Here is a 57,671-nt window from a genome sequence, read left to right on the forward strand (position 1 = left end):
TTTTTAGGTGTTTCCATAATTAAATGTAATTCTTTTTTGAAAACACTCCTTAACTTTTATACTATATACTGTCTACTTTTTGCTGACGATTTACAATTAAGTTCTTTTGTTTCTATAATTGTTTTATCAGGATATGGTAGATGATGATTTTTAATTTTATTATATCCACTGTTTAACAAAATATTTACAATTTTAAATAGCTCCTCAAAAATTGCAATGTCACCACCGAAACAAAGTTTAGGTATCTCCTCGTTTGTTTTAAAAGCTTCTTCAACTTTTTTGTCAAGTAGAAGTGAAGGCGTACCTTTTCTATGCTTATAATGATAGTTTGCTCTGATTTTATATAGTCTATCTCTTAATTCTTTTAAGTTGATTGGGTATATTATATCAGGTCTTGGTAAATAATAATCAATTGGTTCTAGCTCGTAACCTAATTTTTTGTGGTAATAATAAAGTATTAAGTATGTCTTTTCTAAAAGTAAGATGTCAGAATTGTAGGTAATTAGTTTATTATTATTAATTATTTCTTTTAATTGTTTAAATAGGTTTTCTTTTATGATTCTCTTTTGGTTTGAAATTAAAAAAGAGGTGTTACTTCCATGTACAGAGTTTATTCCCATTCTTAAAAAATCATCTCTATTTAAATCTGAAAAAGGATCTGTTAAATTTTCAAATCGAATTTTTTTTGATGAATTAGGTTGTAAGTGGAATAGAGCATACCCGTCACCATTTAAAAGGTCCCGCGGAAGTATAATACCAATTTCTCCTTCTGTTTTTGGATCAAATAGTTTTTTTAATTTTTTGAAATTCTTTTCTAAGTAAGAATTATATTTATTTACATATTGAATAGCTTTATCCTCTTTAAATTTAGATAATATATATCTATGAGAGACACTTGCATTTTCCATATAAAAATCAATGGCACTTTGGCCGATATAATTCTCATAAAATTCTTTAATAGTATTGTAAAATTGTGAATCATTCAATTGATCAAGTTTGTAAGTATGAAAGCAAATAATATAATCTCGAACTTTAGAATAATAAAAATTTACATTATAAGACTCCTCTTTATTAGATCTAATAAGTATGTTTCTTGAAAATAATTCTTCTGGCAAGTTGTCATCAATTGCGAAATTTAATTTTTCTAAGAGATTATTGACATCCAATCCGGCATCTTTATACTTTTCTAATGAAGTATAATTATGGCCCATTAGTATTTTTCCAACTTTTGCAAGAATTCTTATACCAGATTGAAAACGTAATTCTGTTTTTTCAAGAGACTCCTTGATATAGTTTTTTATTAATTCTTTATCATCTATTTTATCAGGTATTTGTTTATTATTATAAACCTCACTGAATATTCTTAAGAAGAATCCATTTCTTAATTCATTTGATAAGAGTTTAGAAATATCTCCTTTTAAATTAAAGTTATTTTTATATAGTAGAGCGATATCTTTAATTTCATCATCATTAAATTCTTTCAATAAGAATCCAGGATTATTATTGGAATCACTTATTCTCTTATGGAATTTACAAAGTTCTTCAAAAAGATGTGTATTTGTCCCTTTTATCTTTAAAATACCATCCCAAATGTTTAATTTACAACTTATACAAATCTTGACCTGACTTAAGTTTCTACAGATAAGAGCTATTTCACTTAATTCTAATGAAATATTTGGGTTAGTACTTTCATCTATTGCATCAATGAATATTAAAATTTTTTTATTTAAAGATCTTCCTAATTCATTAAGTTTTTTTAAAATTAGGCTACTTTCACTTTTACTCGAAAAAACTCCATTTAAATCTTGAGCAATATGTTCAAGAGGTGATTTATTAATTATAGCAGCATTGTAAAAGAATACAAATTTATCTTCTAAATTTTGGATAGCTAATGAACACATTACATTTGTTTTGCCAACACCTGCATGCCCTACTATTCCAAAAAAAATTGCATCCGAGCTAATAAATTTATTAAAGACTGTTAATAATTCCTGTCTTTGATGGTAAAGTTCTTTCACAAATTTAGAAGACGGAGTATTAATATCTCCAACAATCGGTCCCATTCTATCTTGAATTTGATTCTTACAAAAGAATTTCAGATTTTCAGAAGAGAATGAAACAAACTTTTTAAGTGCCTCATATCTTATTCTTAGCTCCTCATCACTTGAAAGTGTATAATCATTTTTCCAAAAAGCTGATTCTTCTGAAATTTTTTTACCGGTTAATTCAGATCTGGATACAGAATCGAAAATTTTTGTTAGTTTTCCATTAGTAATTATAGTGAAAGGTGCTATATCGTCCAAAAGAGATCTTGCATATGAGATACCTTGATCTATATCATTTTGAGTTATAGAAATAGAGTCATTTTTTAATTCAATGATAAATAGATTTCTACCATTTCTTTTACATAAAATATCTGATCTTCCTTTAATAGTTTGTTGAGTTTTGCCAAGTCTTATGGTAAATGATTTTTCCAACGAAATCTCAGACTGGTCAAAACCCAAGTCATTCAAAAATGGTAAAAGTAATTTTCCTCTAATCTCTTCTTCGTTCATTAGTCTATTTTTAAATCATCTTAATAACTATGGGAATTAAGATAATATTCAAATATACAAATACATAAATGTTGTTGCAATAAATATTTATTTGATCATTGGATGTATAATTAGAAGATTCTCTAAGAAAAAAATCCCAACTTTCGTCAGGATTATTCATTTATAAGTTTAAAGAAATCAGATAAACTAATTTTTCTTGCTTCACATATTTTAAAAAGTGTTTCGACCGGTATTCTGTAATTTTCTTCACTTTTAATTTTTCTAATAGTGCTTTCTTCTACGCCATGATTTTTGGCAAAAGAATTTTGTGACTTGCCTTCTTGAAGCCAAGGTATTAACCATTTCTTTGTAATGTATAAACAAATTTTTTCGTTTATATCTGTCATAGAACAAATGAAATAATTAAATAATAAAAAATTACGGTCGATCGACCGTAATTAAATTTCTTTTCTTACATTTATAAAAAAAAATAAGTCATTAAGGAAATTGAAGAAAGATAAAGCACCTCGCTTAAAAAATTAGCTTCAGCTATGATCTTAATGTGTCTTAATTACTTAAAAAAATCTTAATGGTTAAGAAAATTTCAACAATAAAAAATACAACACATGAAAAAAAGCAGAACAAACTTTGATCCCCGATTTCGGGCACACAAGAAGAACTCCGGGTTACAGCTGATGGAAACTTTCTTTCAGTTCAATGAACTGGATGTTTCCAAAGAAAGGCTCAGCAACATTATGAATTATGCGGTAAAGAGGAATAGCTGGATCAATGAAGATCCGGCGATGATCTTTGAGTTTTACCAGTCGATGAGGTCATTGATCCGGGCAGGCTATCTCATGATGCTGAAGGAAAGAAAATGGACGGTTAATACCCAACCGGAGAAGATTTCTCCATTGGTTCTTGGCTTGCTTTCGGAGAAGGAATACCGGAATCCATTGCTGGTTTTCAAAACAGCATTCAGGGAATACACCATCAAAGAGTTTGATTATTTTATGTCCGGAATTGTCTATTTTTCAATGGGTGTCTATGAAAATCTACCGGAAAGAAATATCGTGATGCCCTACATCCACACGGTTAAAATGCTGGATGCTGCACACCTCATTCTTCAAAGAAAGAGAGTAAAAAATACTGCTGATAGTAACTCAGAATAGTAGGTAAGTACAAACAGAGGAAATAACATATTACTGTAGCATTTAAACCATTAAGAGAAATGAAGAGGATAAGATAAGTTAAGATTCATCTTTGATGAATGAAGAAGACAGCTTTATCAATAGCTTTAGCTATATTCTTAACTTTTCTTAACAGCTTAAAAAATCTTAATGGTTCAAATATATTCAATCATTTTTAAAGCTGTTGATTTTTAAGAGAACAAAGAATAGCATAACAATGACCATTGCGTCGTAGCATTCAGCCAACAAATATTTTGTTTTCAAAGTATTTAAACTTAAAAATAAGCGTTTAAAAATCTTTTGCTTCTTTTGTGGTTTAATGAAAAATTTAAACAGTTTTTTGTGAAATTCACACTCTGATTCTTTAATTTTGAAAGAAAGATGATTTACTTATATTTGCTCTGCAAAGTAAAATTAAATGTTTAAAAAAGTAAGTACTGTATTTATCCTTGGATTTTATACGGTTTTTTGTTCGGCCCAACAGGTCCGACCTTCAAAATCATCTGAAATTTACCGCGAACTCAAAACCCTTAAACATCTGCCTAAAGTTTTATACCTTGCGGCTCATCCCGATGATGAAAATACGGGATTACTCTCCTGGTTAATCAACGATCAAAATGTAGAAACGAGTTACCTGTCTTTAACCAGAGGTGATGGTGGTCAGAATTTATTGGGTACAGAGCAAGGTGCTGCATTGGGTTTAATCAGAACGCATGAGCTTTTAGAGGCAAGAAAGTTAGACGGTGCCCAGCAGTTTTTTACCCGTGCAATTGATTTCGGATTCTCTAAAAATACGACCGATACCTTTAAACAATGGGATGCGGACAGCATTACAGCGGATGTGGTTTGGGTAATCCGTCAATTCCGTCCCGATATTATCATTTGCCGTTTTCCACCTACTGCTGCGGCAGGGCACGGACAACATGCAGCTTCGGCGGTGGTTGCGGAAAAAGCTTTTAAGCTGGCAGGTGATAAAAATGCTTTCCCGGATCAACTAAAATATGTTAATGTATGGCAGCCAAAACGCGTATTGTGGAATACTTTCCGCTTTGGCGCAGTCAATACCACAGCTGAAAATCAACTGAAAGTTACCGTTGGGCAATATGATGCGCAACTGGGAATGGGCTATGGTGAACTGGCTGGATTAAGCAGAAGCTTACATAAAAGCCAGGGTGCAGGAACGCAATCTGTAGCCGGCATCAGAACTGAATATTTTTCACACGTTATGGGCGATCCTGCAAAAACAACACTTTTTGACGGAGTCATTAAAACCTGGACTTCACAGGGAAATGCTGATATTGACCAATCATTAGATAAAATTATTTCCGCTTTCAATTTCAATAATCCGGATCAGAGCTTGTCTGCGTTGCTTGCTTTGCGAAAAAAGGTTATGGCACTCAATGATTCAGACCTGAAAAAGGATAAAATTAAATCCCTTGACAATATCATTTTAAGCTGTGCAGGATTTATGGGCGAGGTAGTCACCAATCAGGCTGAAGCTGTTGCTGGGGATAAACACAATTTTAGGCTGAATTTGATTTCAAGAGCTGAAAATCCTGTCGTTTTAGAAAATGTAGAATGGTTAAATCAATCAGAAAGTTTCAACAGAAAATTATCAAAAGATTCTTTAATCACCATTCAGCATGACATTCAGATTCCTGCAGATGCAGCGCTCACAGAACCTTACTGGTTGGCAAAACCAGCCAAAGACGCAGCCACTTTCTCTGTTCCGAATGATACTTTAATCGGTTTGCCTGAAGCAGAATCACCACTCAATGTTTTGCTTGGTTTAAAAATCGGTTCAGAAAAGTTTCAGGTTAAACTTCCATTATCTTTCAAGAAATTAGATCCGGTGCGTGGTGATGTGGTTGAAGCTTTGCGTATTGTTCCTGCTTTGGAACTGAAATTTACACAACCACTTTATCTGGTCAAAGAAAATGAAGATTTGCATTTGAGTTTAAATATTAAGGTTAATTCTAACAAACAGTTCAGTAAAGGTAATTTAAGCCTTACGTATAACGGAGAACGGTTAGGTGGCGCTGATGTAAACTCTTTCAATGGAAAAGATTTTACCGTTGATTACGTTATTCCAAAAGCTAAGTTTGCTTCAATAAACTCCTCCCGTTTGCAATTGGATGCCAATTTTCTTGCAGATGGAGTCACTTATAATAAAAAACAGGTATTAATCCAGTATCCGCATTTACCATCCTTACAATATTTTGCGCCTGCAACGGTAACCGTAATGAAAGGGGACATCCAGGCAAAGGTTAAAAAAGTGGGGTACATAGAAGGTGCGGGCGATTTCATTCCTGAGTTCCTACGCATTGCAGGCGTTCAGGTAGATGTGTTGAAAGACGGAGATTTTTATGGCAACACGGATGAATCTAGCGGAAACGGTAATCAAAACAAGTTATCGCAATATGATGCCATCATACTTGGTGTTCGTGCCAATAATACGGAGAAAAAGCTGGGCCGCTGGATGCCTTTTTTATGGTCTTATGCAAAAGCTGGAGGTAATCTGGTGATGCAGTATAACACCAACCAGGATACAACCGTTGACCAATTGGGAATGTATAATTTCTCTATTGCCAATAAGCGTGTTACCGAAGAAAATGCTGAGGTTAAGTTGTTAAATCCAAATCATAAATTACTGAACTTCCCGAATAAAATTACTGCGGATGATTTTAAAGGCTGGGTACAGGAACGTGGAGCCTATTTCCCTGCTCAATGGGATGCAGCATATGAGCCGCTTTTTGAAATGCACGATACAGATGAGGAGCCGCTGAAGGGATCTACTTTATATGCAAAATACGGAAAAGGAAATTTTATTTATACACCGCTGGCATTTTTCAGACAGCTGCCTGCAGGAAATGCTGGTGCGGCACGTTTATTTTTTAACTTTTTATCTGCACAGAAAAACTGATGAACAAGCCACTTAAAAATTGGAATATCTGGTACCTGCTATTAGCGGTTGCATTAGTATTGCAGATCGCATTTTATTATTGGTTTACTAAATTTTGGGCATGAGTACTATAGATTGGACAGTTCTTATTTTTACACTTGTTGTAGTGGTGGTTTACGGCGTATTCATCGGTCGTGGCCAGAAAAGCAACGCATCTTATCTGAAAGCAGATAATAAAATGCCCTGGTACATTGTGCTTATCGGTATTATGGCGACGCAGGCAAGTGCCATTACATTTCTTTCAGCACCGGGCCAGGCTTATACGGACGGGATGCGTTTCGTGCAGTATTACTTTGGTCTGCCTTTGGCGATGATTGTGATCTGCATTACTTTCATCCCGATTTTTCAGCGTTTAAATGTCTACACCGCCTACGAATATTTAGAAAACCGTTTTGATAAAAAAACAAGAGTGCTTACTTCACTGCTTTTTCTTTTTTCCAGAGGCTTATCAACGGGAATCAGTATTTACGCTCCAAGTATCATCTTATCAAGTGTTTTAAACTGGAATATTTATTTAACCAATGTTTTGACAGGAGGCATTCTGTTGATTTATACCTATGTTGGCGGTGCAAAAGCGATTGCTCACACCCAGAAATTACAGTTTCTCATTATTTTGGGAACAATGGCTTTTGCAGGTTTTCTGCTTATTCAGAATATGCCAAATGGAATTGGGTTTAAGGATGCACTTTATCTGGCGGGGAAATCCGGAAAGCTCAATGTAATTACTACAGAATTTGACTGGAAAGACAAGTACAACATTTGGAGCGGACTCATTGGCGGTTTTTTTCTGGCACTTTCTTACTTCGGGACAGACCAGAGCCAGGTCGGGAGGTATATTACGGCGAAAGACAATACCAATGCTAAAATGGGCTTGCTGCTGAACGGATTGGTTAAAATCCCGATGCAGTTTGCTATTCTCCTGATCGGTGCTTTACTTTTCGCATTCTTTTCTCTGAAACCGGCTCCCATTTATTTTAATGAACGTTCTTATCAGTATTTAAAGGATACACAACCTGAACAGGCTGCGGTTTTTGAAAAAGAACATCAGGATTTACAACTAAAATTTAACGCAGAATCAAAAGAAATTCTGAAGCTGAAAGAAACTCATTCTCCCGAACTCAACAAAACAATTCAGGATTTTAAAGATACACAAACGCAGGTAAAAGCACTGCACGGCAGAGTAGAGGAAGCAATCAATAATTCAAACTATAATGCGGAGAAAACGGATACCAATTATATTTTCCTGTATTTCGTAAAAAATACATTGCCTGTAGGGATGATCGGTTTACTCTTTGCTGTCATTTTTCTGGCCAGCTGGGGCTCCATTTCTGCAGCCCTGAATTCCCTTGCCGCCTGCTCATTAAAAGATGTTCATTTAATATTCAGTAAAGAAATTCCTGATGAAAAAACAGAGTTGAAGTATAGCCGTCTACATACGTTAGGCTGGGGGATTTTCTCAATTGGTGTAGCCATGTTTGCCACGCAAATGGGTTCCCTTATTGAAGCGGTTAACGTATTGGGTTCTCTTTTCTACGGTCCGATATTGGGGATTTTTCTGGTCGCATTCTACTACAAAAAGATTAACGGCGCGAATGTATTTATTGCTGCAATTTTATCAGAAATTGCGGTGATTGCCGTGTATCAGTTCGATATCGTTTCTTTCCTTTGGCTTAATGTAATTGGTGCAGCGGCGGTTATTATATTTTCAGCAATCGGATTGCTGTTTTATAAGCAGAAAATAGTAAATTCGTAAACGTACAATAACAAAAACAAACAAATAAAAATATTATGAAAACGATTCTTAAATCTGCGACTGTACTTGTTGCTACCATGACGATTTCAATGAATGCCTTTGCGCAGGACACTAAAAAACCTGCCAGCCCACCGGCTACGGCTACGGGAAAAATTAAAGATGCAAACATTACCATCGCTTACAGCAGTCCTTCTGTTAAAGGACGTACAATCTGGGGTGGTTTAGAAGCTTATAATAAAGTTTGGCGTGCGGGTGCCAATGAAGCCACTACTTTTGAAACGGATAAAGACATTACCGTTCAGGGTAAAAAACTGGCTGCAGGTAAATACAGCTTTTTCTTAATCCCTAAAGAAAGCGGAACATGGACTGCCATTTTTAATAAAGAGCCAAAGCAATGGGGTGCTTATAAATACGAAGAATCAAAAGATGCTTTGCGTGTTGATGTAAAAACCAAAGCTTTACCAGCAACACAGGAGACTTTAGTGTATAAAATAAACAATAATGGATTCACAATGGATTGGGACAAAATCTCAGTTCCTGTAGAGATAAAGTAAATTTGAATATAAGAAATTAAAATCCCGTTAATACGGGATTTTTTTGTTTAAAACAGATTAAGAATTTCATGATTAAAATGTCGAATACTGAAAAATCAGATTATTATCACCTTATAAAAAATCAGAAATGTAATAGTTCTGAAATGATAATTGTCTTAAATATGGTAAAACACTATAATTGATCTTATGTTGGCCGGAAAGTATTGAATTAATGGAATGGTTAATAGAAAATTAATAGGAAGCCATTAACCAGTATCTTACTCATAAGTTCCTGATTTTTACGAAAAGCATTATTAAGTTTTTAAAAATAACCTTATGAAAGTAGTCTATACATTGATTCTGATTCTATTGAATTTTCTGCCGATATCAACAGTGCAGGCTCAACAAACATTGTGGGGTAGCCAGCAGGAAAAGGAAAGTTTATACAGTATTCAGGATAGTGTGATGATCCGTACAAGAGATGGAGGGGAGATTTCTGCAATGGTGGTGCGCAAAAAAAATGACAATATTCCAAGACCTGTCGTATTGCAATTTACAATCTATGTGCGGGATCAGGGACGGGATATACAGTCGCTTAAAGAAGCTGCAGATAGAGGATATGTAGGTGTTATGGCGTATACAAGAGGGAAGCGCTTCAGCAAATCTGAGATTTATCCGTATGAAACTGATGGAAAAGATGCCTATGATGTGATTGACTGGATCAGCAGGCAGCCATGGTGTAACCGTAAAATAGGAATGTTTGGCGGAAGCTACAATGGCTTCACACAATGGGCAGCAGCTAAAAATCTTCATCCTGCGCTGAAAACGATTGTCCCTTATGTTGCCAACCGCCCCGGAATGGGACTTCCCATGGAAAATAATATTTTTATCAATCCCAATTACGAATGGTCTTTTTATGTAAGCAACAATAAATATCTGGATAATAAAACGGGTGATGACAGAAAGAGATTCCGTGATATGATGTTCAGATGGTGGGAAACCGGAGCAGCCTATAATAAAATGGATAGTATTGATGGTACACCGAACCGCCTTTTCCAGCGTTGGATAAGTCATCCTGCCTTTGATTCTTATTGGCAGAATATGGCTCCGTATAAAGAAGATTTTACCCGGATTACTATTCCCGTACTGGCATTTGACGGGTATTATAATGATTCTCAAAATTCAGGAATTTACTATCTGCGTGAACTTAACAAGTACAGCCCTGAGACGCCGGCTTATCTGGTAATTGGTCCGTATGGTCATTTCGGGACACAAATGGGAGGACAGAAGGTCATCAACGGATATACAGTGAGTAAAAATGCTTTATTTCCAATCAAGGAATACACTTATCAATGGCTGGATTATATTCTGAAAGGTGTAGAAAAACCTGCTTTTCTAAAAGATAAAATAAACTATCAGGTCATGGGGACAGATGAATGGCGAAGTGCTGCTTCACTGGAGGCTATGCATAACAGTTATTTGAAATTCTATCTAAGTCCTGCTAAAATCAGCGATAAGGAGTATTTGCTGAGGCAAAATAAACCTGAGCCCAATACCTATTTGGTTCAAAAAGTAGATTTTGCGGACCGTACAATAAGCAATAATGATTATTATCCGGATCCTATTGTCCGGGAAAGTGTATCCGGTAACGGCTACGTTTTCATAAGCGAGCCTCTGGATGCTATGCTCGTAAACGGATCATTTCTTGGAAATATAAAACTGAGCATCAATAAAAAAGACGTGGATCTGGGAGTAACCCTTTACGAACTCACACCCGAAGGCAAATATTTTCATCTTTCCTATTATATTGGTCGTGCAAGCTATGCTAAAGACAATACTAAAAGACAATTACTGACCCCTGGTAAAAAAGAAACCATCACATTTGAAAATACACATCTGATCAGCAAACAACTGCAGAAAGGAAGCCGGCTGGTAGTTGTGCTGAATGTCAACAAAAATTCTTTCTCAGAACTGAATTACGGAAGTGGCAAACCAGTAACTGCCGAAACCATTGCCGATGCAAAAGAACCCTTGATTATCCATTGGTTTAATGATAGTTTTGTTGAGGTCCCAGTTTTGAAATAACCAATACTTCCGATTCATGGATTTTAAGTACATTCTCTGTTGGAAATAGAGCGGAAAACTTATTACCGCTCTATAATGTATGATTGGGTTCTTTTGAGTCAATTTAATTATTCCTATAAATATCTTGTTCTCAGAAAAAATATTAACCCGTTATTTTCAGGGATTGAATAAGCCCATCAGAGAATTGAAAATGATATTTCAAAACAATAGGACTGCCCGGAAATGTTCCCGAAGCTTCAGCCGATAAGATGTTTTCATTTTCGTTATAATCTAATGGCTGCATGCTGGCTTTGTATTCTTTGTTGGCTTTGTCAATCCAGCTTTCAATTTCTGCTTTTCCGTTGTGGGTTTTGCCTTCATCAAATACTTCTGCATTTTCGGTAAAACAATTTGCATAGGCTGCACTGTTAAATTCATTTTGAGCTTTCACTAGTTCTGTGACAATGTTTGGTAAATTCATTGTATTGTATTTTAAAATATTAAATTGTTGGTACTGTACCGCCATCGATTATAAATTCAGTTCCTGTTAAATAATTGGCTCTCGGTGAAACAAGAAAACCAACTAATTCAGCTACTTCTTCCGGCTCGGCAGGTCTTCCATAAGGGATTCCGCCCAATGCATCCATAACGCTGTTTTGCGCTTCTTCTACAGTACTATTAGCGTTTCTCGCAATTTCACCCAGCCAGGCTTCCGAAGCTGCTGTATTGATCCACCCTGGCGAAACAGTCAGTACCCGAATACCTTTGGGGGTAACTTCGTTCGATAAACTTTTACTATAGTTTCTAAGTCCTGCTTTTGCAGCGGCATATGGCAAAGTAGAATCGTATAAAGGCAGTTTTCCCTGAATTGAAGCGATGTGAATAATTACACCACTTTTTCGCTCAATCATTTGTGGTAAAAATCCTCTGTCCAGCCGAACCGGAGCAAGCAGATTAGCCTGTAGGGTTGATTCCCAATCTTCATCAGTTAATGCCGTAAATCCACCAGCGGGCGTTGATGAAGAACCCAGGTTGTTCACAAGAATATCCAGCCTTCCATACGTTGACAGCACTTCTCTGATTACTTTTTGGGTTCCTTCTGCTTTGCTCAGATCGGAAGGTATAAAATGCAGATTGCTGTTTTCTTCTTCAGGTGCGTTTCTTGCGGTAATAATAACTGTTGCACCAGCTTGTAACAGTCTTTCTGCTATTGCTTTGCCGGTTCCTTTTGTTCCGCCTGTTACTAAGACAATTTTACCTTGAATTTCGTTGTTGTCATTAAATAGATTTTCCATTGTTCAATTCTTTGATACAAATTTCCGAAGTATCACTTTTTCAGGCAATAACGGAAAATCGAATTGCATAGGGATAATTTATTCCCCTATTGTGCAATTTGGTACATTGGATTAAATTTGTGTATGCACGAAAGAAAAATACCTTTGAATTTAAACTGCGGTCTTGACCTTATTGGTGAAGTCCTTTACGGCAAATGGAAAATCCGTCTGCTGTGGTTTATCAATCAAGGTCATCTGCGCCCAAGTGAATTGCAGCGTAAAATTCCGGATGCTTCAAGACGGGTTTTAAATATCCAGCTGAAAGAACTTGAAGAGCACGAACTTGTTACAAAGAAAATCTATGCCCAGGTTCCGCCAAAAGTTGAATATTACCTCACAGATTTTGGTAAGACCTTAATTCCTGTAATTTCTACATTGGGATATTGGGCTGATGAAAATGAAGACAGACTTAGAAAAGTAATTTTAAGAAGAATATCAGGGAATGATCAATAGTTCATTAGATTTAAAAATCAATTACCAAAACTTTTATACTTCAGCATAAACAGATAGAATTAAAAAATATTTTTTAATTGATTTCAGCCAGTTACCAGCTGTTTACTCCATTTTGAAGTGCCTTTTCATAATTTTCTTTATTAAAGGAATAGAGATCTTGTGCCTTATGAGCACCACCTGTTCGCAGTTCATCCAATTTAGTTAGAATTCCTAAATTTTTTATTTTTCTATAGAAATTACCCCTGTTCAGAGTCCTGCCTAATATTGTTTCATATAACCGCTGCAATTCTGTCATCGTAAATTTTTCAGGCAGCAGGTTGTAGCCGATAGGCTTGTAAGTTATTCTTTCCCTGAGTGTTAATAACGCTTTTAAGATGATTTGCTTATGATCCATTGTGATAGAATACTCATCCAGGTTATTCACGTCCAGCCATTCAAATTCGTTGCTTAATTCATCAGCTTTTGGAGAAACGTCATGATAATTCACAAGCGCATAATAGCCGATAGAAATAAACCTTTGCTTATGCCACAAAGTATCATCATAATCACTAAAAACTTCCTCACTTCGGCCATTCTTCCCAAAAACGGAAAATTCTTCCAGGAAAAGATCTGTTACACCAGCGCGCTCACTTAAAATTCTTACTGCTGCGTCATCAATATGCTCTTCTTTCTTAAGGTAGCCACCCGGCAGAAACCATTGATTGTTGAACTTCATCTTAATAGCAAGGACTTTGAGCTCATTTTCGCTGAATCCAAAGATAACAGTGTCAATAGAAATATGGGGAAGATATAACTGATAGGCTTCTGCTGATTTTTCTAAAATCTGTTGATGAGGGTTCATATTTATTTTAATTGTTCGTGCTCAACAAAGTTAAGGGGATATTAAGGAAAGAACAAACATTCAGGCTTTTTAGCATTACTTTTTGGTAACATAGAATTTACATTTCCGGGTAAATAAATGCTTTTTTCATCATTTTATTTTGTTTTTTTAAGTGTAATTTATTGTTATTCAGTGATTTGTTATTGTGTTAATGTTTTTTTAACATTCATTTGGTTGTATGGAAAAAAGAATGTAATATTGAGTCGCTTCATAATGAAGCAACTAAAAAATATTAGGGAATATAAAAAATTACATGGATAAAATCCTGTTAGCTATTTGTTTAATTTAAAATTAGTTACCTATCTGAAATTCAACATTTCATTACACAATCCAAACAAAAAACAGATTAATTGATAATTATGAAAAACTCAAGACTCCGAATTTCCACTTTGTTGCTCATGTTTTGTTGCGGAGCATCATTTGGCCAGCAAACCGACAGCTTAGCTTTGAAGAAAAAAGTAATAACTTCTTCCAAAGAGGACAACAACAGGAATGTGATGCTCAATGCAGCCAATAATACCAGTCCCCGCGATGTCAATATCGGACTTCCTTCTACTGTTGGAGGAATCACGATTCTCGAAAATGATCTTCCGGTTGTTTATTTTTTCTGGCCCGAGCTCCCCAATAAAACATGGAGACAAAGTGTTGGGTTGGAAAGGACCGGGCTTTTAAAAATGGATCAGTTGGCCAATACAATGGGAGATCTTGGTTTTGCAGTCAATTCATATGCGCAGACAGGAACTAAAGACCTTAAGATCAAAGGCAAATTTACCACCAGTAATTTTGGCTGGCTACAGGCCGATGCCAATGTCTCGGGGCCTATTTCCAAAAATGGCTGGACCTATACCGCAGGAGCATTTTTGAATTATGATCCCAGTACCTTTAAGTTAGGCTTTGCAAGAAATGTTGATGAAACAAAAATTTTCAGAGCAGGGGTAACCAAGTATTTTAACGACAATAAAGGACAAATTACCGCGCTTTACAAATATGCAGACTCCTATAATGTCGGCAATTATGCCGTATTCCAATACGGGGAAAACGGTAAAGTGACAGAGCTGGACGATTTCAGGATAGGCAGAGACTCTTACGTGGTTAATGACGGGAAGATAAAGATGAAAGATATCCTGTCCGGTAGAGAGTATTGGGCTTCCATGAGCGGAAATGACAACAGGTCAAAATCTCATAATATCGATATCTTTGGTAACTATCTTCTTGATAATGGCTGGAATTTTAAATTTTCAACCCGGGCACATTTTTCCAAAGTAAAAATTTCAACAATTATTCCTTTGAGTATTTTCCAGGCAAATGCATCAAATGGTTATACACTGGCATCCAATGGGCAGCCTTACTCCGGAGCAGTCGGTACCCAGTTGGCGATGCACACCCCTGAAACACCGGTAACGAGTCTTTCGGGACGTTTTTCATTAAACAAACAGCTGGGAGCCCATAATCTGACGATAGGGCTTTTGGAACAGTATTATAAAGTTGACGATTTCACATCCAACCGTTCGTTCTTCTTTCAAACGGTGGGTGCACAGCCTCAAAGGCTGATTGGTCCCAATACAGATGCTGACGGATTCTACAATTACAATGTGGGCGGAGAATTCCACAGCGGTACAGAAAATAAGATATCACTATATGCAACTGATGAATGGAAAGTGTCCGATAACTTTAACCTTAGTTATGGCCTGCATTTAAGACATCATGCGGTTAACGGTACATTCTCCATGACCCCAAGAGCACCGGGATTTACTTTTGGGCCTGATGATTTTAAAAATATCAATGAAAATTGGTTCCATGTGGCCGGAAGCCTTAATGCGACCTATAATATTACCAAAAACTTCGGAGTTTTAGCCAACTTCTTATACACAGAAGAAAACAGAAGATTGGAAAGTTATTCCCAGGCTTTTGAACCCAATACCAATAAAATTAAAAGCCCATTGGGAGCATTCGGAGTTTTCTGGAATACCAACTGGATTCAGTTGATTTCTCAGGCTACCTATCTGAAGAAGAATAACAACCTTAACAGATATAATCTGGTAAATCCTGCAAATAGCTCCCAAGCACAAACCACAACCGTTTATTACGATATTCAGACGCTGGGCTGGACCACGGATTTTGTTTTAAAACCATTCAAAGGATTTAATTTACATTATCTGGTTACTTTCCAGAATCCTGTGTATAAGAAATTTAATTTCAATGCTTTCGGGAAGGATTATGATTATAACGACAACAATGTATTAGGGGTTGCTAAAGTTTTAATGGAAATCGACCCAAGCTATTCTATTGACAAATGGAGGTTCTGGGCGAGTTTCAGGTATTTCTCCAAACAATATGCGAATCTTACCAATGCATTATACTTTGCGCCAAGATGGGAAACTTTCGGCGGAGTAAGCTATACTGTTAACAAAAACATCAACGTAGGTGCAACAGTGATTAACTTCCTGAACCAGAGAGGAGCCAGTGGAACCATCAATGGTGCCGAATTGATTACAGATGCAAGCCCATATTACGGAAAACTGTTGACAGGAACGTACATTATGCCATTGACAGGTCAATTATCGGTAAACTTTAATTTCTAAAATATAAACAATGAAAAGAACGGTTTTAAATATTGCAGCATTATTTTTAGGAGTAACAGTATTTTCGCAGAATATTCAGATGGTCACGAATTCCAAAGGTCCTGTTTTAGGGTATTCCGAAAACTCAGGGGTTAAAATTCTGACAGTTGGTGGAAATAAATTCAAAGATTTAAACAGAAACGGAAAGCTTGATCATTACGAAGACTGGAGACTTCCTGTTGACGAAAGAGCGAAAGATTTAGCTTCAAAAATGACTATCGAACAGATTGCAGGGTTAATGCTGTACAGTGGCCATCAATCTGTTCCTGCACCTGCAGACGGTTTCCGGGCAGGTAAATACAATGGAATGCTGTATAAAGAAAGCGGGGCAAAAGCCTCGGATTTAACAGATCAGCAAAAGAAATTCTTAAAAGAGGATAACCTTCGTCATGTTTTGGTAACAACTGTTGAGTCTCCCGAAATTGCAGCACAATGGAGCAACAACATCCAGGCTTATATTGAAGGCTTGGGCTTGGGAATTCCAGCCAATAACAGTACAGACCCGAGACATTCTGCAACTGTAACGGCTGAGTTTAATGAAGGAGCAGGCGGGCAGATCTCACTTTGGCCGGATGGTTTGGCAATGGGCGCAACTTTCGATCCTGAATTGGTCAGGAAATTCGGGAACATCGCAGCTCAGGAATACAGAGCATTGGGAATTTCAACTGCTTTATCGCCTCAAATCGATCTGGGAACAGAGCCTCGTTGGTATAGAATCGCTTACGTTTTTTCTGAAAGTCCGGAACTGACAGCAGATTTAGGAAGAGGTTATATTGACGGTTTCCAGACAACCATCGGAAGCAAAAACGGCTGGGGTAACAAAAGTGTAAATGCTATGGTAAAACACTGGCCGGGAGGCGGCCCTGAAGAAGGTGGCCGTGATGGACACTGGGCAATGGGGAAATTCGCGGTTTATCCGGGGAATAATTTCCAGAACCACGTAAAACCCTTTACCGAAGGTGCTTTCAAATTAAATGGAGGAACAAAAGAAGCTTCTGCAGTAATGCCTTATTATACGATCAGCTTTAATCAGGATACAAAAAACGGAGAAAATGTCGGGAATGGTTACAGCAAATATCTGATCACAGACTTACTTCGTGGAAAATACAAATACGATGGTGTGGTGTGTACCGACTGGCTGATTACCGCTGATGAACCCAAAACTCCGGGAGGATTTGCAGGAAAACCCTGGGGTGCTGAGAAATTATCTATTGCCGAACGTCACTACAAAGTGCTGGAAGCCGGCGTTGACCAGTTCGGAGGAAATAATGATAAGGGACCTGTTTTGGAAGCATACCAGATGGGAGTGAAAGAACACGGTGAAAAAGCATATCGTGCAAAATTTGAGCAGTCTGCAGTTCGTTTGTTAAGAAATTTCTTCAGAACAGGATTGTTTGAAAATCCTTACGTTAACATTGAAGAGACCAAAAAAATAGTGGGTAATCCTGAATTTATGAAAGCAGGGTACGAGGCTCAGGTAAAATCCATCGTAATGTTAAAAAATAAATCCAATATTCTTCCCATCAAAGAAAGGAAAACGGTTTACATCCCGAAGAGATATTCTCCGGCAACATTTAACTGGTGGGGAATTTACACGGCTCCTTCTCTGGATTATCCTGTTGACATCGAAAAAATCAAAAAGCATTATAACGTAACCGAAGATCCTGCTAAAGCTGATTTTGCATTGGTTTTTGTGAAAAGTCCGCACAGTGAAGAAGGTGGTTACAGCGATATTGATGCTGCAGAAGGCGGAAACGGCTATCTTCCGATTTCTCTTCAATACAAAACCTATACAGCAACTGAAGCCCGTGAGAAAAGTATTGCAGCAGGTGATCCGGTTGTAGCCCCGAATGTACACGACAGGACATTCAGAAATAAAACTTCAACCGCTACCAACTTTACAGATCTGTTGACCATTGAAAATACCTATAAGGCCATGAACGGAAAACCTGTCATTGTTTCGGTAACAGCTTCAAAACCGATGGTTTTCAACGAATTTGAAAAGCATGCTGATGCCATTCTGATGAACTTTAATGTTTCCAATCAGGCGGTTGTGGATATCGTAACCGGAAAATACGAGCCATCAGGATTACTTCCGCTTCAGATGCCTGCGAATATGGCAACTGTTGAAAAACAAAAAGAAGATGTTCCTTACGATATGGAAACCCATAAAGATTCCGAAGGTCACAACTATGATTTCGGATACGGAATGAACTGGTCCGGTGTGATTAAAGATGCAAGAACAGAGAAATATAAAAAGTAATTGATAATTCCGGGTCTGTATTTTACAGGCTCAGAATTTTGCCTTTTGTAGTAAAAAACAATTTAGTATGAAAATCAGATACACAATCTATTCATTAATGCTGGGTTCATTGATGTTTGCTCAGGAAAACCTCGATTTCAGTGGAAAAAAAGAAATAATTTCACCCGAAATCAAAGGTAAAAACGTTACATTCCGCCTTCGTGCACCAGAGGCAAAAACAGTAATACTACAAGGAAACTGGATGCCGGGAAAAGGTTGGGAACCGGGAACAGTGGAATTAAAAAAAGATGCAGATGGAATCTGGTCGTTCTCTGAAAATGATCTGGCTCCTGATATCTATACCTATTCTTTTATTGTGGATGGCGTAAAAGCCAATGATCCGAACAATTCTTATCAGGTTCGTGATGTTTCATCGGTGATGAGTATGATTTTGATTGATGGAAAACAATCTGAAAATTACAAAGTTCAGAACGTCCCGCACGGAACCGTTTCCAAAAGATGGTATCAATCAAGCGGGTTGAAAGAAGACAGAAGATTAACGGTTTATACTCCTCCGGGATATGAAAATTCGAAAGAAAAATTCCCGGTTTTATACCTTTTACACGGAATGGGTGGTGACGAAGAAGCATGGATGACCTTGGGAAGGGCCTCGCAGATTCTGGATAATCTGATTGCTCAGGGAAAAGCAAAACCTATGATTGTTGTAATGCCAAATGGTCATACAAGCAATTCTGCAGCGCCGGGCGAATCTTCCAAAGGTTTTTATAAGATCGATATGAAAACACCGGATATTTTCAGTGGTGATATGGAAACTTATTTCAAGGAAATCATGGAATTTACAGAGCACAATTACCGGGTAAAATCAGACGCAGGAAACAGAGCAATTGCCGGACTTTCAATGGGTGGATTCCATTCACTGTATATTTCTGCCAATCAGCCAAAAACGTTTGATTATGTAGGATTGTTTTCTCCGGCAATTCTTCCGCCTGATGAAAAGAAAAGTCCTGTTTATCAGAATTTAGATCAAAAACTGAAAACTCAGCAAACCAATTCATACAAATTGTATTGGATTGCCATCGGAAAAACAGATTTTCTCTATAAAAACGTGACAGAATATCGTGAAAAACTCAGCAGGATGAACTTCAAATACCAATACGCAGAATCCGAAGGCGGTCATACGTGGAGCAATTGGAGAACCTATCTGAATGATTTTCTTCCTCAGTTATTTAAATAAACAAATTGAAAATGAAAAGAATATTCATAACCGCATTATTTATAACAGGAATATACAATGCATATGCACAAAAATCTATTCCTTTATACCAGGGAAAGGCACCGGGAACAGAAAACTGGAAGCAGAAAGAAGCACAGCAATTCAGCGAGCTGTTCAAAACAGAAGTTGTTTTCAATGTGTCTCAGCCTTCAATACTAATTTTCGAGGCAGATAAAACCAAGGCCAACGGAACAGTTGTTGTTATTGCTCCCGGCGGTGGCTTTCAAAGCTTATCGATCAACCGTGAAGGAATTGATATGGCAAAAAAGCTCGCAGAAAACGGAATTACAGCAGTTGTTTTAAAATACAGATTGCTGGAAACGAAATCTAATGATCCTGCCAAAGAAATGATGGAGAATATTAAAGACAGAAATGCTTTTGATGCCAAAACAGCTCCTGTTAAAGTGATGGCCGGAGAGGATATCAGAACAGCAATTTCATATATCAGAACGCACGCAAAAGAACTGAAGATCAATCCTGAAAAATTAGGCGTGATTGGATTTTCTGCCGGTGCCAGTGTAATTTTAGAAAGTGTTCTCCATAGTAAAGATGCTTCAACGTTACCAAATTTTGCCGCATCCATTTATGGTGGACCAAGTCAGGAAATTCTAAATACTGAGGTCCCTAAAGCTGCTCTTCCACTATTTATCTGTGCCGCGAGTGATGATCAACTGAAACTGGCGCCAAAATCAGTTCTATTGTATAACAAATGGCTGGAAGCAGGTCAGCCTGCTGAACTCCATATCTATGAAAAAGGAGGTCATGGCTTTGGTATGGGAAAACAAAATCTTCCCGTTGACAACTGGTCTGATGTGTACCTTGACTGGTTGAGGTTCCATAACTTTTTGTAGTTATTTAATCAATTTAATACTTTTTATATAGTTTCTTACATGGCATTTTCTGTCCAAGGGCAGAATGTGCTGTGGTTTCTGGAATAGCATATTTCAAACTTATACTTTGTTTAATAAAAACTAAATCTAAATATGAATAAGAATACATCAACACTGGCCGGACTTTTTTCCGGGAACAAATATTCAGTATTGTTTTTGGCTTTAATGGGTCTGTCACCTCTTACAAAGGCTCAAAATAACCCAACTATTACTGTTGGCGGAAAAGCGTTCAAAGATCTCAACAAAAACGGTAAACTGGACGTCTGGGAAGATACAAGACTTCCGGTTGATCAAAGAATAGATGCCATTGTCAGCCAAATGACCAATAAAGAAAAGGTTGATCTGCTGATTGGTACAGGCATGCCCGGAATTGAAGTCTTAACCGGACCTGTAGGTGATTCAAAGCAGGGACTTGTTCCCGGAGCTGCAGGTGGAACAGCTAATCTGGACAGATTCGGAATTCCCGCTACTGTTGTGGCGGATGGACCTGCAGGCTTAAGAATTGCACCAACAAGGGAAAAAGATTTCAAAACGTACTATGCAACGGCATTTCCTGTAGGAACAGCTTTAGCTTCAACCTGGAACAAAACGCTATTGGAAGAAGTAGGAAAAGCAATGGGGAATGAAGTGAAAGAATACGGCGTTGATGTTTTGCTGGCACCTGCCTTGAATATTCAAAGAAATCCATTAAATGGAAGGAATTTCGAGTATTATTCAGAGGATCCCTTAATTTCAGGGAAAACTGCTGCGGCAATAGTCAATGGAGTCCAGTCCCAGGGAGTGGGAACATCTGTTAAACATTTTGCTGCGAATAATGAGGAGACCAATCGTTTAACAATCAATGCGCATGTATCTGAAAGAGCATTGAGAGAATTATATCTGAGAAATTTTGAAATCACCGTAAAAGAATCTCAGCCCTGGACTGTAATGTCATCTTATAACAAAGTGAATGGGGTGTATACTTCAGATTCCAGAGATTTATTAACTCAGATTTTAAGAAACGAATGGGGATTCAAAGGAATCGTGATGACTGACTGGTTCGGTGGATTTCCCGGATTTGAATCCATCAGAACGGGAGGAATTTCTGATGTTGTAAAACAGATGAACGCAGGAAATGACCTGTTGATGCCTGGAATTCCGGCACAGAAAAAAGCGTTGCTGGAAGCTTTGGATTCAGGCCGGTTACCACAGGAAGTGGCGGATCTCAACGTGAAAAGAATTTTGGAATATATTTTCAGAACGCCAACATTTGCACATTATAAATACAGTGACAAACCAGATCTGAACGCCCATGCTGCGGTAACCAGAAGTGCTGCGGCGGAAGGAATGGTTTTGCTTAAAAATGAAAACAATGTTTTACCTTTTGCAGACAAGCAGAAAGAAGTTTCCTTGTTCGGAGTGACCTCTTATGCCTGGATTACAGGAGGTACAGGAAGTGGCAGTGTCAACAACAAACATACGGTTTCACTTTTGGAAGGGCTGAATGCTGCAGGGTATAAATTAGACAAGGAGCTGGTAGAATTGTATAAACCGCATGCTGAAAAAGAAGCTTCAGCAGAAAAGGAAAGAAGAAAAGCCAGGGGAATTTTGGCATTGCCGGAGAGGCTGCCTGAAATGAAAATGGATGATGACTTCATCGCTAAAAAAGCGGAAACTTCTGAAATTGCTTTTGTAACATTGGGAAGGAATTCCGGGGAAGGAGGTGATAGAGTAGTGAACAATGACTTTAATCTGGCAACGGAAGAAATAGAAATGCTTGATAAAATTTCCAAAGCTTTTCACGCAAAAGGAAAAAAAGTGGTGGTCATACTGAACATCGGTGGGGTTATTGAGACTGCTTCATGGAAAGATAAGGTAGATGCCGTTTTATTGGCCTGGCAGCCCGGTCAAGAAGGAGGACATTCTGTGGCAGATGTGATTTCCGGAAAAGTAAATCCTTCCGGAAAACTGACGATGACTTTCCCTGTAAATTATGCAGACCATGCATCAGCAAAGAATTTTCCGGGAGAACCATTGGACAATCCTGCAGATGTGACTTACAAGGAAGGTATTTATGTAGGATACCGCTATTTTAATACTTTTGGAATAAAACCTTCATTTGAATTCGGATATGGAAAGTCGTACACCGATTTTGAGTATTCAAATATTAAAACAAATTCTAAGACCTTTAATGATCATTTAGAAGTAAGTGTCAACATTAAAAACAAAGGAAAAGTACCAGGAAAAGAAATCGTTGAACTGTACCTTTCTGCACCCGGCAAGACCATTGACAAACCAAGATCTGAATTAAAAGCTTATGCAAAGACAAAAGAATTAAATCCGGGAGAATCACAAACGATTATTTTAACTTTAAACAAGAAAGATTTAGCTTCGTTTGAAACGGGAAAATCAGCATGGGTAGCTGAAGCCGGAAGATATAAAATTCTGGTAGGTGCTTCGTCGTTAGATATCAGGCAGAAGACAGAAGTTGATGTAACAAAAGAATTGGTAATTGAAAAGGTAGAACATATTCTCCCTGCTGATAAACAATTTGAAGATCTGAAGTCCCAACAATAATGAAAATAAAATAGGTTTTAGCGATAACTGAAATCTGTCAAGTAGGCAATACAATAGGTTTGATAAGATTTTCTATGAAAGTATTAGAAAATTGTAGTTCGTTTGAGGCAGATTAAACAAGAATTAGCTATTCTAAATCTGGTATTAAATTTCTTGTAGTTGTAAAGTTTTTTACAATGTAATTTTAAATGTCTGAAACATTTGAAGTTGAAATAGTTTGACTTTATTCTACTTTGATAGGCTTATATCATTCCATAAAGATTTTACGAATAATATGGTAGGATATTTAGCTTGTATTCAGCTGATGGGATTTATTTAGTGATGAAATTTTGCACATTCAGGTATATAATAACCTCATTAAAAAAGTGTTTTAAAAATTAAAATATACTTTTTGGTATAATTTATTTGTTTTTAAAAAATACTTTTTAGTATATTTGCAATGTTAAATCAAAATATAATGTTAACCAAAGCAGAAAAAACAAAGCAATTTATTCTGGAAACAGCAGCACCACTTTATAATGAGAAAGGGATTTCTGGTGTGAGTATAGATGATGTTTTAGAAGCCACAAAATTAACAAAAGGCTGTATTTACGGGCATTTTAATGGTAAAGACGATTTATCGGAACAAGTGATTGATTATTCACTAAATAAAATGTCAGTTAAAATGTCAACAATTGTTTCCCAAGGAAAAACAGCTAAAGAAAAAGTTTTTCTTTATCTTGATTTTTACAAAAATCCGATTGATACATTTATAGCGGGCGGTTGCCCGATATTCAATACAGCGGTGGAAGCAGATGATAATTTTCCGATTATTAAAAAGAAAGTTGCAGCTACTTTAAGAGCCGGACAACAAGGAATAGCTAATGTTTTACAGGAAGGAATTAATAATCTGGAGTTCTCAGAGAAGCTTAATCCGGAAGCTTTTGCATTCAAAATGATGGCGGCTGTAGAAGGCGGCATTATTCTGTGCAGAACAATGGAAACCTCAAAACCAATGATAGAACTGGTAAAAAGTTTAAAAAATGAATTAGAGCTGTATTCACTCTAATTTTTTTAACATAAAATATACTTTTTAGTATATTTTAGAAGTGATGGTATTTAGAAATCAAATTCAAAAAAATAAAATATGAACAACAGGTTATTTGAAAGCTATGAGCTTAACGGACAAAGTTTAAACAACAGAATCGTAATGGCTCCCATGACAAGAGCCCGTTCTGCAAACGAAGGGAATATCGCAACAGAACTTACAGCAGCCTATTATGCACAACGTGCAACAGCAGGACTTATCATCAGCGAAGGAACTTTTATCAGCGAAGAAGCAATTGGGTTTATCAATGTTCCCGGAATTTATACTCAACCTCAAATAAAAGGCTGGAAAACCGTAACCCAAGCTGTTCACGATAAAAATGGTAAAATATTTGCCCAGCTTTGGCACACAGGAGCATATTCTCATCCGGATTTACATAACGGAAAATTACCTTTTACACCTTCAAATGTTAATCCGAACCAACAAGCTTTCACACCGGAAGGTTTCAAACCAACCGTTGCTCCACAGCCAATGACGATTGAAGATATCAAAAGAACAATTCAGGATTTTAAAAATGGAGCAATCAATGCTTTTGAAGCTGGTTTTGATGGGGTAGAACTTCATGGTGCCAACGGATATTTGCTGCAACAGTTTTTTAGTAAAAATTCTAACGACAGAACTGATGAATACGGAGGAAACCCAGAAAACAGAGCCAGAATTCTATTCGAAATTTTAGATACCATCCAGGAAGTTGCCGATATCAGAAAAGTGGGTGTTCGCCTCAATCCTTCTTTGAACGGAATTATGGGAATTGATGTGGATGACGAAACCATCGCAACCTATGACTATATAATCAACAGACTAAACGACTATGATTTGGCTTATATACATTTAATTGAACCCTTCACAGACGTTACCGACAACGAAAATGCCATTCAGGAGGTCGCGAGACATTTCCGAAAAATTTACAACGGAACTATTATCATCAACCGTGCTTTCAACAAAGAAACGGCGACTAAAGTTTTGGAAAGTGGTGATGCAGATTTGGTGTCATTTGGAGTTCCCTTTATCGCTAATCCAGATTTAGTAGAGCGTTTCAAAACCGATGCCGCTCTTAATGTACCCAATCAGGAGACTTTTTACACACCGGGAGAAAAAGGTTATACAGACTATCCTTTTTTAACTATCTAAAATAATTGGGGCGACCGGGCAGGCTCTTCACTCTATCTTTTGTTCCGCTAAAGCTCCACAAAAGGATGCCGTTGCACCCGAGGCCTTTTGGCCGAACTGTACGAAGTAAATCCCTGTCGCAAAGCAGTCAATCATTATAAATTTTCAACAAAAAATAACAATTCAACAAAATGAAAACAACAGGAAATACCCTATTCATCAGTGGCGGAAGTGCCGGAATAGGCTTAGCAATCGCTAAAAAATTAAATCAAGCAGGTAATAAAATCATTATCAACGGAAGAAATGAAGAACGTCTCCAAAAAGCTTTGTCAGAACTGACGGATGCTGTTGGAATTCAGGGAGATCTATCCATTGAAGCAGATAGAATCCGTATAGCAGAAGAGCTGAAGACAAATCATGCTGATGTAAATGTCATCATAAACAATGCAGGAGCTGCATTCGGCTATTTATTAAGCGAAACCACCAACGCTCACGAAAAAGCTCAGATTGAGATGAATACCAATTATTTTGCCATCATCCATTTTACAGAACTGATGATTCCTCATCTATTGGAAAAAGAAGAATCAGCGGTTGTTAATATTTCGTCTATTGCGGTCTACGGAAGTCACAAATTCTTACCAACCTATGGAGCAACAAAAGCTGCTTTGCATAGTTACACAACTGCATTGAGACAAACTTATGAAGAACAGAAAAACCTTCACATTTACGAAGTGTATCCACCTTTGGTCAATACAGATTTCTCTGCGGAAATCGGTGGTGCTGCGGGAATTCCGCCAAGTGAGGTGGCAGATGAATTATTCATCGGACTAGAAAATAATCTATTCGATATTCCTGTGGGAGATTCAAAAATTTATGCAAATGCAATTGGAGAAGCAATGGCAAAGTTAGTTCAGGCTTAAAAGAAATAACTAATATAAACCATTTATTTTCTGTAACTTAATGCAGGCTATGATTGGTTTATTTCATTTTTAAATTTTATGGTCATGAATTTAAAAGATAAAACCATTCTGATTACGGGAGGAGCTTCCGGAATTGGGCTTGAAGCCGCAAAACAATTTTTGGCTTTAGGGAATAAGGTCATTATTACAGGAAGAAATCAGACGAAATTAGATGCCGTTAAAAAACAGTTTTCTGAAATAATGGTCATTCAATCTGATGCCGCGAAAGAGAAAGATGCAGTTGCTCTATATGAAAAAGTAAATGCTTTAGGCGGTATTGATATTTTATACAACAATGCAGGAGTTGGTGTTCACCCAATGAATTTGGGTATTGCTAATGAAAAACATTTGGAGGGTGCAGCGTATGAAATGGAAGTCAATTATTTGGGTGTTATTCGTCTGAATAACCTTTTTATGGAAATGCTGAAATCCCGTCCGGAATCTGCAATCATTAATACAACGTCTATTCTCAGCATTGTTCCATCGGTATTGGAAGCTACATATTCTGCTTCAAAATCGGCTTTGGCATTTTATACAAAATCATTGAGATCACATTTGCAGTCAATAAACGCTTCAGTGAAAGTCTTCGAATTGTTGCCGCCGTTGGTTGATACCGATATGGTTTCAGACCGACAGGATAAAAAAATAAGTACCACAGAATTGGTAAAAGGTCTTATGTTAGGAATGAAAAAAAATATTGACACGATAAGAGTAGGCGATACAAAAGCACTTTATCTTCTTAATCGAATTGCGCCTAAAAAAGCATACGACATAATCAATGCAAAAAAAGAATTCACAAAACTGAAATAATTATGAAAGCATTTTTAATCAATAAGTACACGAAAGAGGATTTGCAGTTGGCGGATGTTTCTGTCCCAAAAATCAAAGACAACGAAGTCTTGATAGAAATTTATGCATCAGGCTTAAATCTTTTAGATTCTAAAATCAAAACTGGCGAATTCAAACTGATTCTTCCCTATAAAATGCCACTTATTTTAGGTCACGACCTTGCAGGAGTTGTAAAAGAAGTTGGGAAAAATGTAAAAAAGTATAAAGTTGGAGATGAGGTTTACTCTCGACCTGCCGATTTTCATATCGGAACTTTTGCAGAATATATTGCAGTTAGAGAGGAGGATTTGGCTTTTAAACCGAAGAATCTTTCGATGAAGCAAGCATCTTCGGTTCCTTTGGTTGCATTGACGGTTTGGCAGGCTTTGGTGGAAATAGGACAGGTAAAAAAAGGACAAAAAGTATTTATTCAAGCGGGTTCCGGAGGGGTGGGAACTATTGCTATTCAGTTGGCAAAACATCTTGGAGCGATCGTTGCAACAACTGCGAGTACCAAAAGTTTTGATTTTCTTAAAGAATTGGGAGCCGATGTTTTAATTGATTATAAAACACAGGATTTTGAAGCGGTATTGAAAGATTATGATCTCGTTTTGAACAGTCAGGATAACAAAACACTTGAAAAATCTTTAAATATTCTAAGGGCAGGAGGTAAGATCATTTCAATTTCTGGTCCGCCAACACCGGAATTTGCAAAGGATATCAATGCGAATTGGCTGGTGAAAACAGCAACAAGATTTCTGAGCTTTGGAATTAAGAAAAAAGCAAAAAAATTGGGTGTTGATTACACATTTCTTTTTATGAGAGCAGATGGAAAACAATTAGCCGAGATGACAAAACTGATAGAATCGGGAATAATAAAACCTGTTTTAGATAAAGTATTTCCGTTTGAAGAAACCAATAAAGCTTTGGAATATGTTGAAAGTGGAAGAGCGAAAGGAAAGGTTGTGGTGAAGTTGAAATAATCGTGAAAGTGTAAAATGTTGGGTCAATTATTTAATAATATTAATTTAGGCAATTAAATTATATACTTGAATGTACCCAATCAAAAAAATATAATATTATTTAGTTTATGTATCAACGAGTAACAAAATTTATTTTCTCTTTATGTTTTCTAATGTTATTGCCAAATGTGTAATATTAATTTTAATGTATTTAGTTTTAATCTATTAGATAACTCTTCCTTCAGTATTGAAATAATGAACTTTAAGTAATTGAAATAAAAAAAAATGAACGTTGTTCAAAAAATGTTCATACATTTGCAGAAGAAATTCGATTATGAGTATTAGCGAAAGAAAACAACAGGAAAAAGAAGCATTAAGGTTATTAATCCTAAATGGTGCAAAAAAATTATTTGTTGAGAAAGGAATCGACCAAACGACCATTAGGAATATTGCTGACAAAATTAACTATAGTGTAGGAACAGTATATGTTTATTTCAAAGATAAAAATGCTATTCTTCACGACTTACATTCCATTGGTTTTAAGGAGTTGGGAGGCTATTTTAAAGAATTACTTTCCATAGAAGATCCTATGCAGAGAATTCGTAAAATGGGTATAATCTATATGAAATTTGCCTTGGAGAATTCTGAAATGTATGACCTGATGTTCAATTTGCGAGCTCCGATGGAGTATCTGGAAAATACAGACAATGACTTATGGTCGGAAGGAAATGAAACCTTTGGTTACGTTAAAAAAACGGTTGAAGATTGTATGTCCAGAGGTCATTTTAAAAATCATAATTCTGAAGCATTAGCTTTTATGATCTGGAGTTTGGTGCATGGAATGTGCAGTCTTGAAATTCGTCAAAGAACAAAAGGGTTAAAATTCAGTAGTCCTGATACTATTATGACGGAAGGGTATAATGAATTTTTAATAATGATAGAAAAATTATAAAATTTTTTTGATTAAAAAAAATGAACAAAGTTCAAATTATGAACATTGTATATGTTGGTAAGAAGAATGTCAGTCTTTTAGAGATAAAAGGTAAAATTTGAATTTATAATATTAACTATGGACAGAAGAAATTATTAAGTAACAGATCATTACATTTTTGTTGATCTGGTTCCTTCCGTCTTTTTTAAAGTTTCGATATGGAATTAAGCAATCAAAAAATTTACGATACAATTATCGTAGGTGGCAGTTATGCAGGACTTTCTTCTGCATTGACCCTCGGACGTTCTTTGAGAAATGTCTTACTTATTGACAGTGGAAATCCCTGCAATAAACAAACCCCTCATTCACAAAATTTCTTAACGAGAGACGGAATGCCTCCAGGAGAAATTGTGAAAATAGCCAAGGAAGAAGTTTCTAAATATCCTTCCATTGAGTTTTACAATGGTTTCGCAGTCAACGGAAGCAAAATACTGGAAGGTTTTTTAATCAAGACTTCAGATGGCAAATCATTTAAAGGTAAAAAACTAATTTTTGCTTCCGGAATTTTAGATATAATGCATGACATCAAAGGATTCGCCGAATGTTGGGGTATATCCGTTATACACTGTCCTTATTGTCACGGATATGAGTTCAGGAACAAAAAGACAGCTATTTTAGCGGAAGGAGATCGTTTGATATATTTTACGTCATTAATTAGAAATCTGACCGATAATGTAACCTTAATTACATCAGGTAGAACTACCAATAATGTTGATGGTATTGATACGCTTAAAAAAAATGGCGTAAAAGTAATTGAGAAAAAAATTTCAGAAATAGAACATCATAACGGATATGTCAATAAGGTCATTTTTTCTGATGGAACAGCTGAGAGTTTTGAAGCAATGTACGCACCCGTACCATTCCAACAACATTGTACCATTCCGAAAGAATTGGGATGTGAAATGACAGATACAGGTCTGATTAATATTGATTCATTACAAAAAACAAGCGTGGATGGGATCTATGCAGTAGGTGATAACTCTAATCCATTAAGATCAGTTGCATTGGCAGTTTCGTCAGGAAATGTGGCAGGAGTTGGAGTTAATTCTGAGCTATCTGCTGAAATGTTTTTGTAGATAAACAATTGACTTTCCTGATACAATTTGCTATAATAAATGTCCCTCCTATTCTCCAATAAATTCTTTTCCTGAGCTATTTCCTAAGGAAAAAGAGTTGATCGATGTCTTTTATAGGAATAATAATGAGTAATCAAATATTACTCTGTAATAAGCTAAAAGCTTTTTTTTACTTAAAATTTTGAACAATGTTCAAATTATAAACAATGTATAAATAAAATGAAAAAATTATCAACAGTAGTTTTGTTTTGCCTCGGATTTTTCGGGTATTCCCAAAGCTATCTCGACCGTTATATTAAAACCGGTCTGGAAAATAACGAAGTCATTAAACAGAAAAACTTCGACATTAATAAGAGTCTGTATGCCTTGAAAGAAGCAAATTCTCTGTTTTCGCCGACAGTGGCTTTCGTCGCAAATTACACGATTGCGGACGGTGGTAGAACCATCGATATTCCAATCGGGGATATGTTGAATCCTGTGTACAGCACATTGAATCAAATCACGAATTCCAATGCTTTTCCAATCTTAGAGAATCAGTCTGTATTAATTAATCCCAATAATTTCTACGATGTAAAGATTCATACGACGATGCCTCTTTTGAATTACGAGATTATTTATAACAAAAAAATCAGGGCGCAACAGACTACTCTGCAAAAGATCGAACTGGAAATCTACCAACGTGAACTGGTCAAGGAAATAAAAATTGCCTATTACAAATATTTACAGTCGGTGGAAGGCATCAGAATTTATGAAAATGCTTTGGCGATCGTTAAAGAAAATCAAAGAGTGAATAAATCGCTTTTCAAAAATGACAAGATCAACCGAACGGCTGTTTTACGAAGTGATAATGAAGTTACAAAAATTGAGGCGAATCTTGAAACCGCGAAAAATACAAGCAAAAATGCTAAAGCTTATTTCAACTTTCTTCTCAATCAAAAACTGGATTCAGACATCGAAATTGATGATAATATGGAATTGCCTGCGGAACTCATCGCAGAAAATATCATCAACAGAGAAGAGTTGAAACAACTGGGGCAGGCGAAAGAGATTAACGAAAATGTTTATCAATTAACAAGATCTAATTGGTTTCCAAAATTAAGCGGTTTTGCAGATTTGGGAATACAGGATTTCGATTTTAAAGTAGATAAATCTTCCCGCTATTATTTCGCAGGTCTAAGCCTTGAATGGAATATTTTTTCTGGCAACAAGAACAAATATAAACTGAAGCAGGTTGATGAGGAGAGCAAAAAGATTAGTTCTCAAATTGATAATGTGAAACAGCAGTTGCTTTTGCAGTTCGAAGTTTCACAAAACAATTTAAGATCAGCTTTGGAGCAATATGAATCTGATAACAAACAAAAAGAAACCGCTAAAAAATACAACGGTGACGTCACCAGACTGTACAAAGAAGGGATGGCAATCTACATCGAATTGCTGGATGCGCAAAATCAGGTGGTCAACACAGAACTCAATGCCAATATTTCATTGTATAATTCCTGGATTGCCTTTGCAGAAATGGAAAGAGCCAATGCCTCATTTAATTTAAATAAATAAAAATGATAACTATTATGAACAAAACAATCACAATATCACTCCTTTCCTTTTTCCTGATCTCGTCCTGTAAAGAAAATAAAAAAGAGATAAAATCATTTGAAAGTGCCGAGGTCATTCCCGTGAAAACTGCAACTGTTGGCTCTTTGGCATTGGCCGGAAACATCAGCACGTCCGGTTTGGTAACGACAGAAAATGAAACGACTTATTCCTTCAAGATTGGTGGAGTAGTGAACGGCGTTTTTGTGGAGGAAGGTCAGTTCTTCAGAAAAGGTCAGCTTTTGGCGACTTTGGATGAAACGGAAATCCGTGCAGGTCTCAACCAATCTGATTTGAATGTTCAAAAAAACGAACGTGATTACAAGCGTGCCACGAATCTATATAAAGACAGTGTATACACTTTGGAGCAGGTTCAGAATACCAGAACAGGTTTAGACATTGCACGAAAGCAGAAGGATGCTGTTGCATTTAATGTAAAATACTCAAAAATCTACGCAACTGCTGATGGTTTTGTATCCCAGAAAGTAGCCAATAAAGGTGAAATTGTAGGTCCTGGTTCACCTGTTCTACTTATCAATGAAACTTCAAACAATAATAATTATTTGCTGAAAGTTGGTTTAACGGATACTGAATGGGCATCTACGAAGATCGGGCAGAAAGCAATTGTAACACTGGACGGCTATCCTGATAAAAAATTCGATGCCTTTGTTTTCAGAAAATCGCAGTCGGCAGATCGGGCAATCGGATCTTTTCAGGTAGAATTGAAACTGACGATGAATGACAATAAACCCGCCGTAGGAATGTTCGGAAAAGCAGAAATCAAAACCGACCATTCTGAGGATTTTATCGTGATTCCTTACAATTCTCTGCTTGAAGCTGATGGAAACAAAGCCTTTGTCTATGTTGTTGAAAATACTAAAGTTAAAAAAAGACCTGTAACGATTGCCAAATTTGAAAATGACAAAGTATTCATTCAGGACGGGCTTAAGAAAAGTGACAAAATCGTGATTTCCAACAGTGCCTATCTGAATGAACAGTCAACTATTAAAATCATTAAATAAGAACGGATGAAAATTACAAATTTTGCAGTAAAAAACTACCAGTTTACGCTGATCATATTTCTTCTCGTTGCAGTAGTCGGTTTCCTTACGCTCTTCACAATGCCCAGAGCAGAAGATCCCTCAACACATCCGCCACAATATCTGATCACAGTTATTTATCCCGGAACGAGCCCGAAAGATATGGAAGAACAGGTGGTGAAACCGATTGAAAATAAGATCTACGGATTGGAGAATATAGATAAAATTCTGACGACCGTTGAGGATGGTGTTGCCGCTTTTCAGGTGAAATTCAAATATGGAGTTGATGTTGACAACAAATATCAGGAAATTTCAACCGAAATGAATGCACTGAAGAACAGTGAGCTTCCCAAGGATATTTATCAGATCAAAACAGAAAAAATATCATCTTCCGATGTGAAAATACTTCAGGTTGCTTTGGTTTCAGAAAATGCTTCTGAGAAAAAACTGCACGATGAGGCCGATAAGCTTAAATCCAAATTAGAGAAAATCACCAATCTCAAAAATGTGATCTATTCCGGAATTCCCGAACAGGAAATCAGAGTAGATTTAAAATTAGATAAATTGGCTCAGCTGAGAATTCCACTCAATGTAGTGATGGGAAGTTTACAAAGTGAAGCAGCCGATATTCCGGGTGGAAGCATTGATATGGATACCAAAATCTTCAACGTAAAAACCAGCGGGAAATTCAAGAATGAAGAAGATGTTGCAAACACTGTAATCTACAATGCCAACGGAAAGATCGTCTATATGAAAGACGTTGCCGAGGTAGGTTACAAATCTCAGACGGTGGATCATATCACGAGAATCAACGGACACCGCTGCGTTTTGGTTACTGCGGGAATGAAAGATAATGTGAATATTACTGATGTTCAGGAAGAGTTTTCTCCGATTGTTGAAGAGTTTTCAAAAAGCCTTCCTGAAAACATTAAACTGATTAAAAATTTCGATCAGGCCAATATGGTTTCTCAACGATTGGGACATTTAGGATTTGATTTTGGATTGGCAATTGTTTTGGTTATCATTACCTTATTGCCGTTGGGTTCCCGTGCATCAATTATTGTAATGATCTCGATTCCGTTATCATTGGCATTAGGACTCATTGCGATGAATGCGTTAGGATTTTCATTAAATCAGTTAAGCATCGTGGGATTGGTGGTTGCTTTGGGACTGTTGGTGGATGACAGTATCGTAGTCGTTGAGAATATTGAAAGATGGTTGCGTGAAGGGCATTCCAAAAAAGATGCGGTTCTGAAAGGTACCCAACAGATAGGAATGGCGGTTGTAGGTTGTACAGCGACATTGATCATCGCATTTTTACCATTGGCATTCCTCCCGGATGTAGCAGGTGAGTTTATCAGAAGTCTTCCAATGGCGGTTATCACGAGTGTTTTAGCTTCGATGCTGGTTGCTTTGACTTTAGTTCCTTTCTTGGGAAGCAAGTTTTTGAAAACCCACGATCACGAGGGCGGAAATATTTTCCTTCAGTATCTTCAGAAATTCCTGACGAACAGTTACAAAGGAATTATGCCTAAAGCGTTGAAATATCCTAAAATTACCATCGCAATTTCAGTTGGATTGAGCGCATTGGCATTTGTACTATTCAGTTTTACAGGATTTAAACTGTTCCCGACTTCTGAAAAACCAATGTTCTTGATCAATATCAAAACACCGCTTCAGTCCAATATCTCGGAAAGCGACCGTGTGGCGAAAATTGTTGAATCTGAACTGAAAAATCACAAGGAAATTACCTATTATACCTCCAATGTCGGAAAAGGAAATTCACAGATCTATTACAATGTCCATCCACAGGACAGGAAACCGGATTTTGCTCAGATCTTTGTTCAATTGGATGATGAAGCAAAACCTGAAACAAAGACAGAACTGATTGAAACCTTGAGAGAAAAATTCAAGACAATGCCTTATGCCAAAGTGGAGGTCAAGGATTTTGAACAGGGTACACCGATTGAAGCGAATATTGTGGTGCGATTGTTCGGGGAAGATCCTGTTGTTTTGAGGCAACTGTCTTCACAGGTTGAAAATATTTTGAGAAAACAGGAAGGTACGGTGTATATCAATAATGAACTGAATATCTACAAAACCGATGTCAAAGTTAAGATCAACAAAGAAAAAGCAAGAACACTGGGCGTGATGACAAGCGAAGTGGATAAGGTTATACGTCTTGCCGTGGCCGGATTACCGGTTGGAGATTACATCGATGACCGTGGAGATGCCAGAACGGTGACTTTAACATTGCCAAGAGAAAAATTTTCCAATCTGGAGGCTTTGAAAAACTTGTATGTCAACAATGTTCAGGGAGCACCCATCGCTTTGAATCAGATTGCGGCTGTTTCTTTTGAAACTTCACCAACAGCCATCAATCATTTCAATAAATCCCGTTTTGCAAAAGTAACGGCAATGTCGGCAAAAGGATATTATGCAAATGATCTCTTGGAGGATATTATTCCTCAATTGGATAAACTGAAAATGCCTGCAGGTTATTCCTACAAATTGGCAGGAGAAAAAGAATCGGAAGGGGATGCATTGGGTGGAAATTTTCTTTCCGTGATTATCTTAAGTACATTTTTATTTATTGCAGTGTTGTTGCTTCAGTTTAAAACCTTCAAAGGAATCATCATTGTATTGTCAATCATTCCTTTGGGAATTTTAGGTGGTGTAATTTTATTATTAATTGATGGAAGTCCAATGTCACTGGTCGCAATTATCGGGTTTATTGGTTTGTCAGGAATCCAGGTTAAAAACTCTCTACTTTTGGTAGATTTTACCAATCAGCTCAGACTGGAAGGAAAGTCAATTGACGAAGCGATTGCCATTGCGGGAGAAACCCGTTTCCTTCCAGTGGTTTTAACATCAATCACAGCGATTTGTGGTTTGATTCCTCTAGCATTAAACTCCAATCCATTGATTGCACCTTTAGCCATCGTATTGATTGGAGGTTTAATCAGCTCAACGATTCTTTCAAGAATTGTGACACCTGTAATGTACAAATTGATTCCACCGAGTCTGGAAATTGATAACGACAAAGAAAATTAGAATTAATCATTACAACTTAAATAAAATGGAAGAATACATACTAATAACCGGAGCTTCATCCGGAATAGGTTACCATATGGCGATTCAGCTTGCCGAGAAAAAAAAGAATCTGATTTTGGTTGCAAGAAGTGAAGAAAAACTAAAGCAATTACAGGAAGAATTAATCAAATCATACAAGGTTTCTGTGCATTATATTGTTAAAGATTTGTCAAAAGTTGAAAATGCAATTGCACTTTATAACGAGATTCAAGATAAAAATCTATTGGTAACTGGGTTGGTTAACAATGCAGGCGTAGGAACTTACGGCGAATTCACAAAGACTTCTTTGGAAGAAGAACTGAAAATGATTGATTTGAATATTTCCAGTCTTGTAGCACTCAATAAATTATTTGTCAAAGATATGGTCACAGGAAAATCGGGTAGAATAATGAATATAGCTTCTCTAATGGCTTTTTTACCATTTCCGTATTACTCAGTGTATTCAGCAACAAAAACTTTTGTTTTGTCATTTACAGAAACGCTTGCTTCCGAACTGGAAGGAACAGGCGTTGTGGTTACTGCCCTGTGTCCGGGACCAATTGATACAGGATTTTATAATGAAGAAATGCTCAAAGCCAATATGATGAAAACCAATAAGCCTGTTCATCCTGAAGCGGTAGCAGAAGCAGGAGTGAAACTTCTTTTATATGGAAAAGGGAAAAAGATTGTCGGTTTTATGAATTGGTTCCTTTCCAATCTTCCGCGTATCACACCTGATATTTTGATGATGCAAATCAAAAAGAAGCTGGCAAGTAAATAAGATTACACCACTAGGTAGGTTAATTATAACAATTTAGTTTATCTCATCATTTCAGAAAATAACGCCATTTAAAAACAAGTGGCGTTATTTTATTATGTGTGGCCAATGCAGGATTATCTTCAAATACTTTTATTGATGATTTTGTTTGCTTGAGCCAAATTAAACACGAATTACAAAGTTAATTTTTACTACATCCTTAATTATAATCTAAACTTTCTGTAATTTGGCTTTCAGTTAAGTAAAAAAATGTGACTTACTTGGTATATATTTAACTCGTTTTGTTGAATATCTTCTATTGGAAAAAATTGCGGATCATTAATTGAAATCTTTGCGAAACTTCACTTAATTAATCTAACTGAATATGAAATAGTACAAATCCCAATAACGCACCTCCAGCAACAATGAATGCAGTATTGATGTTCTTAAATTTAAAAACAATGATGCCACTTATAATTGCAATTACAATGGTTCGCCAGTCAACAATACTTTCTTTGCCCATTACAAGACACACAGATAATATAATGGCTACCGAAGCTACATTTACTGCATCAAGAAATACTGACAAACCTTTTGAGCTACGCATTTTTTTTACTAATGGATTGAGAAACGCTACCAATACAAATGAAGGAAAGAATATTGCTATTGTTGAAACAATAGCACCATATAATCCGTTAATCTGATATCCTATAAAAGTGACTGATGAAAAAACAGGTCCGGGGGTGAATTGTCCCACTGCAATTGCATCAATAAGTTGTTTTCTTGTTAGCAAACCTGCTTGTACTAATTCCGTATCCAAAAAAGCAAAAAGCACATACCCACTGCCATAAAGGATGGCACCAATTTTAAGAAATATAAAAAACAATTTAATATTGGTTGCATCCCAAAAAGATATTTGTGAGATTTTAATATAAGCAAAGGGTATAAAATTCTGAATCGTATTATTCTTAATAGAATATAGTAAATAAGCCAATAAACCTGCTCCAAACATTAAATAAATTTCGTTAGCACCCAGTAAAGAAGCTATCAGCACTGCAAGTCCTATTAAACCTAAAAATAATGATTTTATCGATTTTTTTGCCAATGGATAGGCCGCTCCTATAATGACTGCAATAATAGCGGGTTTTATACCATATATAAAAGGTTGTATTTCTGGTAACTGTCCATAATTATGATATAGTACCGCAAATAGTAAAGTAATAAAAACAGCAGGCAGGATGAAACATAGCCCTGCAATTATTAAACCTTTCCATCCTCCTCTTTCATAACCTATATGGATAGCCATTTCCGTACTATTAGGACCCGGTATAAGGTTAGTGGCTCCTAATAAGTCTAAAAAATGTTGTTCGCTTATCCACTTTTTTTTCACAACCACTTCTTGTTGCATCATAGCAATATGAGCAGCTGGTCCGCCAAATGCTGTAATTCCCAATTTTAGAAAAAGCTGAGTTATCTCTTTCAGATTACGATTTTTTTCCACTCTTTATTATATATTTATCAATAGAATAATTACCACTGCCAAAATAAAAAAGCATTATTAATAATAATGTCATTGCAAAATCAGTCCGGTATTCGTGAGCAAAACTCCAAAATCCTTTTTCAGTAAGGACAGGAACTTTTGTAGAAATAAATGCGACTACCATAATAATCAGCAAAAATATTGAAGCCAATCTGGACAATAAACCCAGAAGTAGTAAAATACCACATACAATCTCTACTGTGCCAACCGTTGTAGCCCAAAATTCAGGGTTTTGAAATCCAATTTTAGCAAAACGGCCTGAACCAACGGTTTCGGGTGTAATAAACTTTTGTATTCCTTCTGAAAGGAATGTAAACCCAACGATCATTCTTGGAATGAACAATGGTAGTTCCTTTGTTTTGATAATATTACTTTTCATTAGGTCATTTAAAATCTTGATTACTAAATGGAGGTGTAGAGGGTATTATAATTACATTAAACTCATGTTTGGTTACCTGATGACAAGTATTACAAGTATTCGTTAGATGAATATATTCTTCTTTAAAAGCTTTGCTACTTTGTTGTTCAATAGCTTTTCGAAGATTATCTAATGCAGGATTTATCATTGATAAAGACTTTGTTTCGGAGCGGTTTCTACAATAATCTTTAATACCTTCTCTATTTTCCTGAATTTCATCTATTTCAAAATTTGCAAGTTTCCAAATTACATAAAATATCAATTTCATTAACAGGTAGGTCAAAAAAAATTACACATGGGAGAGCTAAATTCCATGATTACTGGATAGTCATCACCACAAACAAAGATATCGTACAGCAGTGTGCCTTCAGGTTTTTGTATTGTGTAGCGATATAAATATTTGTATAGAATATTTATGATCCTTTTTTATTTTGAAGGGTTAATTTTCAGATTTCGGAAATAGCCATCTGTTCCTACATCGACAAATAAGCCAACAGCACCCGTTGCATCCGAGCCGTGTTTAAGATCGTTCACAATAAGGGAAGGGTATTTGTTTTTATTTAAATAAAGCTTTGCCTGGCAGCCTTGGATCTCAATTTTCATCTTGATCCATTCATTCAAACCCATATCGGTATACGACTCGTACTTCTCGGGATTTTCTTTTCTTAGACGTTCATATTTATAATCTGGAAAAGAAAAATATTGAATGGAGTGATTGCGTCTCACCTGCTCTTCGGCTCTGCCATTGGCAGGACGTATATATATAGATTCAAATCTGGAATTCATGTCATCGATTCTGAATGCCAGCCCAATAAACCCACGGTCGGTTGGAGCAGCCGTAGGGAGCAGCCGGCTTAGAACTTCTACCTCTATACTGCCATTTTTGAATTTCGTATTATTTATCTTAACAAATGTAGGTTCGTCCACATCCTTCATCGTACTGTCTTTTATGACCCTGACAATTTTTTCACCTTTAAGGTTGATAATTTTCATATAAACTTTATTAGATAGAAGATTGCTCTCGTCCAAAATTATTTTTTGGCTGTATGCACTTTCTGAGACTAATAGAAAAAGAAATAAGATTGTTCTTAATTTTTTCATACTTCTTATTATAAAAAGTTTATGACGCATGATTAAAAAATTATTTTTTAAAAAGTCCGGCATTCAGATTCGAACCCGATGAACCTTCCGCCAATTGCAGGTAATTGCGTTTACTCTGATCCTTTTCAATGATCACGGTTCCGGTAGTCTGTACGTTTTTCATTTCCAGAAAATCTGTAGGGGTAGCATTACTGTCACTCAACGGCCCGCTTCCGTATCCTGCCAGTTTATTATAATTTACAAAAATGCAGTCGGAAGCTTTATATCGGCGCGTGCTTCCTTTTTCTCTGATCCATACTGTGCTGGTGTTAGCGATAATGTTATGATGAAAATCGAAATCATCACCGTTGGTCCCTTGGGTAGTCCAGACCCCGCAGAAATAGCCTCCATAGACCAACGAATGTTGCATGGCACTGCGGCTACCGGTCTTTCCTTCATTTTTCCAGAAGACAACAGGAATTTTACAGTTGAAGAAAACACAATGGTCAATAACCAAACCATAACCATTGGCAATCACTCCTACATGTAATGGAAGTACCTCTTCATTCCCGGCGAATAAACATTGTGTTACAAGTAAATCATCCAGTTTTTTTCCGTCGCGCCAGATGGGATATGAACGTCGTAAATTATTGGCATCAAGATACGTGTAATCAGGGCTGCCTGTAAAGCGAAGACCTGCAATGGTAACGTGGCTTACCTCTGGTTGGATGCCTCTTGCTTCTTCTCCTCCCACACCGGGTTCAGTAGGTACAATGGTCATAACGACCGGCATCTTTTTTGGTGTCCAGTCTGCATCATCGGGCATTACTTCAGCACGGATGGTTAGACGGTTGGTAAAAGTATATTTATCATTGTTAAACAGTACTGTTTTGGTGATCAGATGCACACCTTCTGAAAGGATTATTGTTGTTTCTCCCTGATCTTTATTTAGATTAATGCGTCTGGCAGCCTCTGAAAGGGATTTTAACGGTTGTGCCTTTACCCCTGAATTCATGTCATTGCCGTTTATTGGATTAACATATAATTCTTCTGCCTTTACCAAAAATAGGTTCATGATGAACAATAGGAGACTAAGCGTTGCAGATTTGATCATTTTCTTTTTTTGTAAAATTAGAAATATTCATACGCTGCAAAATGGTCATTTTATCTTCAGAATTGTCAATTCATATATTCTTTCGGTATTGCTGGGGTGTCGTATGGGTAAATTTCTTGAAAAAACGGTTAAAGTTGGAAGGGTCCGAAAACCCAAATTCGTAGCAGATCTCTTTTGCAGATTTATTCTGGTGCAACTCTTTCTTTATTTCTGAAATGAGTTTGTGATGAATCATTTGTTGTGCTGTTAATCCGCTGAACTGCCTGCAGACTTTATTAAGAAATCCAGAACTTACATTAAGCATTTTAGTATAGCTTTCAACGGTTTGATTTTCTAAAAATTTCTTTTCCAGCAAAGAGCGGAATTTATAGAAGTCTGCATGAATGTAAGTATCCCTCTGAACGTTATAGATCTGGGCATAATAGCGGTTGAGAACGATAAGCAACTGATAAAGTACTGACCTGATCAAATGATTGCTGTCATTCTGAATTTGTCTGAATTCACGTTCTATTTCCTGTAAAAGCTCAAGGCATTTTCCAAATGATCTTGCATCGATAGTCATGTCAGTGGCATGAGAATACTGATGAAAGTATTGAAACCGGTAGAGGAACAACTCATCTGAAAAAAAGAGGTGAAGGAAATCTTTTTCAAAGAACAGCGTGTAGCCTCTTATCTTTTCTTTAATTTCCCAGCGGCGAACCTGTCCCGGACTGATAAAAATGATGGTTCCGGGAGTTATAGACATTACCTTGCCGTCCAGTGAAAATGTTCCCGATCCTTCTTCAATGAAAACAATTTCGTAAAAACTGACTTGATGTAAAGTGTGGTCCAGTACATAATTTTTCAATGTTTCAATACGTCCAAGATCCAACAATAATTCTGCTCCATATTTATAGGGCAGAAAATGATACGTTTTAATTGGAGCAGCTTTTACCATCTTTGGAAATTTTTACAATAGAAGGCTCACGTTATAAATATAAGTTTTTGTTTAGTTCTTCAAAAGATAAATAGATTTTAGCTTCAATATGCTATTGCTCTTTCTAGTTTAATATTTTTAAAAGGTAGTGATATACTTTTTGTGGCTGGGTAAAAATTATAGTTTGCAATTAGACATTTGCTTTAACCAATCTTAAAATTAAATTTATATTAAAAATATTCATGTACCCCTGAGTATTTCATTACCGTAAGGAAATAATGCTGCTAAATTTTGGTGAATGAATTTTTATTGCTCGGCATTCTTTGTTCAGATGTACAAGATTCCACGATGCAGAGATGACAAAGCGGGAAGTCATAGAACGTTTACTGATTATACAGCCTGAGAATCTCCACCAATTCGGGTATGGATCGTATTTTCAGCTTCTCAAACAGCCTGTTTTTATAAGTGCTGATCGTCGATGAATGGAGATTAAGTTGATTAGAAATTTCTTTGAGGGGAAGACCTTCAGCAAGCTTATTGGCAATTTGCAATTCACGGTCAGACAGCGCTTCAAAGGGTGAACTTTTTGTCGTCCCATTTATTGATTCTAAAAACATGGCTTCTTTTACGTTGTCACTTGCAAACCGGCCGGTACTGAGCATTGCTGTCAAAGCATTTTCAACTACTGCATTGGAGCTTTGTTTACTTAAATAGCCACCGGCACCCATCTTTAGATAACGCATTGCATACACCTCTTCATCCTGAGAAGAAAATATAAGAATTCTTAAGTCGGGTTGGTGCATTTTTATGTAATCAATTGCTTCCTGAACAGAGCCATTAGGCATATTGACGTCCATGATGGCCAGATCCAGCTCTTCCTTCAAAATTACTTTGTATAGTGATTTAAAATCCTCTACTTCAATGATTATAGCATCAGGCCGGAGGCGTTGTATGGTTTGTATTAAACCCATCCGGACGATACCGTGATCGTCTGCTACAATAATACGAACGTTTGCTTTTAAACCCATTATTCTATAAATTTACGTACAACAAGGGAAACTGTAGTACCCTTATTTTCTGCGGAAACGATTTGAATGTTTCCATGCATCAAGGATACAAAATTTTTTACAATTTTCAAACTTAATCCCACTCCTTTCTCACCAGCAGTACCAAGAAACAAGGGGGTACCATAAGTGAAGATTTCAGGTAAATATTTTTCATTCATTCCCGTCCCGAAGTCGATCACAGAAATTATCACCTGATGATCATCAGTAACTTCCTGCAAGTGAATATCGTTCCCGGGAAAAGAGTATTTCACTGCATTATTAAGAATTTTGTCTAAAACATATTGCAGCAACAGACGATCGGTTGTAACAAATGCATTGGGATCTCCTTTAAAATGAAATTTAATGTTTTTTTCTTTTAATTGAAGTGCATATTTCTCTTTAAAATGGTGAAAAAGATCCATCACCATGATTTTCTCAGGTTTAATCTTAAATTCCCCATATTGCGTTTTTAACCAGGAGGTGCTGTCCTGAATGGTTTGCAGATTCTTCTGGGCATCGCATTTTAACTGCGGCAACAACTTAAAAAAATCTTCCTCACTTATGGTCTTTTCTTCTACCGCTTCTATCAGCCACAGAAAATTCCCAAACATTTCTTTTGAATCGTGAGATAATATAGAGATCAGTCCGTTTTTAAAACTGATTTCATTTTCCAGTCTTTCAATTTTTAATTGTAGTTCGTTGCTAAGGTCATTCATAAATTCTGTATCAAAGCTTAAAAAAACTACTCCGGTATTTTTTTAAGCATAGTTTATTATTTATTCTTTTTCGATTTCCGTACCAAACCATTTTTGAATCATATCAGACAGGGTTTGTTTTAATAAAGGTTTGGTTAAAAAATCTGACATTCCGGCTTGCAGACATTTTTCTTTCTCACCAGGCAGGCTCCCTGCTGTTACTGCAATAATAGGTATTTCGATGTTTTTTTCCAAGGCTCTTATTTCTTTGGTTGCTTCAATACCATTGAGATGAGGCATCTGAATATCCATTAAAATAAGATCAGGGCTCTCTTTTTGGTATTTTTCAATTGCTTCAGTACCATCTTTTGCCTCGATAATTAAAGCTTGAGGAATAATATCCTTTAAATAAGTTTTGGTAAGGAGTAAATTAATAGCATTATCTTCAGCAATTAAAATTTTTATTTCACGCCCGCTCACTTCATTTGCTGCATTTTTTAGTTGCTCCGGTTTTTTGTTTTCAGAACTCTTTAAGGTGGATAAAACCCGGTACATCTGTTTCATACGAATCGGTTTTACAAGCCGGTTTTCTATTTCTAATTCGTCACATGCAGCCTGCAAATTAGCATCATCGGATGAGCTGTACAAAACAACATACGGTGATACGTGGTTGGCGTCGGGAATAATATTTTTCATTTTTCTAATGGTTTCAATGCCATCCATGATAGGCATATGATAATCCATAATGATCACATCGAATTTGGCCTTGTCCATAATCAATAGCAAAGCCTTCAACCCGCTATCGCATTCCGTTACCTCAATATTTTTTCGTTCCAGCATCCTTTTCAGGATTTTCCGATTGTTTTCATTATCGTCCACAATCAAAACTCTTTTAATATCAGTTAAGCTTAAATCATATTCCTCTTCCTCAGTGTCGAACAGAATGTCAAAGAAAAAATCGCTGCCCTTTCCCTGATCGCTTTCGACTTGTAATATACTCCCGGCAAGTGCCAGGATTTGGTTCGAAATGGTGAGTCCCATACCGGTTCCCCTATATCTTTTAGTAATACTGCCATCTCCCTGTGAAAAAGGATTGAAAATTTCAGCCTGTTTTTCACTGCTAATTCCAATTCCTGTATCGCGAACTCCAAATCGGATTCGTTTTTTTCCTTCTCCTAAATCATCTAAAACTTTAACATATGAAACAATTTCGCCTTCCTCGGTAAATTTTAAAGCGTTGCTCAAAAGGTTGACGAAAACCTGTTTTAAGCGCATCTCATCAGTCCATATATATCTAGGTATAGTGTGGTCAATATCGATGAGCATTTCTACCTGCTTTTTAGTATTACTGTACGCAACAATATTGAAGGTATCTGAAACCAGTTCTTCAATCTCTACTTTGTCGAGATTTAGCTTAAGTTTTTGCTTTTCTAATTTTGAGAAGTCTAAAATATCGTTAATGATGCTGTATAAGGATACACCTGATTGGTTGATGATTTCGAGATACTGTCTCTGCGTTTCGTCCAGATTGGTTTCCATAAGGAGCTCTGTAAAACCGATAATCCCATTTAACGGGGTTCTGATCTCGTGACTCATATTGGCCACAAATTCTGATTTTAAAACGTAGGCTTTTTCTGCCAGTTCTTTTTCTTTATCCCAATGCCATTTTGATGCCTGGTTCACTATCTTGTTGATCAACTCTTCCTCTGCTTTATCTAAATTTTTCTCTTCCCTGTCAAATAAATTTAAATGAGCGATCAGGTTGTCCTCAAGACCAGGAATGGGATAGCTCCTATGAAATTTAAATTCCGCATTCTTAAACTCATAAACAGAAGTCTGGTCATTCAAAAGAAAGTGAGGATTTTGGGGATAAATCTGATTGGGCGACGCATCACTGGAAGCGAGAACATAAACTTGCTCTTCCGAGGTAATGCTCATAGTGCAAAGCTCCATGTTGGTCATCTTGGCCGCTGCGAACACTAAGAAATCAAAAACATCGGTATATTTTTTTTCCAATGCATTTAATTGATCAATACAGTGCTGATCCGGCGATTGATTATTGCCATTAATGTAGTCCATAAGGAAGAGTTTTCTTAGAAAGTATTATTAAATTGCCGTGAAGCTATAATAAACATTGATAGAGTAGGTGGTATTTTCCTTCCCTACCAAACTTTGGGCACCCGCAGGTGGTATGGTGTATCTTACGTTCAGTCCCTTGTCTAAAACCGGTGTTCCGTTAAAGAGTATTTTTTGGGGAGTTTTGGATAAGGGAACATTTACAGAACTTCCGTCGATGCCAATTTGTAATATGTTGGAATTGATGTTGGTCTGCAGACCGCCTTTCTTGAAATAATTTTCGTCCGATTTTACATACAGCTCAAAATTTTCATTATTGGACAACATAATTTGGTTGGGAATCATTTGTGACTGACCATCGGTGTATTGGGCAGCGGTATTAAAATTGAAGTTTACATTGCGCCCGGAACTGGGGATGGTGATCTCGGACAGTGGAAGCACTTTTAACTGAACAGCCGTATTTTGCAAACTGTTAATTGAGTTATCTGTACTTCCTGCATTGAGGTTCAATTCAAACGTATAAGTTCCGGCTTCAAAAAAAAAGTTTTTAAAATCTTCCGCAGACACATAAAGCTCTGGAATGAAGCTGTTTCTGTTTCCCGCTACAACACTGAAATTAGCAGCAGAAAAATTCTGAAAATCGGCAGATAAGGTCTTAGTTGTGAGTGCAGATCCGTTACTGCCCAATTTAATGCTTGCTATATTTCTGGTTCCCGGAACCCCTTTAGAGGACGTGAACTGAACAGTTGTGGCAGCAGCTTTCGCCCAAAAATTAAAATCAACCGTATGCGCGATTTCCGTATTATCCAAAGTGAATACCCGTGTACCTGTATTGCGGTAGTCATTCAAAGAAGATATTTCAAAGTATTTTGTTAAAGAGTTGGTAACCCATCGTATAGATGAAGGAATGACTAAAATTGTTTTAAAATTACGAGGTGTGAAATCATTATAATTCTGAGTGATATCCATAGAGTAATTCCCGGCCCGAAAGGCATTGGCTGTAAATTGTGAGGCAGGAATTTTAAATGTAAAATTGATATTCCCCCTGTTAAACCCTCCTCCGATACTGAGTGATGGCGGTTCAAACCATCTTATAGCACTTGTGCTAAACGATTGAAAACCTGGTAAATAACCTGTTAGTCCGGTATATGGCAGCTGCCCGCCCATACTTTCTAACTGCCACAGAAGAGTGGAACTGGGTAAAGTAGATGAGGAAGAAGAGTGAGTAAAAGTTGGTCCGGAAACTGAGGTAAATGTTGGAGCGGTTGGGAGTAATCCCAAAAAGGCATAATCCCAGTTTGTTCTGTTGGCGTTCGTCATTACCCTTGTAGGTACTGAGGTAAATTCGGTCCTGTTAAAAATAGTATTATCAGGAACCGACAGGTATATATCCTGAGCTTTCGTGGCTGCAGACCCACAGAACATGGTAAAAATTCCTATTAGAAAAGCCCTCATCTTTTTCATACTTTTAAATTTAAAACTTTTTCACCTTAATGGTAGTGTCTTTCTTCTTATATTCAAAAACCACAGTTTTTGAATACCCTTCTTTTGTCACCTGAATAGTTTGAGTGGGTTGTATATAGCTGTATTTGTCATTTTCAATATAGAGGTTGTATTTTCCATCTTTCAGGAAAAACTCAAACTCATTTTTTTGGTTAACCACGGCAGTATAGATCACGCCATCTTCACTTTTTGCATACACTACTATTCCGGTTACATCCGTTTCCAAAACATCGTAGGCTTGCTTGATCTCTGTTAATTTCCCACTTACCCTGATGTTTTTTACCAAGCTTACTTTGCGGTTAATATTATTATGTACCAGAATGACAGGATCCATCATCAACCGGGCTCCTGCACTTTCGTTCACCTTCAGTGTGTAAGTACCTTCAGGCACATTCTGAAAAACTACTTTTCCATTCTTATCTGTCATCGCTACATAATTGTCCAGTTTTATAATTTCATTAGCAAGGACTGATTCGCCGGACTCCAGAAGTCCATTGAAATTTTTATCTTCAAAGAACTGGAACGTCACCTTATGATTTCCGAGAGCCGTAGCTGTGGTAAAATATTTTTTAATTCCCACTCTGTACTGGTAATAACTGCCACTGCTTGCATATTCAGCCGTAGATTTATAACCGGAAAGATTAAAATAACCTGTAGTGGACCAGGAAGGCGAAATTTTATATTCCAGATTACCGGTGATATTGCTGTTTAAATTTTTGTAAAGTTCCGAATAGAAGGTTCCGGCTGAAAAAGATCCAGTCAGATTATGATTAAGCATCTGGAAATTATACGATGCGTATACATTGTAGTTGGCGAAATTACGGCTTACATCATAATAAGAATTTAAATCAAAAACACTGATCGCATTCCATTGGGCTGTTCCGTTTAGGGAGAATGACTTATATCTGTAAGATAAAGTTGTTTTCAAACTATTGAACCAGTCCGCTTTATTGTTCTCTTTTGAATAAGAATATTCCGCCGTCAGGTTCAATCCGTGGGCACCTAAAGTAGTGCTGATGTTGGCCTCAAACCGGTAAGAAAAAAGTTCCTGCGAGGTGTAAAAATTAGCTGTTTTTTGCTTTTCAACCTTTGGAGAAAGTAGAAAATTCCACTTCCTTAAAGAAAACTGATAACCTAATCCCAAAGCTTCTGTACTGTTGAAATAATACCGTAAATTAGAGGTATTGCCAGGTTGGGTTGGTGCACCCTGGAAACTCAGGAACTCGGGTTCTACCTGCGAATTCTGATATTGTATAAAAGCACGCTGATTGACAGATAGTTGTCGACCGATCCGCTGATTTGAGAAAAAGGATCCCCGTTTGATCCCTGCATAGCTTTTGGTGGCAAAGGAATTAACAGATTGTATATCCCATTTTCCTATTTTTCCGTCGTAATTGGCTCCCATTGAAGCGCCTGCATTTTCATCTTTGTTTACAAGGCCTTTTTCGTGGCTCAGGCCCAACTCCGTGCGGATTGAATGTTTATCGTTAATCAACAATGATGTTACCGCGTTCGCTACCTGCGTATCTACGTTAAAGCGCGGATCATGTTCGAATATATAGGACACTTTCCCATTGAAAGATTTAGCATTTCCAAAGCCATATTTTGCACCCACCATGGTAGATCCTTCTGTTTGTTGGAAGTAAGTACCGTACAGATTATAATTATTTTCCAGCGCAAGAATTTCAATCTGATTATTTTTGCCAAATTTGGTAGAAATTTTCCCACCTCTTCCAAAAACCGGGTAATCGTAATCGCTGCTATTAACATTTCCCACCCTTAATACCGTATTTTTTCTCTCCAGTTCCAGCCACGTATCGTACAGGTTATAACGGCCGTCTTCAACATAGTAATCTGCTCCAATATTAAAGCGCGATTTCAAATTCTCAGTCACGCGGAATGCTATATTTCCCCTTAATTGAAGATAGTTGAAACCTGAACTGTTTTCATTATAGCTCATTTCTGCAAAATTACTTCCGCTCACCGCTTCGTTTCCACGGGCAATTTGTCTGTTGTGCGATAAAATGACCAGATAGAGCGTGTTGCTACCCACGATTTTATTATCCAGCAGGTCTGTGACGATGGCATTAATATTAAATTCCGGATAAAGTGTATTTTGTTTTCTGACCGCAATTTTGATCTCAATCGTTTGTTTTTCTAAACCTTCCAGAGATACAGTCTGCTGTTTTGGCATCATTTCCAAGCCATCAGGAATGGATTGCAAATCAATCTTAACGGTTCTTTTACTATAACCTTGGTTTTCTACAGTCAGCAGAATTGAGGATTGGGGCACAGCAGGGTTAATGAAATTTTCGTATGTAGCGGTATAAATTGCGATGTTTTTGTTCTCGCCTTTAACAACGAAGAACGATGTGCTTTCAGTTCTGGTGACCGTTGGAGTAGTATAAGAAACCTGGAATTTGATTTCATTGGATCTCAGTTTCATAAAATCCACGTTGGCGATCAGTTTCACAGGAAGATTTTTAGACTGACCTGCACCTAAGGTAAAGTCATTTTTGGGATAGAAAAGCAATCCCGGATATTTTTCCTGAGGTATGATATTCTGAATGATAATTTCTTCAGAACTTTTATTCTCAATGACCAGGAAATTAGTAAAAGTAGAACCTTTTTCAACAGCTACACTGTCATTTTCAAAATGGATTTGAATATCCTTTTTTTCCTGCGCAAAGGCCAACGAAAAATTCAGAAGAACAAATACAAAAAATAAGATTGTTCTTCTTAGGACTGATATCGATATTCCATTCTGTAGTTTCAAGACTTAATTTTAAAATTTAAAGTTTTTTTCGCCTACGCGTAAATCATTGGATTCTGCCATTTTAACAATAGCCACACCCAGGAAGTTTCCTGAAATTTTCTCTGGTAAAGAAAATTGAACAACCTGATTGGTATCCGGAAGCATGGAGATGGAAATTGCTGGCAATTTTATTTCCTTACCACTATCTGTGTCGGTGAGTTCAAACTCAACAGTGGCATCATTGATGGTGTTTCCATCATTATGGATGCTTACAGCTACTTTTCTTTTCGCTGTATTCTCATTACTCACCTCTGCAATATTGGTAATATCCAGACTTTTTACGTGGTTTCCCGGTGGAGTATAAAAAATGTGAAGTCCCACTTCAAATAAGGTGATAATACCAATACCATTCTGAACACGTGCCTTGTCTGCCTGCTGAGGAAGCTGGGTAAAAAACAACATACTGTTTGTAACAGCAGACTGTGATGCATTTGCCGGAATCTGCATGGTCACTACAATCTCCTTTGTGCTTTTCGCAGGAACTGTTACAGTGCTTTCTAAGGTGGATATCCAGGAGGCGTTGGAAATTTTTGAACTGCCTGCTTCAAGATAAACCTTATTTCCGTCTTCTTCTCTAACCCAATCTTTGTAGTTGAGATTAAAAACATAATCTTTATCCGAGCTGTTTTGAAGCGTGACTGTCTTTGTTACTTTTTCTCCTGGATTACCTGTGAAAAACAATCGTGTAGGTGACATGGAGATACTTTGTGCCAGAAGTGAAGAAGACCCTGTGAGGATAAAGAAAATAAAAAGGTGAATAAACTTGTGCATGGTGTAAATAGTTTAATAATAAAGATTCCCAAAACTACTGAAAACATAGCAAAAAGGAACCTTTACAAACTAAAATTTTTATTATAAAGCAGTCGCAGTATACGTTACCGTTTGTGTGTAAGTTCCGGCCGGTTTTCCTAAAATATCAGAAGATGAGGATTTTGCTGCTGGAATGGTGTAGTCCAGATTCAGTGTTAATGCACTTCCAAGCGGAGCATTTGATACTAAGGTTTGATCCGTTGCAGATAAAACTACAGCGCTTTTTGTTCCGCCCATTGTTCCGGCAGCAGTAGCTGCTTTGATCGTCAGAACATTTACAGGGATCAGGTTGGTTCCATTCATAAAATTAGCACCTCCTGCTTTTACCTTTACATTAAAGTTCTTTGTAGAAGTAACTTTTAAAGAGTTGGCTTTGGTAACCGTCTGATCAGAATTATAGTCTGCTGCAGTAGTATAGTTAAAGTCAACAGTATTCCCAATTGCTGTACTTCCCGCGTCGATGGAGATGACATCGTTCAGGGTAATGTTTACCGTTGTGGTTGCTGTAGTATTTTGAGCTTGAACATTGTTAGTTCCTAATATGATTGCTCCAAAAGTTAAGGCTGAGATTAAGATTAGTTTTTTCATGATAGTAATATTTAATTGTTATTTTTATTTAATTGTTCTTTTGTATACTGCAAATTTACAGCGGTGATAAAAGTTTCTTTGTAGTGGAAAAAGGAAGTTCATGTAGTAAAATCACTACAGGATTGCTCATGGCTTTACATAGAAAAACCCTCAATACCTGGAAAGTACTGAGGGTATATATAATTGATGTGTTTTTTTATAAAGTAGTCGCAGTATAAGTTACCGTTTGTGTATAAGTTCCAGCTGGCTTACCTAAAATATCAGAAGATGAGGATTTTGCTGCTGGAATGGTGTAATCCAGATTCAGTGTTAATGCACTTCCGAGAGGAGCATTGGATACTAAGGTTCTTTCTCCTGGAGATAAAACCACATCGTTTTTGGTTCCGCCCATATTTCCGGGAGCTTCTGCAACCTTGATTGTCAAAACATCTACAGGGATTGAGTTTGAACCATTAATGAAATTCGGACCACCTGCTTTTACTTTCACATTAAAATTCTTTGTGGAAGTAACTTTTAAAGAGTTGGCTTTAGTAACTGTTTGATCAGAATTATAGTCTGCTGCAGTAACATAGTTAAAAGTAACTGTACCACCAATTGCTGTACTTCCTGCATCTATAGAGATCACATCGTTCAGGGTAATGTTTACAGCTGTGGTTGCGGCTGTATTTTGAGCTTGAACATTATTAGTTCCAAATATAACTACTCCAAAAGTTAAGGCTGTGATGGCGATTTGTTTTGTCATGGCAGTAAGATTTAATTATTATTCTTGTTCTCTTTTGAACATTACAAATCTACAGCTGCTACAAAGCTGTTGCAGTATACGTTACTGTCTGCGTATAAGTTCCGGCTGGTTTACCTAAAATATCAGAAGATGAAGATTTTGCCGCTGGAATAGTGTAGTCTAGATTCAATGTTAATGCACTTCCAAGAGGAGCATTGGATACTAAAGTCTGATCCGTTGCAGATAAAACAACAGCGCTTTTTGTTCCGCCCATTGTTCCGGCAGCGGTAGCAGCTTTAATCGTCAGAACATTTACAGGGATCAGGTTGGTTCCATTTATAAAATTAGCACCTCCTGCTTTTACTTTCACATTAAAGTTCTTCGTTGAAGTAACTTTTAAAGAGTTGGCTTTAGTAATTGTTTGATCAGAGTTATAGTCTGCTGCAGTAGCATAGTTAAAGTCAACCGTATTACCAATGGCAGTACTTCCCGCATCGATAGAAATTACATCGTTCAGGGTAATGTTTACCGTTGTGGTTGCTGTAGTATTTTGAGCTTGAACATTGTTAGTTCCTAATATGATTGCTCCAAAAGTTAAGGCTGAGATTACGATTAGTTTTTTCATGATAGTAATATTTAAATTTTATTTTTATTTAATTGTTCTCTTTTGTATACTGCAAATTTATAGCAGCCATAAAAGTTTCTTTGTAGTGGAAAACGGAAGTTCATGTAGTAAAATCACTACACGGTTTATTGATTTGACTTAAATAGTAAAACCCTCAACGCTTTCTAAGCGTTGAGGATGTGTATAAATTCCTGTTATTTCTATTATAAAGCTGCTGTAATATAAATTACCGTTTGCATATAATTTTTCTTTAGGTTTTCACAAAAAAATATTTATAGGTTGGCAAAAATTCTACCTTACAGATGACAGATACTTATTCCCGGATTTTGAATTTTATCTATATCGGTACAATACATACAAAATCAAAGGCCTCCCGTAGGAAGCCTTCGAAACACCAAATCACAAAATATTAATATGAAAATTTATTTATAAAGCTGTTGCAGTATAAGTTACTGTCTGCGTATAAGTTCCGGCTGGTTTACCCAAAATATCAGATGATGATGATTTTGCTGCTGGAATAGTGTAGTCTAAATTCAGTGTTAATGCACTTCCAAGAGGAGCATTGGATACTAAAGTCTGATCCGTTGCAGATAAAACTACAGCGCTTTTTGTTCCGCCCATTGTTCCGGCAGCAGTAGCTGCTTTGATCGTCAGAACATTTACAGGAATTAAGTTGGTTCCATTCATAAAATTAGCGCCTCCTGCTTTTACTTTCACATTAAAGTTCTTCGTTGAAGTAACTTTTAAAGAGTTGGCTTTAGTAATTGTTTGATCAGAGTTATAGTCTGCAGCAGTAACATAGTTAAAATCTACCGTATTACCAATTGCAGTACTTCCCGCATCGATAGAGATTACATCGTTCAGGGTAATGTTTACCGTTGTGGTTGCTGTCGTATTTTGAGCTTGAACATTGTTAGTTCCTAAAATGATTGCTCCAAAAGTTAAGGCTGAGATTACGATTAGTTTTTTCATGATGGTAATATTTAATTGTTATTTTTACTTAATTGTTCTTTTGTATACTGCAAATTTATAGCAGCGATAAAAGTTTCTTTGTAGTGGAAAACGGAAGTTCATGTAGTAAAATCACTACAGGATTATTCATTTTGCTTAAATAAAAAAAGCCCTCAACACCTTTTAAGTGTTGAGGGCTTTATATTTAAAAATTGGTATTTACTTACAATGCCGTGGCAGTATAAGTTATTTTCTGTGTGTAAGTTCCCTGTGGTTTCCCAAGAAGTACCTTGGAGGCATTTTCCGAAGAAATAGAGTAAGCAATATTTAAAGACTGTTTAGTACCCACACTTGCATTACTCACCAGTACCTGATCAGCTGTAGATAAAGTGACCTCATTCAAGGTTCCTACCAGACTTCCCCCTGGTATTGCCTTTACCTGTAATATCTCTACAGGAATTACGTTTGCGCCATTTACAAAGTGTGCACCTTCAGATTTTACTTTTATATCAAAATTTTTAGAGGAAATAATGACTAAACTATTGGGAACGGTCACATTTTTTGATGAATTATAGTCTTTTGTGCTCCCATAATTAAAATCTACAGTGCCTTCTGAAGCAACAGTACCTATATCCATTGCAATAACATCTGATAAAATAATATTTACGGATGTACTAACCTTCTCAGAATTTTGTGCAAGAACCTGGTTGCTCCCTATAGCGATTGCTCCCAGGGATAGGGCAGTGATAACGATTTGTTTTTTCATGATTAATAAATTTAAAGAGGTGTAAAATATTGTCATTCAGAACTCATTATAAATTTAATAACATTATCCGACATTACCAAAGCTTTATTGTTATTGATTGACTAATTGTCAGTATTATGGTTTCGATAATGAAGGATTGGCTATTATAAGTGATTTTTTTATTTCAAAGAATGTTTAACTATGGTTTTAGGTGAGATAATGATAAAATATCATGAATCAAATTCACTACAATAAGAAAAGAGGTTAAATTAGCTTAACTTTTGTGTTTTGATTCCGAATTTTTTGAAAGGAATAGAGTAGTAATACCTAAATAGGAATCTAATTCTATTATAAAAAATAATTGAATCAGGACTCCGACGGTAAATGCTCAGATGAATAAAGGAGAATAGAAAGAATGCTATCCGGACTTGTACCGAAATTTGGTTAAAAAAATGAATACCAATGAAGAAAAAACAATCAGGAAACCATTCAAAATAAACTTTTATATTTTTCCAATATCTGCTGACAAATTTCTAAATTAATTTGTTACTATAAAATGACCTACTTTTAGTATTTTAGCACAAAAATACCCGTTCAATGCCGAAAAAAATTATAAGAAATCTTCAGACAGGCGTAGTAATTTCTCTTATGCTTTTGATTGCTAGTTCGATAGCATCTTATATAAGCATACATAAGCAGATGGAGAATAGGGAAGACTTATTAAAAAGTAAGGAATCTATAAGTTTAGTAAAAGATATCTTAAATACTCTTTTAAATGCTGAAACGGGTAATCGGGGATATCAGCTTACCGGCCGGGAAAATTTTCTTGAACCTTTCAATGAAAGCAGGAATGAATTTCCGCTGTTTGTTTCTCAAAAAGATAGACTTAATCTTAAAGATAAAGATCAGATTAATATCCTAAATGAACTGCTGCATACTTCAGAAATGCTGATGAAAGAATATGTCCTGCTTATTGAGAATCGTAAAAAGGGAATAGTAATGAGTCCGGAAGAACTTGTACAAAACAAGGAAGCTATGGACAGATGCCGCAGGCTCGTTCAGAAATTTGTAAAACAGGAGGAAGTTCAACTTGCCATAAAAAATAAAGATCTGAACAGGTCTACCCAATGGACTGTTTTATTCATCATTCTTTCTGCTATTGCAGCCATTGGTGTCACCGTTGTTGTTTATGTAAAACTAAAATCTGACATCATCCGCCGTGATAAGTTAGAAAAAGATCTGTTTTACACGAAGGAAATGCTTGAGGAAACAGGCTCAGTAGCCCAGGTGGGAGGTTGGGAAGCCAATATAAAGACCGGAAAGCTCTTCTGGTCTCAAAGTACAAGAGAAATTCACAAAATAGAAAATAATTTCCAGCCTACTTTTGAAAATGCCCTTGAATTTTACAAAGGAAAAAACGGGGAGAGAATGAAATATCTTTTTAACAGGGCAATACAACAAGGAATTGCTTTTGATGAGGAACTTCAGCTGTTGCGTAATGATGGCGTTACGATCTGGGTAAGAGTAAAAGGTATTCCCGAATTTGAAGATGATATCTGCAAAAGGGTTTTCGGAATCATTCAGGACATTGATGCCTTCAAAAAAATGTTTCTGGAGGTTACCCGCAAGGAGGCAATAATGAAGTCTTTTGCCACTGATGTTCCTGCTCCTTTGGCCATGTTTGATAGAGACCTTAACTATGTAGCAGTAAGCAGCAGATGGAGAGAGGAATTTAATATGAATAATGTAGATCTTATCGGGAATAATCTTTTCACTATATCACCTAATATTCCCGAAGAAAGACAAGAGATCTATGAGAATGCGCTGTTGGGAAAAACATACATCAACGGTGACTTTATGCTAAAGGTGGAAGGAAAAGAAGAAATTCAGCATTACGACCTTAAAGTCGGACCCTGGTATCTTACAAAAGATGAAGTAGGGGGTGTAATTATTTCCATACAGAATATTACAAATGCTGTAAAGATAAATGAAGAACTGAAAAATGCGAAGGAAACAGCAGATATAGCCAGCAAAGCAAAATCAGAATTTCTGGCCAATATGAGTCATGAGATCAGGACTCCTTTAAACGGAGTTATTGGTTTTTCAGACCTTCTCCTTCAGACACCGCTGAATGAAACACAGATGCAATATCTGAATTACATCAATGAGTCAGGGGAAAATTTGCTTAGCATCATCAATGATATATTGGATTTTTCTAAAATAGAATCCGGAAAAATGGAGCTTTTGATTGATAAAACTGATGTTTATGATATGCTGAGCCAGGTCATAAATGTTATTGTTTATCAATCCCAGAAAAAAAATATTGAACTTCTTCTCAATATTGAGCCGGGTCTTCCAAAAATACTTTTTTTGGATGAAGCAAGGTTAAAACAGATCTTGATCAATCTTTTGGGAAATGCTGTGAAATTCACAGAAGAAGGAGAGATTGAGCTCAAAGTAGAGAAGTTACACATGGATGATAGTACTATTGCTTTGCGCTTCTCGGTAAGAGATACGGGGATAGGCATCCCTGTTGAGAAACAGAAATACATTTTTAATGCCTTTACTCAGGAAAACAGCTCTATCAGCAAACGATATGGTGGTACGGGTCTGGGGCTTACTATCTCAAACAATATTCTGGGATATATGGGAAGCCATCTGTCGCTGAGCAGCGTAAAGGAAAAGGGTTCTGTATTTTTCTTTGACATTGAGATTCCTTATGAGATCCCTCAATTGAGAGAGGAAGATGAAATAACTATTAAAACAGCCTTAGTGGTTGATGATAATGAAACCAACAGGATCATTCTTGAGCACATGCTTAGCTATAAAAATATCAAGTCTACTTTGGCTTCTAATGGGATGGAAGCGTTGGAGATCCTGTTGAAAGGAGAGCGGTTCGATGTGATCCTGATGGATTATCATATGCCTGTTATGTCCGGATTGGAAACAATAGATAAAATAACAGTGCTGTTCAATCAGCGAAAAGAGACTTCTCCATTTATAGTACTTTCTTCTTCTTCTGAAGAACTAGGCATACTTGCTTCAGTTAGAAAAATAGAAAATGCACATTTACTGTTGAAGCCTATCAAATCACATGATCTATACAAAACCTTAAAAAAGGTAGATCAAAGTTATGCGGTAGAAATTCGTAAGGATCAGTCTGAGAAAGTTTCGCATTTATTTGCTCCAGATTTAGAAGTGCTTTTGGTTGATGATAACGTAGTGAATATGGTCCTGAATAATAGAATGA

45 protein-coding genes (1 of these 45 running past the window's edge) are annotated in these 57,671 nt (G+C 36.6%); 23 read left to right on the forward strand and 22 right to left on the reverse strand.

Going from position 1 to position 57,671, the window contains the following annotated elements; translation table 11 throughout:
- Positions 1–56: 56 nt before the first annotated feature.
- Both FN817_RS21775 and FN817_RS21780 read right to left on the reverse strand, forming a co-directional pair.
- Entirely contained in the window at positions 57–2,555 is a 2,499-nt protein-coding gene (locus FN817_RS21775; protein ID WP_142719753.1) for a type I restriction enzyme HsdR N-terminal domain-containing protein, read from the reverse strand.
- 152 nt (positions 2,556–2,707) lie between these two features.
- Entirely contained in the window at positions 2,708–2,941 is a 234-nt protein-coding gene (locus tag FN817_RS21780) for a helix-turn-helix domain-containing protein (RefSeq protein WP_142719754.1), read from the reverse strand.
- Between the two features lie 219 nt (positions 2,942–3,160).
- On the opposite strand from FN817_RS21780, the gene FN817_RS21785 reads away from it, so the two are divergent.
- From FN817_RS21785 to FN817_RS21805, 5 genes are all read left to right on the forward strand, one after another.
- Positions 3,161–3,706, forward strand: coding sequence for a hypothetical protein (locus FN817_RS21785; RefSeq protein WP_142719755.1), 546 nt, complete (start codon positions 3,161–3,163; stop codon positions 3,704–3,706).
- Positions 3,707–4,142: 436 nt separating this feature from the next.
- On the forward strand, positions 4,143–6,647 hold the full coding sequence (locus FN817_RS21790; protein ID WP_142719756.1) for a PIG-L family deacetylase: 2,505 nt from the start codon (positions 4,143–4,145) through the stop codon (positions 6,645–6,647).
- Positions 6,648–6,747: 100 nt separating this feature from the next.
- Positions 6,748–8,439 carry a sodium:solute symporter gene (locus FN817_RS21795; protein ID WP_142719757.1) on the forward strand — a complete coding sequence of 564 codons (1,692 nt, stop codon included), beginning with the start codon at positions 6,748–6,750 and terminating at the stop codon, positions 8,437–8,439.
- Between the two features lie 35 nt (positions 8,440–8,474).
- A complete protein-coding gene (locus FN817_RS21800) occupies positions 8,475–8,993 on the forward strand; it encodes a DUF2911 domain-containing protein (protein ID WP_142719758.1) in 519 nt (172 codons plus the stop codon).
- A gap of 315 nt (positions 8,994–9,308) precedes the next feature.
- The gene (locus FN817_RS21805; RefSeq protein WP_142719759.1) at positions 9,309–11,057 is read left to right on the forward strand and encodes a CocE/NonD family hydrolase; all 1,749 of its coding nucleotides are present in this window, start codon (positions 9,309–9,311) and stop codon (positions 11,055–11,057) included.
- A gap of 142 nt (positions 11,058–11,199) precedes the next feature.
- Here the strand turns inward: FN817_RS21805 and FN817_RS21810 are convergent, their stop codons facing one another.
- Together FN817_RS21810 and FN817_RS21815 are read right to left on the reverse strand one after the other, a co-directional pair.
- On the reverse strand, positions 11,200–11,517 hold the full coding sequence (locus tag FN817_RS21810) for a nuclear transport factor 2 family protein (RefSeq protein WP_142719760.1): 318 nt from the start codon (positions 11,515–11,517) through the stop codon (positions 11,200–11,202).
- Positions 11,518–11,536: 19 nt separating this feature from the next.
- Positions 11,537–12,331, reverse strand: coding sequence for an SDR family oxidoreductase (locus FN817_RS21815; protein ID WP_142719761.1), 795 nt, complete (start codon positions 12,329–12,331; stop codon positions 11,537–11,539).
- Between the two features lie 123 nt (positions 12,332–12,454).
- Here FN817_RS21815 and FN817_RS21820 point away from each other — a divergent pair, with 123 nt between their 5' ends.
- Entirely contained in the window at positions 12,455–12,823 is a 369-nt protein-coding gene (locus tag FN817_RS21820) for a winged helix-turn-helix transcriptional regulator (RefSeq protein WP_142719762.1), read from the forward strand.
- A 91-nt stretch (positions 12,824–12,914) separates the two neighbouring features.
- Here FN817_RS21820 and FN817_RS21825 read toward each other — a convergent pair whose 3' ends face one another.
- Entirely contained in the window at positions 12,915–13,664 is a 750-nt protein-coding gene (locus tag FN817_RS21825) for an NUDIX hydrolase (RefSeq protein WP_142719763.1), read from the reverse strand.
- 398 nt (positions 13,665–14,062) lie between these two features.
- Between FN817_RS21825 and FN817_RS21830 the strand changes: the two genes are divergently transcribed.
- The 16 genes from FN817_RS21830 (at position 14,063) to FN817_RS21905 (ending at position 36,802) form a co-directional block, all read left to right on the forward strand.
- On the forward strand, positions 14,063–16,285 hold the full coding sequence (locus FN817_RS21830; RefSeq protein WP_228451631.1) for a TonB-dependent receptor: 2,223 nt from the start codon (positions 14,063–14,065) through the stop codon (positions 16,283–16,285).
- 10 nt (positions 16,286–16,295) lie between these two features.
- On the forward strand, positions 16,296–18,587 hold the full coding sequence (locus FN817_RS21835; RefSeq protein ID WP_142719765.1) for a glycoside hydrolase family 3 protein: 2,292 nt from the start codon (positions 16,296–16,298) through the stop codon (positions 18,585–18,587).
- 67 nt (positions 18,588–18,654) lie between these two features.
- The gene (locus tag FN817_RS21840; protein ID WP_142719766.1) at positions 18,655–19,821 is read left to right on the forward strand and encodes an esterase; all 1,167 of its coding nucleotides are present in this window, start codon (positions 18,655–18,657) and stop codon (positions 19,819–19,821) included.
- A gap of 11 nt (positions 19,822–19,832) precedes the next feature.
- Positions 19,833–20,711, forward strand: a complete 879-nt coding sequence (locus FN817_RS21845) for an alpha/beta hydrolase (protein ID WP_142719767.1) — start codon at positions 19,833–19,835, stop codon at positions 20,709–20,711.
- A 132-nt stretch (positions 20,712–20,843) separates the two neighbouring features.
- Complete coding sequence (locus FN817_RS21850; RefSeq protein ID WP_142719768.1) at positions 20,844–23,306, forward strand: glycoside hydrolase family 3 N-terminal domain-containing protein; 2,463 nt, start codon at positions 20,844–20,846, stop codon at positions 23,304–23,306.
- Positions 23,307–23,745: 439 nt separating this feature from the next.
- A complete protein-coding gene (locus FN817_RS21855; protein WP_228451632.1) occupies positions 23,746–24,354 on the forward strand; it encodes a TetR/AcrR family transcriptional regulator in 609 nt (202 codons plus the stop codon).
- 78 nt (positions 24,355–24,432) lie between these two features.
- Positions 24,433–25,524 (forward strand): alkene reductase, encoded by a 1,092-nt coding sequence (locus FN817_RS21860; protein WP_142719769.1) that lies wholly within the window; start codon positions 24,433–24,435, stop codon positions 25,522–25,524.
- A gap of 170 nt (positions 25,525–25,694) precedes the next feature.
- Entirely contained in the window at positions 25,695–26,423 is a 729-nt protein-coding gene (locus FN817_RS21865) for an SDR family oxidoreductase (protein ID WP_142719770.1), read from the forward strand.
- Positions 26,424–26,507: 84 nt separating this feature from the next.
- Positions 26,508–27,272 carry an SDR family oxidoreductase gene (locus tag FN817_RS21870; protein WP_142719771.1) on the forward strand — a complete coding sequence of 255 codons (765 nt, stop codon included), beginning with the start codon at positions 26,508–26,510 and terminating at the stop codon, positions 27,270–27,272.
- A 2-nt stretch (positions 27,273–27,274) separates the two neighbouring features.
- Positions 27,275–28,273 (forward strand): NADP-dependent oxidoreductase, encoded by a 999-nt coding sequence (locus tag FN817_RS21875; protein WP_142719772.1) that lies wholly within the window; start codon positions 27,275–27,277, stop codon positions 28,271–28,273.
- A gap of 313 nt (positions 28,274–28,586) precedes the next feature.
- Positions 28,587–29,204 (forward strand): TetR/AcrR family transcriptional regulator, encoded by a 618-nt coding sequence (locus tag FN817_RS21880; RefSeq protein ID WP_142719773.1) that lies wholly within the window; start codon positions 28,587–28,589, stop codon positions 29,202–29,204.
- A gap of 197 nt (positions 29,205–29,401) precedes the next feature.
- The gene (locus tag FN817_RS21885; RefSeq protein ID WP_142719774.1) at positions 29,402–30,319 is read left to right on the forward strand and encodes an NAD(P)/FAD-dependent oxidoreductase; all 918 of its coding nucleotides are present in this window, start codon (positions 29,402–29,404) and stop codon (positions 30,317–30,319) included.
- Between the two features lie 219 nt (positions 30,320–30,538).
- Positions 30,539–31,873, forward strand: coding sequence for a TolC family protein (locus FN817_RS21890; RefSeq protein ID WP_142719775.1), 1,335 nt, complete (start codon positions 30,539–30,541; stop codon positions 31,871–31,873).
- A gap of 14 nt (positions 31,874–31,887) precedes the next feature.
- Positions 31,888–32,931 carry an efflux RND transporter periplasmic adaptor subunit gene (locus FN817_RS21895; protein ID WP_228451633.1) on the forward strand — a complete coding sequence of 348 codons (1,044 nt, stop codon included), beginning with the start codon at positions 31,888–31,890 and terminating at the stop codon, positions 32,929–32,931.
- Positions 32,932–32,937: 6 nt separating this feature from the next.
- Positions 32,938–36,003, forward strand: a complete 3,066-nt coding sequence (locus tag FN817_RS21900; protein ID WP_142719777.1) for an efflux RND transporter permease subunit — start codon at positions 32,938–32,940, stop codon at positions 36,001–36,003.
- A gap of 25 nt (positions 36,004–36,028) precedes the next feature.
- Complete coding sequence (locus tag FN817_RS21905) at positions 36,029–36,802, forward strand: SDR family NAD(P)-dependent oxidoreductase (RefSeq protein ID WP_142719778.1); 774 nt, start codon at positions 36,029–36,031, stop codon at positions 36,800–36,802.
- 346 nt (positions 36,803–37,148) lie between these two features.
- Here FN817_RS21905 and chrA read toward each other — a convergent pair whose 3' ends face one another.
- From chrA to FN817_RS21990, 17 genes are all read right to left on the reverse strand, one after another.
- Positions 37,149–38,279: a chromate efflux transporter gene (gene chrA / locus FN817_RS21910; RefSeq protein ID WP_142719779.1), complete on the reverse strand. Its 1,131-nt coding sequence runs from the start codon at positions 38,277–38,279 to the stop codon at positions 37,149–37,151.
- Entirely contained in the window at positions 38,263–38,697 is a 435-nt protein-coding gene (locus FN817_RS21915; RefSeq protein ID WP_142719780.1) for a DoxX family protein, read from the reverse strand. The genes chrA and FN817_RS21915 overlap by 17 nt, the downstream gene beginning before the upstream one ends.
- 4 nt (positions 38,698–38,701) lie before the next feature.
- A complete protein-coding gene (locus FN817_RS21920; protein WP_142719781.1) occupies positions 38,702–39,004 on the reverse strand; it encodes a hypothetical protein in 303 nt (100 codons plus the stop codon).
- Positions 39,005–39,162: 158 nt separating this feature from the next.
- On the reverse strand, positions 39,163–39,729 hold the full coding sequence (locus tag FN817_RS21925; RefSeq protein ID WP_228451634.1) for a hypothetical protein: 567 nt from the start codon (positions 39,727–39,729) through the stop codon (positions 39,163–39,165).
- Positions 39,730–39,877: 148 nt separating this feature from the next.
- Entirely contained in the window at positions 39,878–40,930 is a 1,053-nt protein-coding gene (locus FN817_RS21930; protein ID WP_142719782.1) for a hypothetical protein, read from the reverse strand.
- A gap of 70 nt (positions 40,931–41,000) precedes the next feature.
- Positions 41,001–41,867 (reverse strand): helix-turn-helix domain-containing protein, encoded by an 867-nt coding sequence (locus FN817_RS21935; protein ID WP_142719783.1) that lies wholly within the window; start codon positions 41,865–41,867, stop codon positions 41,001–41,003.
- 362 nt (positions 41,868–42,229) lie between these two features.
- Positions 42,230–42,874 (reverse strand): response regulator, encoded by a 645-nt coding sequence (locus FN817_RS21940; RefSeq protein ID WP_142719784.1) that lies wholly within the window; start codon positions 42,872–42,874, stop codon positions 42,230–42,232.
- Entirely contained in the window at positions 42,874–43,608 is a 735-nt protein-coding gene (locus tag FN817_RS21945) for a sensor histidine kinase (protein ID WP_142719785.1), read from the reverse strand. Before FN817_RS21945 ends, FN817_RS21940 begins: the two co-directional genes overlap by 1 nt.
- Before the next feature lie 60 nt (positions 43,609–43,668).
- Entirely contained in the window at positions 43,669–45,666 is a 1,998-nt protein-coding gene (locus FN817_RS21950) for a response regulator (protein WP_142719786.1), read from the reverse strand.
- A gap of 27 nt (positions 45,667–45,693) precedes the next feature.
- Complete coding sequence (locus tag FN817_RS21955; protein ID WP_142719787.1) at positions 45,694–47,127, reverse strand: hypothetical protein; 1,434 nt, start codon at positions 47,125–47,127, stop codon at positions 45,694–45,696.
- 10 nt (positions 47,128–47,137) lie between these two features.
- Positions 47,138–49,942, reverse strand: coding sequence for a hypothetical protein (locus FN817_RS21960; protein WP_228451635.1), 2,805 nt, complete (start codon positions 49,940–49,942; stop codon positions 47,138–47,140).
- A 9-nt stretch (positions 49,943–49,951) separates the two neighbouring features.
- Positions 49,952–50,752 carry a fimbrial biogenesis chaperone gene (locus tag FN817_RS21965; RefSeq protein WP_228451636.1) on the reverse strand — a complete coding sequence of 267 codons (801 nt, stop codon included), beginning with the start codon at positions 50,750–50,752 and terminating at the stop codon, positions 49,952–49,954.
- A gap of 81 nt (positions 50,753–50,833) precedes the next feature.
- Positions 50,834–51,379, reverse strand: coding sequence for a peptidoglycan-binding protein LysM (locus FN817_RS21970; RefSeq protein WP_142719788.1), 546 nt, complete (start codon positions 51,377–51,379; stop codon positions 50,834–50,836).
- Positions 51,380–51,575: 196 nt separating this feature from the next.
- Entirely contained in the window at positions 51,576–52,121 is a 546-nt protein-coding gene (locus FN817_RS21975) for a peptidoglycan-binding protein LysM (RefSeq protein WP_142719789.1), read from the reverse strand.
- A 58-nt stretch (positions 52,122–52,179) separates the two neighbouring features.
- Complete coding sequence (locus tag FN817_RS21980) at positions 52,180–52,725, reverse strand: peptidoglycan-binding protein LysM (RefSeq protein ID WP_142719790.1); 546 nt, start codon at positions 52,723–52,725, stop codon at positions 52,180–52,182.
- Positions 52,726–53,151: 426 nt separating this feature from the next.
- The gene (locus FN817_RS21985; RefSeq protein ID WP_077414286.1) at positions 53,152–53,697 is read right to left on the reverse strand and encodes a peptidoglycan-binding protein LysM; all 546 of its coding nucleotides are present in this window, start codon (positions 53,695–53,697) and stop codon (positions 53,152–53,154) included.
- Positions 53,698–53,899: 202 nt separating this feature from the next.
- Positions 53,900–54,442 (reverse strand): peptidoglycan-binding protein LysM, encoded by a 543-nt coding sequence (locus FN817_RS21990; RefSeq protein WP_142719791.1) that lies wholly within the window; start codon positions 54,440–54,442, stop codon positions 53,900–53,902.
- 576 nt (positions 54,443–55,018) lie between these two features.
- Between FN817_RS21990 and FN817_RS21995 the strand changes: the two genes are divergently transcribed.
- Positions 55,019–57,671, forward strand: the 5' portion of a protein-coding gene (locus tag FN817_RS21995; protein ID WP_142719792.1) for a response regulator. 311 nt of this gene lie beyond the right edge of the window; the window shows 2,653 of its 2,964 coding nt (coding positions 1–2,653); it begins with the start codon at positions 55,019–55,021; its stop codon lies beyond the right edge, outside the window.

The sequence above is a fragment of the Chryseobacterium rhizoplanae genome (genome assembly GCF_900182655.1).
Taxonomy (GTDB): Bacteria; Bacteroidota; Bacteroidia; order Flavobacteriales; family Weeksellaceae; genus Chryseobacterium; species Chryseobacterium rhizoplanae.

What these genes read in the sequence shown, in the direction of transcription:
- FN817_RS21775 (WP_142719753.1), bottom strand. Translation starts at nt 2,555, where the DNA reads ATGAACGAAGAAGAGATTAGAGGAAAATTACTTTTACCATTTTTGAAT.
- FN817_RS21780 (WP_142719754.1), bottom strand. Translation starts at nt 2,941, where the DNA reads ATGACAGATATAAACGAAAAAATTTGTTTATACATTACAAAGAAATGG.
- FN817_RS21785 (WP_142719755.1), top strand. Translation starts at nt 3,161, where the DNA reads ATGAAAAAAAGCAGAACAAACTTTGATCCCCGATTTCGGGCACACAAG.
- FN817_RS21790 (WP_142719756.1), top strand. Translation starts at nt 4,143, where the DNA reads ATGTTTAAAAAAGTAAGTACTGTATTTATCCTTGGATTTTATACGGTT.
- FN817_RS21795 (WP_142719757.1), top strand. Translation starts at nt 6,748, where the DNA reads ATGAGTACTATAGATTGGACAGTTCTTATTTTTACACTTGTTGTAGTG.
- FN817_RS21800 (WP_142719758.1), top strand. Translation starts at nt 8,475, where the DNA reads ATGAAAACGATTCTTAAATCTGCGACTGTACTTGTTGCTACCATGACG.
- FN817_RS21805 (WP_142719759.1), top strand. Translation starts at nt 9,309, where the DNA reads ATGAAAGTAGTCTATACATTGATTCTGATTCTATTGAATTTTCTGCCG.
- FN817_RS21810 (WP_142719760.1), bottom strand. Translation starts at nt 11,517, where the DNA reads ATGAATTTACCAAACATTGTCACAGAACTAGTGAAAGCTCAAAATGAA.
- FN817_RS21815 (WP_142719761.1), bottom strand. Translation starts at nt 12,331, where the DNA reads ATGGAAAATCTATTTAATGACAACAACGAAATTCAAGGTAAAATTGTC.
- FN817_RS21820 (WP_142719762.1), top strand. Translation starts at nt 12,455, where the DNA reads ATGCACGAAAGAAAAATACCTTTGAATTTAAACTGCGGTCTTGACCTT.
- FN817_RS21825 (WP_142719763.1), bottom strand. Translation starts at nt 13,664, where the DNA reads ATGAACCCTCATCAACAGATTTTAGAAAAATCAGCAGAAGCCTATCAG.
- FN817_RS21830 (WP_228451631.1), top strand. Translation starts at nt 14,063, where the DNA reads ATGAAAAACTCAAGACTCCGAATTTCCACTTTGTTGCTCATGTTTTGT.
- FN817_RS21835 (WP_142719765.1), top strand. Translation starts at nt 16,296, where the DNA reads ATGAAAAGAACGGTTTTAAATATTGCAGCATTATTTTTAGGAGTAACA.
- FN817_RS21840 (WP_142719766.1), top strand. Translation starts at nt 18,655, where the DNA reads ATGAAAATCAGATACACAATCTATTCATTAATGCTGGGTTCATTGATG.
- FN817_RS21845 (WP_142719767.1), top strand. Translation starts at nt 19,833, where the DNA reads ATGAAAAGAATATTCATAACCGCATTATTTATAACAGGAATATACAAT.
- FN817_RS21850 (WP_142719768.1), top strand. Translation starts at nt 20,844, where the DNA reads ATGAATAAGAATACATCAACACTGGCCGGACTTTTTTCCGGGAACAAA.
- FN817_RS21855 (WP_228451632.1), top strand. Translation starts at nt 23,746, where the DNA reads ATGTTAAATCAAAATATAATGTTAACCAAAGCAGAAAAAACAAAGCAA.
- FN817_RS21860 (WP_142719769.1), top strand. Translation starts at nt 24,433, where the DNA reads ATGAACAACAGGTTATTTGAAAGCTATGAGCTTAACGGACAAAGTTTA.
- FN817_RS21865 (WP_142719770.1), top strand. Translation starts at nt 25,695, where the DNA reads ATGAAAACAACAGGAAATACCCTATTCATCAGTGGCGGAAGTGCCGGA.
- FN817_RS21870 (WP_142719771.1), top strand. Translation starts at nt 26,508, where the DNA reads ATGAATTTAAAAGATAAAACCATTCTGATTACGGGAGGAGCTTCCGGA.
- FN817_RS21875 (WP_142719772.1), top strand. Translation starts at nt 27,275, where the DNA reads ATGAAAGCATTTTTAATCAATAAGTACACGAAAGAGGATTTGCAGTTG.
- FN817_RS21880 (WP_142719773.1), top strand. Translation starts at nt 28,587, where the DNA reads ATGAGTATTAGCGAAAGAAAACAACAGGAAAAAGAAGCATTAAGGTTA.
- FN817_RS21885 (WP_142719774.1), top strand. Translation starts at nt 29,402, where the DNA reads ATGGAATTAAGCAATCAAAAAATTTACGATACAATTATCGTAGGTGGC.
- FN817_RS21890 (WP_142719775.1), top strand. Translation starts at nt 30,539, where the DNA reads ATGAAAAAATTATCAACAGTAGTTTTGTTTTGCCTCGGATTTTTCGGG.
- FN817_RS21895 (WP_228451633.1), top strand. Translation starts at nt 31,888, where the DNA reads ATGAACAAAACAATCACAATATCACTCCTTTCCTTTTTCCTGATCTCG.
- FN817_RS21900 (WP_142719777.1), top strand. Translation starts at nt 32,938, where the DNA reads ATGAAAATTACAAATTTTGCAGTAAAAAACTACCAGTTTACGCTGATC.
- FN817_RS21905 (WP_142719778.1), top strand. Translation starts at nt 36,029, where the DNA reads ATGGAAGAATACATACTAATAACCGGAGCTTCATCCGGAATAGGTTAC.
- FN817_RS21915 (WP_142719780.1), bottom strand. Translation starts at nt 38,697, where the DNA reads ATGAAAAGTAATATTATCAAAACAAAGGAACTACCATTGTTCATTCCA.
- FN817_RS21920 (WP_142719781.1), bottom strand. Translation starts at nt 39,004, where the DNA reads ATGAAATTGATATTTTATGTAATTTGGAAACTTGCAAATTTTGAAATA.
- FN817_RS21925 (WP_228451634.1), bottom strand. Translation starts at nt 39,729, where the DNA reads ATGAAAATTATCAACCTTAAAGGTGAAAAAATTGTCAGGGTCATAAAA.
- FN817_RS21930 (WP_142719782.1), bottom strand. Translation starts at nt 40,930, where the DNA reads ATGATCAAATCTGCAACGCTTAGTCTCCTATTGTTCATCATGAACCTA.
- FN817_RS21935 (WP_142719783.1), bottom strand. Translation starts at nt 41,867, where the DNA reads ATGGTAAAAGCTGCTCCAATTAAAACGTATCATTTTCTGCCCTATAAA.
- FN817_RS21940 (WP_142719784.1), bottom strand. Translation starts at nt 42,874, where the DNA reads ATGGGTTTAAAAGCAAACGTTCGTATTATTGTAGCAGACGATCACGGT.
- FN817_RS21945 (WP_142719785.1), bottom strand. Translation starts at nt 43,608, where the DNA reads ATGAATGACCTTAGCAACGAACTACAATTAAAAATTGAAAGACTGGAA.
- FN817_RS21950 (WP_142719786.1), bottom strand. Translation starts at nt 45,666, where the DNA reads ATGGACTACATTAATGGCAATAATCAATCGCCGGATCAGCACTGTATT.
- FN817_RS21955 (WP_142719787.1), bottom strand. Translation starts at nt 47,127, where the DNA reads ATGAAAAAGATGAGGGCTTTTCTAATAGGAATTTTTACCATGTTCTGT.
- FN817_RS21965 (WP_228451636.1), bottom strand. Translation starts at nt 50,752, where the DNA reads ATGCACAAGTTTATTCACCTTTTTATTTTCTTTATCCTCACAGGGTCT.
- FN817_RS21970 (WP_142719788.1), bottom strand. Translation starts at nt 51,379, where the DNA reads ATGAAAAAACTAATCTTAATCTCAGCCTTAACTTTTGGAGCAATCATA.
- FN817_RS21975 (WP_142719789.1), bottom strand. Translation starts at nt 52,121, where the DNA reads ATGACAAAACAAATCGCCATCACAGCCTTAACTTTTGGAGTAGTTATA.
- FN817_RS21980 (WP_142719790.1), bottom strand. Translation starts at nt 52,725, where the DNA reads ATGAAAAAACTAATCGTAATCTCAGCCTTAACTTTTGGAGCAATCATA.
- FN817_RS21985 (WP_077414286.1), bottom strand. Translation starts at nt 53,697, where the DNA reads ATGAAAAAACTAATCGTAATCTCAGCCTTAACTTTTGGAGCAATCATT.
- FN817_RS21990 (WP_142719791.1), bottom strand. Translation starts at nt 54,442, where the DNA reads ATGAAAAAACAAATCGTTATCACTGCCCTATCCCTGGGAGCAATCGCT.